General features: G+C 46.7%; 57 protein-coding genes and 1 pseudogene (2 of these 58 cut by a window edge). 32 read left to right on the top strand and 26 right to left on the bottom strand.

Translation table 11 applies throughout. The annotated features are described in order from the left end of the window. Both PMG71_RS02100 and PMG71_RS02095 read right to left on the bottom strand, forming a co-directional pair. Positions 1–987, bottom strand: the 5' portion of a protein-coding gene (locus PMG71_RS02100) for an alginate O-acetyltransferase AlgX-related protein (RefSeq protein WP_283751985.1). The gene continues 228 nt to the left of window position 1, outside the view; only the first 987 of its 1,215 coding nucleotides appear in the window; it begins with the start codon at positions 985–987; the stop codon falls past the left edge of the window. Continuing rightward, complete coding sequence (locus PMG71_RS02095; protein WP_283751984.1) at positions 974–2,107, bottom strand: alginate O-acetyltransferase AlgX-related protein; 1,134 nt, start codon at positions 2,105–2,107, stop codon at positions 974–976. The genes PMG71_RS02100 and PMG71_RS02095 overlap by 14 nt, the downstream gene beginning before the upstream one ends. Positions 2,108–2,323: 216 nt before the next feature. Here PMG71_RS02095 and PMG71_RS02090 point away from each other — a divergent pair, with 216 nt between their 5' ends. The 3 genes from PMG71_RS02090 (at position 2,324) to PMG71_RS02080 (ending at position 5,060) form a co-directional block, all read left to right on the top strand. Next, the gene (locus PMG71_RS02090) at positions 2,324–4,252 is read left to right on the top strand and encodes a carbamoyltransferase family protein (RefSeq protein WP_283751983.1); all 1,929 of its coding nucleotides are present in this window, start codon (positions 2,324–2,326) and stop codon (positions 4,250–4,252) included. A 219-nt stretch (positions 4,253–4,471) separates the two neighbouring features. Beyond that, entirely contained in the window at positions 4,472–4,876 is a 405-nt protein-coding gene (locus PMG71_RS02085; RefSeq protein WP_283751982.1) for an SxtJ family membrane protein, read from the top strand. Between the two features lie 34 nt (positions 4,877–4,910). Next, complete coding sequence (locus PMG71_RS02080) at positions 4,911–5,060, top strand: DUF5989 family protein (RefSeq protein ID WP_271942356.1); 150 nt, start codon at positions 4,911–4,913, stop codon at positions 5,058–5,060. 265 nt (positions 5,061–5,325) lie between these two features. Here PMG71_RS02080 and proC read toward each other — a convergent pair whose 3' ends face one another. The 6 genes from proC to PMG71_RS02050 all read right to left on the bottom strand — a co-directional run bounded on the left by proC (position 5,326) and on the right by PMG71_RS02050 (position 9,338). Beyond that, the gene (proC, locus tag PMG71_RS02075; RefSeq protein ID WP_347179178.1) at positions 5,326–6,129 is read right to left on the bottom strand and encodes a pyrroline-5-carboxylate reductase; all 804 of its coding nucleotides are present in this window, start codon (positions 6,127–6,129) and stop codon (positions 5,326–5,328) included. A gap of 106 nt (positions 6,130–6,235) precedes the next feature. Continuing rightward, positions 6,236–6,823: a cell division protein SepF gene (locus PMG71_RS02070; RefSeq protein ID WP_283751980.1), complete on the bottom strand. Its 588-nt coding sequence runs from the start codon at positions 6,821–6,823 to the stop codon at positions 6,236–6,238. Positions 6,824–6,864: 41 nt separating this feature from the next. Next, entirely contained in the window at positions 6,865–6,999 is a 135-nt protein-coding gene (locus PMG71_RS02065; RefSeq protein ID WP_283751979.1) for a hypothetical protein, read from the bottom strand. A gap of 141 nt (positions 7,000–7,140) precedes the next feature. Then, complete coding sequence (locus PMG71_RS02060; protein WP_283751978.1) at positions 7,141–7,821, bottom strand: YggS family pyridoxal phosphate-dependent enzyme; 681 nt, start codon at positions 7,819–7,821, stop codon at positions 7,141–7,143. Then, the gene (pipX, locus tag PMG71_RS02055; protein WP_283751977.1) at positions 7,818–8,087 is read right to left on the bottom strand and encodes a transcriptional coactivator PipX; all 270 of its coding nucleotides are present in this window, start codon (positions 8,085–8,087) and stop codon (positions 7,818–7,820) included. Before pipX ends, PMG71_RS02060 begins: the two co-directional genes overlap by 4 nt. Positions 8,088–8,447: 360 nt before the next feature. Beyond that, positions 8,448–9,338: an energy-coupling factor transporter transmembrane component T family protein gene (locus PMG71_RS02050; protein ID WP_283751976.1), complete on the bottom strand. Its 891-nt coding sequence runs from the start codon at positions 9,336–9,338 to the stop codon at positions 8,448–8,450. Positions 9,339–9,626: 288 nt separating this feature from the next. Between PMG71_RS02050 and PMG71_RS02045 the strand changes: the two genes are divergently transcribed. Further along, on the top strand, positions 9,627–9,965 hold the full coding sequence (locus PMG71_RS02045; RefSeq protein WP_283751975.1) for a hypothetical protein: 339 nt from the start codon (positions 9,627–9,629) through the stop codon (positions 9,963–9,965). A gap of 126 nt (positions 9,966–10,091) precedes the next feature. On the opposite strand, the gene PMG71_RS02040 is transcribed toward PMG71_RS02045, so the two are convergent. Both PMG71_RS02040 and PMG71_RS02035 read right to left on the bottom strand, forming a co-directional pair. Beyond that, on the bottom strand, positions 10,092–11,534 hold the full coding sequence (locus PMG71_RS02040; RefSeq protein ID WP_283751974.1) for an AMP-binding protein: 1,443 nt from the start codon (positions 11,532–11,534) through the stop codon (positions 10,092–10,094). Further along, positions 11,521–12,081, bottom strand: coding sequence for a 3'-5' exonuclease (locus tag PMG71_RS02035; protein ID WP_283751973.1), 561 nt, complete (start codon positions 12,079–12,081; stop codon positions 11,521–11,523). Before PMG71_RS02035 ends, PMG71_RS02040 begins: the two co-directional genes overlap by 14 nt. A gap of 36 nt (positions 12,082–12,117) precedes the next feature. On the opposite strand from PMG71_RS02035, the gene PMG71_RS02030 reads away from it, so the two are divergent. From PMG71_RS02030 to PMG71_RS02020, 3 genes are all read left to right on the top strand, one after another. Further along, positions 12,118–12,549 carry a DUF29 domain-containing protein gene (locus tag PMG71_RS02030; protein ID WP_283751972.1) on the top strand — a complete coding sequence of 144 codons (432 nt, stop codon included), beginning with the start codon at positions 12,118–12,120 and terminating at the stop codon, positions 12,547–12,549. Between the two features lie 33 nt (positions 12,550–12,582). Further along, a complete protein-coding gene (locus PMG71_RS02025; protein WP_283751971.1) occupies positions 12,583–13,140 on the top strand; it encodes a chromophore lyase CpcT/CpeT in 558 nt (185 codons plus the stop codon). 76 nt (positions 13,141–13,216) lie between these two features. Then, entirely contained in the window at positions 13,217–14,686 is a 1,470-nt protein-coding gene (locus PMG71_RS02020; protein WP_283751970.1) for a hypothetical protein, read from the top strand. 148 nt (positions 14,687–14,834) lie between these two features. On the opposite strand, the gene bioU is transcribed toward PMG71_RS02020, so the two are convergent. Next, entirely contained in the window at positions 14,835–15,839 is a 1,005-nt protein-coding gene (gene bioU / locus PMG71_RS02015; RefSeq protein ID WP_283751969.1) for a (S)-8-amino-7-oxononanoate synthase BioU, read from the bottom strand. A gap of 301 nt (positions 15,840–16,140) precedes the next feature. Here bioU and PMG71_RS02010 point away from each other — a divergent pair, with 301 nt between their 5' ends. The 3 genes from PMG71_RS02010 to PMG71_RS02000 are packed head-to-tail and all read left to right on the top strand — an operon-like array spanning position 16,141 to position 17,229. Then, complete coding sequence (locus PMG71_RS02010; RefSeq protein WP_283751968.1) at positions 16,141–16,350, top strand: DUF2997 domain-containing protein; 210 nt, start codon at positions 16,141–16,143, stop codon at positions 16,348–16,350. A gap of 46 nt (positions 16,351–16,396) precedes the next feature. Then, positions 16,397–16,783 (top strand): DUF1257 domain-containing protein, encoded by a 387-nt coding sequence (locus PMG71_RS02005; RefSeq protein ID WP_283751967.1) that lies wholly within the window; start codon positions 16,397–16,399, stop codon positions 16,781–16,783. Then, positions 16,783–17,229 carry a ferredoxin gene (locus tag PMG71_RS02000; RefSeq protein WP_283751966.1) on the top strand — a complete coding sequence of 149 codons (447 nt, stop codon included), beginning with the start codon at positions 16,783–16,785 and terminating at the stop codon, positions 17,227–17,229. The genes PMG71_RS02005 and PMG71_RS02000 overlap by 1 nt, the downstream gene beginning before the upstream one ends. Positions 17,230–17,371: 142 nt before the next feature. Here the strand turns inward: PMG71_RS02000 and PMG71_RS01995 are convergent, their stop codons facing one another. Beyond that, positions 17,372–19,684 (bottom strand): protein kinase domain-containing protein, encoded by a 2,313-nt coding sequence (locus PMG71_RS01995; RefSeq protein ID WP_283751965.1) that lies wholly within the window; start codon positions 19,682–19,684, stop codon positions 17,372–17,374. A gap of 324 nt (positions 19,685–20,008) precedes the next feature. Here PMG71_RS01995 and PMG71_RS01990 point away from each other — a divergent pair, with 324 nt between their 5' ends. The 4 genes from PMG71_RS01990 (at position 20,009) to PMG71_RS01975 (ending at position 23,759) form a co-directional block, all read left to right on the top strand. Further along, positions 20,009–20,419, top strand: a complete 411-nt coding sequence (locus tag PMG71_RS01990) for a hypothetical protein (protein WP_283751964.1) — start codon at positions 20,009–20,011, stop codon at positions 20,417–20,419. A 150-nt stretch (positions 20,420–20,569) separates the two neighbouring features. Further along, the gene (locus tag PMG71_RS01985) at positions 20,570–23,137 is read left to right on the top strand and encodes a pentapeptide repeat-containing protein (RefSeq protein ID WP_283751963.1); all 2,568 of its coding nucleotides are present in this window, start codon (positions 20,570–20,572) and stop codon (positions 23,135–23,137) included. Positions 23,138–23,177: 40 nt separating this feature from the next. After that, a complete protein-coding gene (locus PMG71_RS01980) occupies positions 23,178–23,501 on the top strand; it encodes a hypothetical protein (RefSeq protein ID WP_283751962.1) in 324 nt (107 codons plus the stop codon). A gap of 12 nt (positions 23,502–23,513) precedes the next feature. Then, on the top strand, positions 23,514–23,759 hold the full coding sequence (locus PMG71_RS01975; protein WP_283751961.1) for a hypothetical protein: 246 nt from the start codon (positions 23,514–23,516) through the stop codon (positions 23,757–23,759). Between the two features lie 128 nt (positions 23,760–23,887). On the opposite strand, the pseudogene PMG71_RS23775 reads toward PMG71_RS01975, so the two are convergent. The 3 genes and pseudogenes from PMG71_RS23775 to PMG71_RS01965 form a co-directional block, all read right to left on the bottom strand. Continuing rightward, positions 23,888–24,019: pseudogene (locus PMG71_RS23775) on the bottom strand (DUF5615 family PIN-like protein); the annotation flags it as partial. Next, positions 24,019–24,249, bottom strand: coding sequence for a DUF433 domain-containing protein (locus PMG71_RS01970; RefSeq protein ID WP_283751960.1), 231 nt, complete (start codon positions 24,247–24,249; stop codon positions 24,019–24,021). The pseudogene PMG71_RS23775 and the gene PMG71_RS01970, both read right to left, overlap by 1 nt. An 80-nt stretch (positions 24,250–24,329) precedes the next feature. Further along, on the bottom strand, positions 24,330–25,175 hold the full coding sequence (locus PMG71_RS01965) for a PP2C family serine/threonine-protein phosphatase (RefSeq protein WP_283751959.1): 846 nt from the start codon (positions 25,173–25,175) through the stop codon (positions 24,330–24,332). A 485-nt stretch (positions 25,176–25,660) separates the two neighbouring features. Between PMG71_RS01965 and PMG71_RS01960 the strand changes: the two genes are divergently transcribed. Next, on the top strand, positions 25,661–26,173 hold the full coding sequence (locus tag PMG71_RS01960; RefSeq protein WP_283751958.1) for a PIN domain-containing protein: 513 nt from the start codon (positions 25,661–25,663) through the stop codon (positions 26,171–26,173). Positions 26,174–26,188: 15 nt separating this feature from the next. Further along, positions 26,189–26,404, top strand: a complete 216-nt coding sequence (locus PMG71_RS01955) for a hypothetical protein (protein WP_283751957.1) — start codon at positions 26,189–26,191, stop codon at positions 26,402–26,404. Between the two features lie 301 nt (positions 26,405–26,705). On the opposite strand, the gene PMG71_RS01950 is transcribed toward PMG71_RS01955, so the two are convergent. Further along, complete coding sequence (locus tag PMG71_RS01950; protein ID WP_283751956.1) at positions 26,706–27,053, bottom strand: HepT-like ribonuclease domain-containing protein; 348 nt, start codon at positions 27,051–27,053, stop codon at positions 26,706–26,708. Next, positions 27,040–27,381 carry a nucleotidyltransferase family protein gene (locus PMG71_RS01945; protein ID WP_347178742.1) on the bottom strand — a complete coding sequence of 114 codons (342 nt, stop codon included), beginning with the start codon at positions 27,379–27,381 and terminating at the stop codon, positions 27,040–27,042. The genes PMG71_RS01950 and PMG71_RS01945 overlap by 14 nt, the downstream gene beginning before the upstream one ends. Positions 27,382–27,419: 38 nt before the next feature. On the opposite strand from PMG71_RS01945, the gene PMG71_RS01940 reads away from it, so the two are divergent. The 7 genes from PMG71_RS01940 to PMG71_RS01910 all read left to right on the top strand — a co-directional run bounded on the left by PMG71_RS01940 (position 27,420) and on the right by PMG71_RS01910 (position 34,143). Continuing rightward, on the top strand, positions 27,420–27,584 hold the full coding sequence (locus tag PMG71_RS01940) for a hypothetical protein (protein ID WP_283751954.1): 165 nt from the start codon (positions 27,420–27,422) through the stop codon (positions 27,582–27,584). Positions 27,585–27,647: 63 nt separating this feature from the next. Then, positions 27,648–28,805, top strand: coding sequence for a pentapeptide repeat-containing protein (locus PMG71_RS01935; protein WP_283751953.1), 1,158 nt, complete (start codon positions 27,648–27,650; stop codon positions 28,803–28,805). A 447-nt stretch (positions 28,806–29,252) separates the two neighbouring features. Next, positions 29,253–29,759 carry a hypothetical protein gene (locus PMG71_RS01930; RefSeq protein ID WP_283751952.1) on the top strand — a complete coding sequence of 169 codons (507 nt, stop codon included), beginning with the start codon at positions 29,253–29,255 and terminating at the stop codon, positions 29,757–29,759. 112 nt (positions 29,760–29,871) lie between these two features. Continuing rightward, the gene (locus tag PMG71_RS01925; RefSeq protein WP_283751951.1) at positions 29,872–32,448 is read left to right on the top strand and encodes a CHAT domain-containing protein; all 2,577 of its coding nucleotides are present in this window, start codon (positions 29,872–29,874) and stop codon (positions 32,446–32,448) included. A 569-nt stretch (positions 32,449–33,017) separates the two neighbouring features. Beyond that, positions 33,018–33,359, top strand: coding sequence for a histidine triad nucleotide-binding protein (locus PMG71_RS01920; RefSeq protein WP_283751950.1), 342 nt, complete (start codon positions 33,018–33,020; stop codon positions 33,357–33,359). A gap of 80 nt (positions 33,360–33,439) precedes the next feature. Continuing rightward, positions 33,440–33,775, top strand: coding sequence for a nucleotidyltransferase domain-containing protein (locus tag PMG71_RS01915; RefSeq protein ID WP_283751949.1), 336 nt, complete (start codon positions 33,440–33,442; stop codon positions 33,773–33,775). Then, the gene (locus PMG71_RS01910; RefSeq protein WP_283751948.1) at positions 33,772–34,143 is read left to right on the top strand and encodes a HEPN domain-containing protein; all 372 of its coding nucleotides are present in this window, start codon (positions 33,772–33,774) and stop codon (positions 34,141–34,143) included. Before PMG71_RS01915 ends, PMG71_RS01910 begins: the two co-directional genes overlap by 4 nt. Positions 34,144–34,162: 19 nt before the next feature. Here PMG71_RS01910 and PMG71_RS01905 read toward each other — a convergent pair whose 3' ends face one another. Beyond that, a complete protein-coding gene (locus tag PMG71_RS01905; protein WP_283751947.1) occupies positions 34,163–35,395 on the bottom strand; it encodes a pentapeptide repeat-containing protein in 1,233 nt (410 codons plus the stop codon). A 66-nt stretch (positions 35,396–35,461) separates the two neighbouring features. On the opposite strand from PMG71_RS01905, the gene PMG71_RS01900 reads away from it, so the two are divergent. Beyond that, positions 35,462–36,718: a branched-chain amino acid ABC transporter substrate-binding protein gene (locus tag PMG71_RS01900; protein WP_283751946.1), complete on the top strand. Its 1,257-nt coding sequence runs from the start codon at positions 35,462–35,464 to the stop codon at positions 36,716–36,718. Between the two features lie 42 nt (positions 36,719–36,760). Further along, positions 36,761–39,808, top strand: coding sequence for an ATP-binding protein (locus PMG71_RS01895; protein ID WP_283751945.1), 3,048 nt, complete (start codon positions 36,761–36,763; stop codon positions 39,806–39,808). A gap of 179 nt (positions 39,809–39,987) precedes the next feature. On the opposite strand, the gene tadA is transcribed toward PMG71_RS01895, so the two are convergent. Further along, complete coding sequence (gene tadA, locus PMG71_RS01890; protein WP_283751944.1) at positions 39,988–40,464, bottom strand: tRNA adenosine(34) deaminase TadA; 477 nt, start codon at positions 40,462–40,464, stop codon at positions 39,988–39,990. 15 nt (positions 40,465–40,479) lie between these two features. Then, complete coding sequence (gene grxC, locus PMG71_RS01885) at positions 40,480–40,785, bottom strand: glutaredoxin 3 (protein ID WP_347179176.1); 306 nt, start codon at positions 40,783–40,785, stop codon at positions 40,480–40,482. A gap of 118 nt (positions 40,786–40,903) precedes the next feature. Between grxC and PMG71_RS01880 the strand changes: the two genes are divergently transcribed. Beyond that, positions 40,904–42,370, top strand: coding sequence for a DASH family cryptochrome (locus PMG71_RS01880; RefSeq protein WP_283751942.1), 1,467 nt, complete (start codon positions 40,904–40,906; stop codon positions 42,368–42,370). A 485-nt stretch (positions 42,371–42,855) separates the two neighbouring features. On the opposite strand, the gene PMG71_RS01875 is transcribed toward PMG71_RS01880, so the two are convergent. Both PMG71_RS01875 and aroC read right to left on the bottom strand, forming a co-directional pair. Further along, positions 42,856–43,716, bottom strand: a complete 861-nt coding sequence (locus PMG71_RS01875) for an MBL fold metallo-hydrolase (protein ID WP_283751941.1) — start codon at positions 43,714–43,716, stop codon at positions 42,856–42,858. After that, complete coding sequence (gene aroC, locus PMG71_RS01870) at positions 43,709–44,806, bottom strand: chorismate synthase (protein WP_283751940.1); 1,098 nt, start codon at positions 44,804–44,806, stop codon at positions 43,709–43,711. The genes PMG71_RS01875 and aroC overlap by 8 nt, the downstream gene beginning before the upstream one ends. A 120-nt stretch (positions 44,807–44,926) precedes the next feature. Between aroC and PMG71_RS01865 the strand changes: the two genes are divergently transcribed. Further along, complete coding sequence (locus PMG71_RS01865; protein WP_283751939.1) at positions 44,927–45,262, top strand: DUF6883 domain-containing protein; 336 nt, start codon at positions 44,927–44,929, stop codon at positions 45,260–45,262. Between the two features lie 21 nt (positions 45,263–45,283). Next, positions 45,284–45,505, top strand: coding sequence for a DUF4926 domain-containing protein (locus PMG71_RS01860; protein WP_283751938.1), 222 nt, complete (start codon positions 45,284–45,286; stop codon positions 45,503–45,505). Between the two features lie 44 nt (positions 45,506–45,549). Here PMG71_RS01860 and galT read toward each other — a convergent pair whose 3' ends face one another. Then, the gene (gene galT, locus PMG71_RS01855) at positions 45,550–46,539 is read right to left on the bottom strand and encodes a galactose-1-phosphate uridylyltransferase (protein WP_347179175.1); all 990 of its coding nucleotides are present in this window, start codon (positions 46,537–46,539) and stop codon (positions 45,550–45,552) included. A gap of 329 nt (positions 46,540–46,868) precedes the next feature. Here galT and PMG71_RS01850 point away from each other — a divergent pair, with 329 nt between their 5' ends. Continuing rightward, entirely contained in the window at positions 46,869–49,358 is a 2,490-nt protein-coding gene (locus PMG71_RS01850) for an ATP-binding protein (protein ID WP_283751936.1), read from the top strand. On the opposite strand, the gene tmk is transcribed toward PMG71_RS01850, so the two are convergent. Then, complete coding sequence (tmk, locus tag PMG71_RS01845; protein ID WP_283751935.1) at positions 49,355–50,023, bottom strand: dTMP kinase; 669 nt, start codon at positions 50,021–50,023, stop codon at positions 49,355–49,357. The two genes, PMG71_RS01850 and tmk, sit on opposite strands and share 4 nt — an antisense overlap. Before the next feature lie 122 nt (positions 50,024–50,145). Here tmk and PMG71_RS01840 point away from each other — a divergent pair, with 122 nt between their 5' ends. Further along, positions 50,146–50,493 (top strand): hypothetical protein, encoded by a 348-nt coding sequence (locus tag PMG71_RS01840; RefSeq protein ID WP_283751934.1) that lies wholly within the window; start codon positions 50,146–50,148, stop codon positions 50,491–50,493. 119 nt (positions 50,494–50,612) lie between these two features. Here PMG71_RS01840 and PMG71_RS01835 read toward each other — a convergent pair whose 3' ends face one another. Together PMG71_RS01835 and PMG71_RS01830 are read right to left on the bottom strand one after the other, a co-directional pair. Further along, positions 50,613–51,047, bottom strand: a complete 435-nt coding sequence (locus PMG71_RS01835; protein WP_283751933.1) for an FHA domain-containing protein — start codon at positions 51,045–51,047, stop codon at positions 50,613–50,615. A gap of 231 nt (positions 51,048–51,278) precedes the next feature. Next, positions 51,279–53,621: a heavy metal translocating P-type ATPase gene (locus PMG71_RS01830; protein ID WP_283751932.1), complete on the bottom strand. Its 2,343-nt coding sequence runs from the start codon at positions 53,619–53,621 to the stop codon at positions 51,279–51,281. A gap of 287 nt (positions 53,622–53,908) precedes the next feature. Between PMG71_RS01830 and PMG71_RS01825 the strand changes: the two genes are divergently transcribed. After that, on the top strand, positions 53,909–54,142 hold the full coding sequence (locus PMG71_RS01825) for a hypothetical protein (protein ID WP_283751931.1): 234 nt from the start codon (positions 53,909–53,911) through the stop codon (positions 54,140–54,142). A 135-nt stretch (positions 54,143–54,277) separates the two neighbouring features. After that, positions 54,278–57,295: the start of a non-ribosomal peptide synthetase gene (locus PMG71_RS01820; RefSeq protein WP_283751930.1), read on the top strand. Its footprint extends 4,080 nt past the window's final position; the window shows 3,018 of its 7,098 coding nt (coding positions 1–3,018); its start codon is at positions 54,278–54,280; its stop codon lies beyond the right edge, outside the window.

Here is a 57,295-nt window from a genome sequence, read left to right as displayed (position 1 = left end):
GAAAATCTTATTGGCAAGGGTTTGATCGATTTGGTATTCTGAAGGATAAATCGCGACCAAAAAAGGAATATTTTTTGCTTTTAAGATTTCTGCCATTTCTACCACGGCTTGCAAGGAATATTCAAACTGAGGGGTAAATTTTCCCGCTTCATAGTCAGGAATGTTATTTATTTCTAGTTTCCACCGTTCAATCTCTAAAAATGTTTGTTCTGAGTACAGAGCTGGAGGGTCTGGACTAGGATTAGGATCGGGAGTGTCTTGGGCGATCGCGCTTTCCATCAGTTCAAACTTCCCTTGAGTTTGCTGTTGTGCTTGTTGCAGTTTCAGTTGCTCCTGAAATATACGGTAGCGCTGCTGTAAAAATAATCCAACTCTCGATTTGCCGATTAAGGGATATCCGAAGAGCTTCACCTCTTTGGTGCGATCGACATCAATAAACGTATCGTTAAGAACAATCCGTTTTTGATTCACCGGGGTATGTAAATCATTGCCCACAAAAAAGCCCAACACGACTAAATCGGGACTAAACTTTAGCCCATATTTTTTCAGCATCCCCAAATACATGGGTGGATCAGCCATGGGAAACCCCACATTAATCACCTCGACTTTAGGCGCTCCATAATAGTCTTCAAACTGTTTTTCGAGGATTGCCGTATAGTTTCCGTCTAAATTCCCTGCCCAGCTATAGGAATCTCCAATCACCACAATGCGGTAATTCCCCGGTGCTTTCTCTAGGGGGTAGTCGCGATCGTTAAACCCATATTCGTTGGTTCCAGGAGTATCTGGATTCACTCGAAATCCCAGGTCTGGATCGTACTGAAAAAAGCCCTTAAACAGATAGGGTTCTGCTACAATCATAAACAATTCTGCCGTTAGCAAAGGCACACCGATGCACAGAAGCCCTAAAAATCCCCAATTGATGAATTTACGAATATTGAGTTTTGATGACCCTTTGATTTTATGGTCTTTTTTATTAATTTTTAACATAGTCTAATAGATTTTGATATAAAATATCTGATGCCAATTGATTACCGGCGAGATTCCAATGGGTATCTCTGAGCAAATATAAGGTTTCGGTTTCTCCAACTTGACGGAAGCGATCGAGCATATCAATATAGGGGATTCCTTCTCTATCCAGAAACGCAATCAGTAACTTTTGCATCAACTCTAAATCGTAGTCTTCTCGATTGAGGTCATAGGTTTCAAACAGTTGATCGGTTAAGGCTTGGTTCACTTGAAACTCATCGGGATAAATCGCTACCTTAAAGTCAATTTGGCGGTCGGCCAAAAGTTGCTTGATTTGGGCAATGCTCTCAAACAGATATTCGATTCTATCATCATATTTCCCTTCTGCGTGGGCCTTGAGGTTACAAAACTCTAATCGAGCGCGTTGAATTTTTAAGAAGGTTTCTTCTGTAAATGTTCCCTGCTCCTCTGGTGGGTTAGCCCATGCTGGCTGTTCAAGGGTGGCTGTTTCTCGAAAAACCTTATATTTTTGTTCAATAAACATCCAGAGGCGAGACTTAAAAATAATCGGATAGCCTAAGATCTGGATTTCCTTGCGCTTATCAATATCAATTTGAGTATCATTGACCACAATGCGCTTGCGGTAGGGGTCAGCATCGATAAAATCATTGCCGACAAACACCCCCAAAACCACTAAATCAGGTTGATATTGCAAGCCGAACTTTTCCAACATGATTAACTGTTCCCCGGCATGGGTCATGGGATAACCCGCGTTAATGACTTCTACGGGGGGTAAATCTGGGGTTTGAGCGAACTGATTTTCGAGTAATGCGGTATAGTTGCCCTCTAAACCCCCCGCCCAGTTGAAGGAATCGCCAACAATGACCATTCTGGCTGTGCCAGGGATACGTTCGAGGGGATAGTCTTGGTCGTTAAATCCAAACCGGTTGGAGCCTAACATATTGGGTCTCACCCGAAATCCCATATCCGGGTCATACTGGTAGAAACCCTTGAAGAGAACGGGATCGAGTAGGATCATGGCTATCTCAACGGTAATCCAGGGAATGCCAATCCAGCAGAGCAAGAGAAGGGCAATTTGAGAGATTTTATTGACTTTGAGAGGTTTTGTAGGTTTAATCATTAAGAAAGTTTACAAAATAAACACACCTGAAGGGTCTGCCTAGCGATCGTAATCATTAAGGTAGTCCCAGACAAGATAGGAGCGAACCCATGTTCGTCTTCCCAGAAACAAGCGATCGCAGTGCTTATAGAGTAAACCCTAAGTTACAATCTCTATTCATGATCCCAAAAAAATCCCAAAATTGGCTTAAATTAACTGGTGTAGGGGTGAACTAATATGAAGATCCTAGGAATTTCAGCGTTTTATCACGATAGCGCGGCGGCGATCATCTGCGATGGTGAAATCGTAGCCGCAGCCCAAGAAGAGCGATTTTCGCGCAAAAAACACGATCCACGGTTTCCGAAACATGCGATCGCCCATTGCCTGGAAATGGCCCAAACCACGATCTGTGACCTAGATCATATCGTCTTCTACGACAAACCCCTACTCAAATTTGAGCGGCTCCTAGAAACCTACCTAGCCTATGCCCCCAGAGGGTTCCGGTCATTCCTGGCCGCCATGCCCGTCTGGTTAAAAGAAAAGCTCTATCTGAAAACCGTATTAAGAACCGAACTCTCAGAAATCGGCCAGTGCAAGAAAACCGAGCTGCCCAAACTGATGTTCACCGAGCATCACCAGTCCCACGCAGCCTCTGCCTTCTTCCCCAGTCCCTTTGAAAGGGCTGCCGTTCTCTGTCTCGATGGGGTCGGCGAATGGGCCACCACCACCGCTTGGCTCGGAGAAGGAAACCAGCTCATTCCCCAATGGCAAATTGACTTCCCCCACTCCTTGGGTTTACTCTATTCTGCCTTCACCTACTACACCGGCTTCAAAGTCAACTCTGGGGAATACAAACTCATGGGACTCGCGCCCTATGGGGAACCGAAATATATTGATACTATCCTCAGCAACCTGATTGATGTCAAAGAAGATGGCACATTCCGGTTAAACATGGATTACTTCAACTATGCCACCGGTCTCACCATGACCAACAGCAAGTTTGATGACCTGTTTGGCGGCCCTCCCCGGAAACCGGAAACCCCCATCAGTCAGCGAGAAATGGATATCGCCAGTTCCATCCAATGGGTTACCGAAGATGTGGTTCTCCGTCTGGCCAATACGGTGAAAACAGAACTGCAAGTGGAAAACCTCTGTTTAGCCGGTGGGGTTGCCCTCAACTGTGTGGCCAATGGTCGCATTTTGCGCGAATCTGGCTTTAAGGAAGTTTGGGTGCAACCGGCCGCTGGGGATGCGGGTGGTGCATTAGGCGCTGCGCTGTCTGCTTGGTACGAGTACCACAGTATGCCCCGCACCGTGAAACCGGAGAAAACACCGGTAATGGTCAGCAGTGCCAAAGAAACCGCCACTGCTACAGTGGGAACCTTAACCTCAGAAAAAATTGCTGTTCCCGTACAAGACCAAATGCGCGGGTCGTACTTAGGGCCAAAATTCTCCGATGCGGAAATTCTGGACTATCTGGACTTGGTGAAAGCCTCCTATGTGCGCCTCGATGATGCCGAACTCATGCCCCGGTTGGCGGAAATTCTAGCTACTGACAATGTGGTGGGATGGTTCCAAGGGCGGATGGAATTTGGCCCCCGTGCCTTGGGTGGACGCTCCATTATTGGTGACCCCAGGTCGCCGAAAATGCAATCGGTGATGAACCTGAAAATTAAGTATCGGGAGTCTTTCCGTCCTTTTGCTCCTTCGGTTCTGGCCGAGCGCGTATCGGACTATTTTGAGCAATATAGCCCTAGTCCCTATATGTTGATGGTGGCTCCAGTTAAGGAGTCTTTGCGAATTCCGATGACAGAGGAGCAAAAGCAACTCTTTGGGATTGAAAAGCTCAATATTCCCCGGTCAGAAATTCCCGCTATCACTCACGTGGACTATTCTGCTCGTATTCAAACGGTTCACAAGGAAACGAACCCCCGCTATCACAGCTTAATTAGTCATTTTGATAAGCTGACTGGTTGCGGACTGATTGTAAATACGTCGTTTAATGTGCGCGGAGAACCGATTGTTTGTACTCCGGAAGATGCCTATCGCTGCTTTATGCGGACTGAGATGGATTATCTGGTTCTGGAAAACTTCTTGCTGGCTAAGACTGACCAACCCGCTTGGGAGAAAGATGAGTCTTGGAAGACGGAGTTTGAGTTGGATTAGGTTTTTGATTCCCGTTTCCCTCTCCTCTAACCAATGGGGGAATAGGGGAATGGGGGAATGGGGAGAGTTTTACACCACTTTCCGCGCTTTTGAGATACATCTCGATCCCCCCAACCCCCCTTAAAAAGGGGGGCAAAGACAAAAGTCCCCCTTAATAAGGGGGATTTAGGGGGATCTTAACCCCTGAGAAAAAGCAAGTAAAAATCATCATTAATCATTATGCATCCAATCAAAAAACTCAGTACAAAAGAACTCCGCCAATTTGGTCTCCTGTTTGGGGTAATGGTGGGTTTGGTTTTCGGGATTGTTTGGCCGTTTCTACTCGGTCATAATAGCGGGCTTTGGCCGTGGATTGTATTGGCGGTGTTCTGGGCTTGGGCGTTAGTTGCCCCTAAAACTCTTGACCCGTTTTATCAAGTTTTTGCTCGCTTTGGTTTGGTGATGGGTTGGATTAATACCCGCTTGATTTTGGGGATTATTTTTTATGTCATCATCACACCAATGGGTTTTTTCCGGACACGGTTTGGAAGTGACCCTATGCGTCGGGAATGGCGTAAACCGGTTGATACCTATCGGATTCCTTCTCATCCTAGACCGGCGAAGAGTCTGGAATACCCATTTTAGTTAGTTTTAAATGTAATCAACTGGAGTTTTGTATATGGAATTTTTTGAAGATCTTTGGGCTTTCTTAGGGGAGCGGAAAAAGTATTGGTTGTTGCCGTTGATTATTAGTTTGGTGATGGTGGGTGCTTTGATTATCCTTAGCCAAGCTTCGGTGATTGCACCGTTTATTTATACTTTGTTCTAGTGGCTTGGTAAGTTTAAGGAGTTCTGATTAATATCAAGTCCGGATAAAGGCTTAAGGAGTGCGGGCATCTTGCCCGCACTCCTCTAATCCCTTGATATTGCTGGAGTGGGAGCGTCCCGCTCCCTAAGTTTTGAATTAGGGTATTTCCGCTTCGCGGACATGAACAATCGGACTTGATATAATGGGTGAAGAAGCGGGCAAGAGGCCCGCACTCCTCTAATCCCTTAATATTACTGGAGTGGGAGCGTCCCGCTCCCTATGATGATTAATTACCTCGTCCCAATTCTTGGGATCGCTCGTAGGCGGCTAAAACGGCTTCGATCAGGGCCGATCGCAACCCGCCTAATTCGAGTTGCCGGACTCCGGCGATCGTGGTTCCTCCGGGACTGGTGACCCGATCTTTGAGTTCTCCAGGGTGTAAACCGGTTTCTTGGATCATTTGTGCTGTCCCCAGAACGGTTTGCAGTGCAAGTTGGGTGGCGATCGCCCTCGGCAGTCCAGCCGCTACCCCACCATCAGATAAGGCCTCGATGGTTAAGGCTACAAAGGCTGGGCCGGAACCTGAAACCCCAGTTACGGCATCCATCAGGCTTTCGGGCACTTCTACGACCTGTCCCACGGCGGATAAGAGAGTTTTAGCCTGGGCTAACCGATCGGCAGTGGTATGGGAGTTGGGGGCGATCGCACTCATCCCCGCGCCTACAGTAGCCGGAGCATTGGGCATAACGCGAATGATGCTGCGATCGGGAAAGGCTGCTTCGAGCTTACTGATGGGCACTCCCGCTAAGATCGACACCAGCAAAGGCATTTTCACCCCGGACAACTCCGTAGCGATTTGAGCAAACACTTGGGGTTTAATGGCTAACAGTACCATCTCCGTTGCTTCTGCCACCTCCCGGTTATTATCTGTCACTTGAACACCATAGCGATCGACCAACTCCTGACGGCGCTCCGACCTCGGTTCACTCACCCGTACCTGATTGGGACTATAAATCTTTTCCGCTAGTATCCGGGATAAAATCGCCTCTGCCATTACCCCGCCCCCAATTATACCCAGTTGCACCATAATACTTAATTCCCTGTTCCCTTTTAAAAAAGAAAAAGAGTAGGTTTAGGTATATTGCACGAATGCTTGCCCCCAACCTAACTCATTTAGTTGTCCTTGCCTCTGACTCCTAAGCCATTTGAGCTGGGTTATCTGTCCAATTCGCAGAAGGGGAGGATGGAGGACGCACGGGACGGACTTGAGACTGGGGATTTTGACTGCCACCAATTTGAGTTTTCACACTCACACAACTGGGTGTGAAGAGGAAAATACTCTCACCAATTCGTTCTTGGTGACCATCGATCGCGTAGGTTCCCCCAGCGACAAAATCTACAGCCCGTTGAGCCTGATCGGGGTCCATCATAGTTAAATTCAAGACCACTGATTTTCTTTCCCGCAAAGCTTGGATCGCTTGGGGCATTTCTTCAAATGAGCGGGGTTCCATAACCACCACTTCGGACATAGAATTGGCTGCTCCAGGCATCCCAATCACATTGTTCATCGGTGCTGCTGCTCCTGGTGTTTGTGGATCGATACCCATTTCTGGGCGTTCCCGCAACCGTCTTCTGGGTTGAGGTACTTCCTCTACTTCGGGTTGGGGATTGTCTTCTTTGTAGATGTTCTGATACTCTTGAGCATCTAACTCATCATCATACCCGTAATCATATACAGGCTCATTCAGACCTACAAAGTCTCTGAGTTTGGAAAATAAATTCATCGTTGATAGAACCTCCTTATCCTGGTACTGAGATCTTCTAATTACCCACCATGCAGTCTAGCAAGAAAGCTTCCATTTTCTTGCATCAATTGTAAATTGATGGCTCCAGCGAGCTGGTTTCCGTAGCCTTGGCGATCGCAGAGGGAGCGCTTTCCGGAGTAGATGGGATTGTCCATTGTCACTAATGTCAGGCTTCTTCTATCTGGAGTCTGAGCAACTATAGGGCACTCAAGTTTTAAGGGGCTGTTCATGAAGATGAGGGAATACTGACAATGGCTTTTACCGGCGAATCACTATTTTGCGGATCTTGAGATCTTTTAGGGATGTCGTTGCCCAAAGAGGGTGGTTCCCAGACGGATCAGGGTGGCTCCTGCTTGGATCGCCAGGGGATAATCTGCTGACATGCCCATGGATAGGTGGCGCATTTGAAGATTTGACCAATCTTGTTGTTTAATTTTATCAGCTAATTCTGCGGTTTGTCGGAAAAGTTCATAAGTCTCTTCTGAATTTAGTCCCAAGGGCGCAATAGACATTAGTCCTTGAATATCCAAGCGATCGCAGCGATCCAGAATCGGCAAGTCATGGAGCAGTTCTGGAACACTCCAACCAAATTTCTGGGGATCGGGGGCGATTTTCACTTGCAGACAAATTTTCGGTTTTGTCTCTAAGCTTTGGGCTAATTCATTGAGCTGTTGGGCGAGTTTTAGGGAGTCTACTGAATGAATCCAGCCAAAACTGGCGATCGCCTTTTTCGCCTTATTACTTTGTAAATGGCCGATGAAGTGCCAGGTAATATCGGTTAAGTCCTTCAGTTCTTCTTGCTTGTGGAGACTCTCTGGGATACGACTTTCGCCAAAATCTCGAATTCCGGCAGCATACGCTTCCCGAATGCGATCGCTCGAAACCGTTTTACTTACTGCGATCAGACGCACGCGATCGGGAAGTGTTGAGCGAATCCGATCGATCCGATCTGCCATCGAGTTCTCTAAATCAGTCATTGGAACGTTCGCTTATGAACCGCCATTAACTCATCATACAGGGAAAGCTTACCTTCCCGCCGCAGCGATCGCAGGCGATTTTCTAACATGATCCGAGCTTCTCCTCGTGTTACCGACTCAAACTTGAGTCCTTCTGGACTAGCGATCACAACAAAAAACAACCGTTGGGCATATAACGTAGTGAAGAGTTCTTTACGATCTTCAATCACACAAACCCTAAACAATAAACCAAATGTAGGATGACTCAGATAAGTTTCGCCAGACATTCACATTAACACTGGGGTGAAAAAATGGGGGATAACGGCTCAAACTGTTCACTTTGAACAAAAGGAGAGGAAATTTTTGGCATCCTGGGAACAGGATATGAAATGAAGCAGACTGACTTGACCCAATAATGACTGCCTCAATCCGTTTCACCTCAAATGAATCCTGCCCTTGCGAACCGTTCTAGATTCCATGGGTGACTCAATGCCTATGGACTTTGATAGGTTTTCAAATTCCATAGTCTATTGTCTTGTGCAAGTCTACTTTACTCTACCAAAAGATGGTCACTTGATGTAGATGTTTTCTCGAACTGAATCTGAGTTCAAATAAATTAATCTTTTTTTCAGGTTTGACCTTCAACCTCAACTCATTTGCCCCCAAATCAAACGAGCTAACCATAACCCCCCTAAACTGAGCAGAGCCACTCCATCCCAGAGCCGCCACTGAAACTGATACCATTCCACCTTATGCTCATGGGGTTGGGTAAAGCCTCGCACATCCATAGCGCTGGAAATTTGAGCCGCTCTAAGCAGCAAATTTTCGAGCAGTCGCTCCACCACCAGTAACCAGACTTGCGAAGAGCGCTTTAAGCCCAACTTCTTCCAGTTAATGGCGCGGGTATTAATGGAGCGAATTAAATTTTGCACCTCTTCCAGCACTAGAGCAATAAACCGCAGGGAGAGGGTTAGAGTTAGAGTGATTTCTGTTACCGGGACTCCCCACCGTTTCAGGGGAGACATCCAAGCTTCTAGGGCGGCTGTCACTTCTTCGGGCGCAGTGGTGAGCAGGAAAAGACCCGTACTATAAATTACGGTAAAAATCAAACTACCTAAACGTAAACCCAGATCCAGAGATAACCGGGTAATCGTTAACTGACTAAATCCCAGATTAAGGGTGAGTAGGGTATAGCGATAGGATGTCGGTTGCGCTAAAGTATCCTCGATCGCCGGTAACCTAGGTTGATGAACCACCGTTAACCCATCCGGAGCCACAATAGTAATTAAGACGATCAGACTTCCGAGCATCAACAACCATCCCAGTTGTTGTTTGAGTACCCGCAAGGGGATAGATGTGGTGAGGGTAATAGCAATCAGGCAACCCACCAGGATCAGACGAAAGGGGGTACTTGCCAGGACGGGGATCGCCAGAAAACTGATTAACCAAATCAGTTTGACTCTAGGATCGAGCCGATGTAACCAGGTGGTAGGGTTTTCGAGATAAAGACCAATGGGGAGCGATCGCAGTAAATCCATTTTGGCATACAGTAAGAATAAATACAGCGCTTTGCCCTAGGCACAAGCAGTAGGGGCGAAAAATATCAGAGCCACTACTTAGTTATACTGTTCAGGGGCCATTATTTCTATTTTTTAGTCTCAAGTCGTCCAGTGAGTATCTATCAGGAGTGCGAGCGTCTCGCATACTAGAGAAATGCTGGCTAGATTCGTGTAGATTCGTTGCTAAAATATTAATAAATTGTTAAGATTATCCATACATGCCCCTGGTCAGGTTGCCACAGGGGATTGCTAGAAGGGAATTGCCCTATGACAATTGAACAATCGTTTTACCAGCAACTCCGCGATCGAGGATACTGGGATCAGACCGAGAGATTATCGGATCGCGATTCCCAGAGTACCTTGGCGTTGGCTTGGTCAAATCCAAATTTGACCAGAGATCCTAGCACGATGTACAAGCTGGTTTGGCTTCTATCTTCAAGCAGCCGACGGAAACGGCTTAGTCCGATAGATTTACGGATTTTAGACCGCACGGCGACGGATTTAGCAACTCAGGGGCAATTGCTTCCTGCTACGAAGTCTTATGTGAAGTATTTGTGGCAGCAAGTTTATACCCAAGAGTATTCTCAAGCGCCTGTCCATGAATAATGAATAGTTAATTCAAAATTTAGGGAGCGAGACGCTCCCACTCCAGTAATATCAAGGGATTAGAGGAGTGCGGGCATCTTGCCCGCTTCTTCACCCTTTAACCGGACTTGATTTACTCATTACTCATTACTCATTACTCAGTATAAGGTCGCGTAAGGTGGCTGGATTGAGTTTGCCTTGGCGAGAGCGGGGCAGTTGCTCGACTGCAAGCCAGGTTTTGGGGTGCTTGTAACGGCTCAGATGGGGGGCGATCGCCTCTTTTAGAGTCTCTTCTAAAGTCTCTAAAGTTACGCTATTATTCTTGGGCACATACACCGCTACAACCCGTTCGCCCCAGTCTGGATCGGGAATGCCGATTACGGCTACATCCTTTACCTGTTGTGTGGCCAGAATTGCAGCTTCGATTTCCTGGGGAAAGACTTTTTCGCCGCCGGTGATGATCGTCTGACTGTGGCGACCGAGGATATACAGATCATTTTGGTGATCAAAATAACCAATATCATCCGTCAAGAAGGGGCGATCGCCGGGAAAAGAATGGGGAAAATAACCTAAAGCGAGGGAGGAAGAGGCGATCGCCACTCGCCCCGGTTGCATCACCGATAAGGGATTTCCCCAGTCATCCTGAATGGTAATCTGAGCATGGGGTAAACATTGCCCGCAAGTGATATTCCCCGCAAAAAAGCGATCGGGTTTCAGCGTCGCCACTTGCGATGCCGTTTCCGTCATCCCATAGGTCAGTGCCACAGGGATTTTAGCCGCTTTTGCCTCTTGCAGCAATGCCGGCCAAGCAGGCGCACCCCCCAACAACACCGCCCGAAATTGAGACAAATTAGCACAAGACTGGGATAACAAGCGCTTGAGTTGGGTGGGAACCAGGGAAAGAAAGTAATATTGCGGATCAAAGGGCAGGGAACCGGTGAGAGATGCATAAGGCAAAAGGGCGAGAGTTCCCCCAGTGAGCAAGGTTCGCATCACTTGCATCAGTCCACTGACATGATAGAGGGGAAGGGTGCAACAGCAGTGAATAGCATCAGATTCATCAGTCCCCCTTAAAAAGGGGGATTTAGGGGGATCGCAAACGACTTCATCAGTCCCCCTTTTTAAGGGGGATTTAGGGGGATCAAAAATCCTGCATTCTGCACCGTTAAAATAGCTGGAAAACCCTGCAACTGAAGCGCCCAGTGTTTCCCAGGTATGCATGGCAAAGCGTATCTTTCCCGACGATCCCCCCGTAGCAATCATTACCCTACCAGGAAAGGGAGGAGGGGGCGGTGCTTCTACCGATGAACAGGGAACCTTTCCCCAAATGAGTTGGGGTTGCACCTGTTGCCAAACTTGTTGCCATTCTGAGGTTTTCCACTGGGGGTTACCCAAAAACACTGGGGTTTGGGTGGAAACCGCAGCGAAAAACCCTGCCAGAAACGATACGGGTTCAGCTTCATTGAGCAGCAGTCTGGGGGGTGTGGCATAATCGCGCAGATGCTGAACCTTGTCCCAGAATAGGGGATAAAGGCGATCGCACTGAGGACAGATGAGATCAAAGGATTTCACTAAATCAGCGATCGTCATTTCGATATCCTTGGATCAAATGGGCGAGAATATGGGCAATATTCCAGGCATCATCTACCCCTCGATGGTGAGTTCCCATCAGAGGCAGATTGAGCAATTCTAAAGCTTGTGCCATCCCCACTTCTTTCGGTAAACCGTAGGCAATGGCCAACCAAGTTTTAATATTAATATGTCGAGTGCTAAAAGGATAGGGGACTTGACGGGCTTGGCATTGCCTCTCAAACTGAGTGCGGTCATAATTGCCATAACTAGCCCAAACTCGGTTAGCCGTGCCATACTGTTTGCGGAGGCGATCGCACGCTTGCTTAAAACTCATACCGCCATCCACTTGTTCTTGAGTTAAAGTCGTCAACTGAGTACAGAACTCGCTGACGGTTGAAACTTCTGGCTTAACTAAAAGACTTTCCTTTTCTAAGGGTTGGCATAACTTTAAATCTAGAGTGGCAATTCCCACTTCAATAATTTCATGTTCCTGACCTGGAGGGGGTTGTTTGCGCCAACAAGTGGCTTCAATATCAATGACAATAATTTGATCGAGTTTGGGCATAACCAATGGTTTGGATCGATAGGGGGAAACTCAACTATGATTTCTAGCTTGTACGATCGAGATTATCATCAATGGCTACAAGAAACAGTAGAAGCTTTGCGAAATCGAGATTTCGATCAAATTGATTGGGATAACTTGATTGAAGAACTCGAAAGTATGGGCAAAAATGATAAACGAGCGGTCATCAGTTTACTCACGCGGCTTTTAGAGCATTTACTCAAACTGAAATATTGGCAAGCAGAAAAAGAGCGCTGTGGCCATCATTGGTCAGCAGAAATCGTCAATTTTCGGGCGCAAATTGAAGCTCGTCTCGAAGATAGTCCGAGTTTGCGATCGCAGCTCCCCCTGATGTACGATAAAGCCTATTCAGTGGCGCTCAAATCCGTCTCTAAGCTCTTTGACTTACCCGAAAATGCCCAAATCAGCTTGTCCCAGGCGATCGATGAAGACTGGTTTGCTGAAGGTTAAAATAGCCAGAAGAGAACTCACTCAACAGGCACAATGTCTTTAAGTCAATTGGCGGATCAGTTATCCGGCACATGGGAAAATCGGGAACAAGCCTTAGATCAACCCGCTTGGTATGTCCATTTAAAAGTATGGCATCAACCCTTACCCTTTTTAGTTGAGGGGTGTTTTGCCTTATTTGCCGAACAAGCACCCAAAGTTAACCTAAGTCAACCCTATCGCCAACGGGTGATGGTGTTGCATCCTACCCCATCGCCCCAAGAATGGCAAGTAGAATATCGACAGTTCAAAGATCCGGGACGGTTTCGGGGAGCAGGAAGTAACCCGACTCAACTCAGTCGGTTGTCCCCATCCGATTTAATTCCCTTACCCGGTTGCACCCTCAATGTTACTCAGCAGGAGCAAACCTTTATCGCTAAACCTCCTACTGATGCGATTTGTACCTTTGAATATGAGGGCAAAACGCGACAAGTGGTACTGGGTTTTGAGGTGAGTTCCGATCGCTTTAAAAGTTACGATCGCGGAGTCGATCCCGAAACCGGCCAATCTCTCTGGGGTGCAATGTTGGGGCCCTATATTTTCCAGAAAGTCTAACTCTCGTTCATGCTTTGTCAGCAAGCCGATGAGAAGATAGGATAATACCCGATCTTCTGCCTTGCTCGAAAATCCTATGGCTCGTTTTTTGCCAACCCGTTGGCCCTTAGTAGTGCTATTCCTTGTGGCGATCGCCACCCGGTTACCCTTCCAAAGTCAAATCCTCTACGAACACGATAGCGTTAATTTTGCTTGGGCGATGGAGGAGTTCGATCTCGAACGCCATCAACCCCATGCTCCGGGTACATTTATCGTCCTGATTTTATCGGCTCGTTTATTAAACCTTTGGTTCAAGGATGCCAATCAAAGTTTGGTGATGGTGAATATTATCGCCATGGCGATCGCCACCTGTGCCATTTATGTTTTAGGCAACCTCTGGTTTAATCGCACAGTGGGCTGGATCGCAGCGTTACTGATGCTATCGAGTCCCCTGATTTGGTTTTACAGCGAAGTGGGATTATCCTACACCCTAGAACTCGCTTGGGTAACTCTGATTGCGATCGCCTGTCATCATACCCGAAATGGGAATCATCGCGCTCTGTTGCTTTCGGCGCTCCTCTTAGGATTATCTGGGGGTATCCGTCCCAATACTCCCATTTTCCTCTTTCCCCTCTGGAGTGTAGCTACAGGGTTAGCCTGGCGCGAGAAACGCTATGGAGCAACAGAGATCATCTTAGCCTTGGGTATGGGGGCGATCGGGGTTTTGCTTTGGGGAATTCCTCTCTTAATTCTCTCTGGCGGTTTAGATGCCTATGCGATCGCCATTCAAACCTGGTTAGACCGCCATCTTGAAGATAGTGACAGTATACAAGAAATCATCTCTAATCTACGGTTATGGCTCTATACCCTAGTGATGACCCTAGGGTTTGTTACGATACCCTTACTGGGTTGGGTTACCGCTCGTCGCTTCCGACTGCCTCCCCTCCCCATCCGCGACTGGCGCACCCAAGCGATTCTGCTCTGGTGCTTTCCCAGCGTCTTCTATCTCACCTTTGTCCACTTCCAACGCCAAGGCCATAGTTATACCGTTATGCCGGTTGTGATTTTACTGGCAGCCTTAGTGCTGAATGGGTATGTAGAACAAAACCGTTGGCGATCGCCCCAAACCCTAAAACTCTGGGTGGTCAGCTTTATCCTCTGTAATAGTTTACTCTTCATCTGGGGGCCGACCCAATGGCGCACCTGGACAAGTCTCCAGGACTACGATCGATTTGTGCAACAGCGACTAGAAGTCATTGAGCAAACCTTTCCCCCCTCCAGCACTACAGTTCTCTCCAGTGGTCAATATGCACGGTTAGTCTCCTATTATTTTCGGGACTATTTCTCTGCGGATTTAAGCATGATCTTGACTGAAGATTTGGCTTTCCTCGATCCGAGAGTTAACACTTTAGTGCTATTTGATTCTAAAATCTTAGCGAATTCACCCGCAAATCTTCAAATACAAGAGATTCCCCTACCCGGAGGCGATCGCCTGCGCTATATTCAATGGCAACTCCCCCAAAACGTTCAAGTGAGCAAGAATAACCTGCTCTTACAATCAAATTAGGCTTACCCCTCTTCTGTCACTTTGTGAAAAAGAGGGGTATCAAGTAGGGTGGGCACTGCCCACCTTACCCATTGTCTAATGGATAACATGGATCGAGTAGAGCAATCTTAGGCTCTACCCTTGTATCGGGTAGAGACACAATTCTCATCTAGCGGACAAATTGGGGCATCACTTCAGCCGCCGTGAACAGTCCGTGAATACCGCGACGGTGTAAGGAAATTCCAGCTTTGAGATAACCAAAGGCTGGGCCGCAAACATTCGCGGCCATGCTGGTTTCATCCCCTAGAGTGAAGGTATGGGTGGAGATTTTGCCTTCAAAGGTGCGTCCGGTGATTTGGACGTTGGTGCTGAGGGGTTTTTTGGGGTTGCGGGTATCGACAACACCGCCGACAGAAACACAGGAGCGATCGCAGATTCCAGCCAATTCCAGCATAATATCATCAGCATGTTCCATATTTTCTAACGCTAGAATACCGTTAGTCTTATCCAGCAGCGCCTCCACCTCAGCATCCGTCATCGCTCTAGCTTTCTCCACATCATAGCCAGGCATATGGGCAATATCTTCGCGAATCGTGGCGCGATAAGCCTCCCAGTTGGCAATACCCACCCCAAACGTAATTTTACACGAGTGAACTTCAGCATAACTTTGGGCAGCCAAAGCCGCAGCCGCAGTCAGCAAACCAGGAGTTGCTCCACATCCCGTCATGTAGGTAATTCCAGCCTTTTGCAGCTCCTCTTGTAGCTCTAGCAGTTGTTCTACAGCACTGGTACGCTTAAGCGCATCCACCAGCACCCCTTGCCAACCAGAGGCGATAAATTGCCGAGCCACATCCGCCATAAACGTATTGGGGAGATTGGGAAGCGCTAGAAAATAGCCCTCTACAGCAGAAGCCTGTTGGATTAAGTCCGCAATGCTATGATCGCTCAGAGTTCCCCATGGCTCTAGATATCCCACCGTATGGGACTCTCGATACACTTGAGCGCAAATATCCCCATCTAATCCCTCTGGGTTGTAAGCATAGCCCTTATGGTCAGCTACTGCCGTTAACCGCATTTCCCCTTTCGGAGCCAACACCTTAGCTGCCGCTTGTCCCAAACCGCCAAAGCCCAACACACCAACAGGCATCACCCCAATATTTTGCTTGTTCATCATAAAATTACACGGATTTTTGCAAAAACTCATCCTTTATTATCAACCATGGTGGGTGCGGCTTCCCTAATGAGAAACTATTGCTAATGGTAACGATTGGGATTTTGAGCGACAAGGGCTGAAAAGCTTATGCCTTCAGTTTCTTGACGCTTGGGGAAAGTTGCGTCAAACTGACAAATAATTGAGGATACACTTCAGGTGTGTCATAATTTTTGTTACGATTTGCGTCGTTATGATGCAGTAAAAGCTTCGTTCATGCGTTTAAGCAAGAACCATAGGCTTTGTTTATCAGAGACAGACTCACATGGAAACCCTAGAGTTCATCATTTACCCGGATGGTCGGGTAATGGAAAAAGTAACGGGCATTGTTGGATCGTCTTGTGCGGAAGTGACCGCAGCCATTGAAGCTCAACTCGGTCATGTTCTCAAAGTCGAACCAACTGCTGAGTATTTTGCCCAAGTGCAACAGGAAGAGAACGTTACAACCAATCAGGCTACATTTAGCCAGTGGTAACGATTTTGTCCACTGTATTTTGTATTTTTACACCCAACAACCTGCCATGTCACACTTTAGTCAAATTAAAACTCAAATTCGCAATTTAGAGGCTCTGAAAACCGCTTTAAGTGAGTTAGAGATTGATTGGAAATCTGGCCCTAGCCCGGTGCGCGGATATCAAGGGCAAACCCATGATGCGGAAGTGGTTATTGAACAAGAGAATGGCTATGATATCGGCTTTAGCTGGAATGGCCAATCTTATCAGTTGGTTTCTGATATGCAGTTCTGGCAGCAGAATCTTTCCGTACAAGGTTTTATTAATCAAATTACTCAGCGCTACGCCTATCATACGGTGGTGCAAGAAACAGCCAAGCAAGGGTTTCAAGTGGCAGAACAGCAAAAAAATGACGATGGTTCGATTCGCTTAGTGCTGCAACGTTGGAGTGCGTAATGGATGATTTTTATCCCCTTTCAACTGAGGATCAGAGTTTAGAACGCAGTGGACTAGAGCCTGAATTAGGCGGTACATGGCGGGATGAACCGGAACGGACAGGATTTGAACCGGAATTGGGGGGAGTTCTGCGCCAGAAAGGGGTTTATGTGGATGAGGTAACCTGTATTGGGTGCAAGCATTGCGCCCATGTGGCCCGAAATACGTTTTATATTGAAGACGAGTATGGGCGATCGCGGGTGATTCGGCAAGACGGAGACCCCGAAGAGCTGATTCAAGAGGCGATCGATACCTGTCCCGTAGACTGTATCCACTGGGTTGATTATACCGAACTCAAACAACTGGAAGAGGAACGAAAATATCAAGTAATGCCCGTTCCCGGTTTTCCGATTAATCGAGCATTAATGTCATCAACCCAACGCCGCTTACACCCAAATCCTGAATAAATCAACACAAAAGACAGTAGGGGTGAACGACAGTTTGCCCCTAGCGTCTTTTATTGTCATATCAGATAAGGAAACCCAACTCATCTGTTGTCTATCCCCTAACCTTGCTTCACTGCTCAAGGTACAGCTATTTACATTTTATCTACTGATTATTGATTGAACTGACTTCCCAGATCTTAATATTGCCATCAGCTCCCCCACTGACTAATAGATCCCCTTGGGGACTAAAGGCTAGGGATAAAACTTCACCATTATGATCTCGGAGTAAGCCGATCGCCTCTTGGGTGTCTAGATTCCAGATTTGAATGGTGCGATCGCCTCCACTACTGGCTAAAATTTTACCATCGGGACTCACCGCTAAGGCTCTCACTTCCCCCGGATGCAGCAGGGTGACTTGTACAGCTCCCGAAGCCAGATCGCGGATGAAAATTTGGCTACCTTGACCGACGATAAACCGTTGATTATCGCGCATAAAGACCAAGGCTCCCACCGCCGTGTTTGTGATTTTAGGCAACATCTTATCCTGGAGATTGACTAAATTCACTTGATATAAATTCCCCGTATCTGTACCTGCAATTAAGGTTTTTTGATCGGGACTGAGGGCCAAACGATTTACCCATCCGGTTTCCCAGGAAAAGGTAAGGCGACGAAAGCCATTATATAAGTCCCATAACTTGACCGTGCGATCGCGACTCCCAGTAGCTAAAATTTTATACTGATTACTCATTGCTAAGGTCACAACCCCTTGCAATCCTTCTTGGGGTTCAATCTCCCACTGTTTGCTATTACCGAGATCCCAAATCTTCAAGCCATCATCGCTACGACTGGCACTGGCCAAGAGTTTACCATCAGGACTCAGGGCGATCGCACTGACGGCATAAGAGCCACGTTGATCTCGATGAGCTTGTAGGGTTTGGCTCGGATTTCCACTGGGTAATTCCCACAGTTTAACTGTACCATCCATGCCATTAGTCGCTAAAACCTGACCATTGGGACTCATGGCGATCGCGTTAATGGGTTCTTTCTGGGAATCAATCGTATGAGCTAACTCAATCTGCACATTCCCTTGATTGAGTTCCGTTTTCTGGGGGGAACGAAACCGGATTTCCCCGATACTGGTTTGATTGCCATACCAAACCCCAGCCACCGCCAAACTTAAAACAAACACTCCCGCTAATAGGGGATGCAGAGAGGGTTGTCGTCGATCGCGCCAAGAGGCTTGCATCACGGGAATGGGGCTGCCTGTTGTCCTCTGGGGATACCCCGGAGTTGAGGGCGGTAAGGGCGTAAAATTCGACCATCCTGGAGCCGGTGAAGGTGCTGGTAATGCTCGATATCCCGTCCACTGATGGGTAGGAGCGGGTTGAATGGGAATCTTCTTACGGTTGACCGGTTTCAGGTGCAGCCCCCGTTTGACAGCGCTTTGAGAGGGAAAGGGATCGCGCCCCTTTAACCGTTGCGTGCGATCGCACCACGGACAGCGATCCAAATGACTCCCATAGTGATGCTGATCATTTTTGCTACAAGTTATTAAATCCCGTTCTGCTTCCTGGAGGGCCAACTGCCACATCTTGGCATCTGGGCGCACATGGGGATTATCAAACCCCTCCTCAAAACAGCGCCGAAACAAAACTTGTAGTTTCGGATATAACATTGTGAACGGGGGAGATACGGGCATAGGCGTGAGGGGAACCGATCGCATCCCATGGGGAAAATACCCCTCAGCAATCCGTTGGGCGATCGCCGGAGGATCGCCCGGCATTTTATACACCCCCGCAAAGGGATGGGTTCCCTCCATCAGCAACTGAAAAATCAACACCGCTAACCCAAAACAATCCTGTTCCGGAGTCCGATTCAAATTGCCAAAGGATTGCCCTTGTAGCTCTGGAGGCGTAAATTCTGGCTTACCCACCGGACAACGATAAACTTCTTTGGTTTGTGGATGTTTCACCTGAATGGAATCCATATCCACTAGGGTAATTAAAGTCGTTTCCGTCACCAAAATATTCGACTCATTCACATCCCCAATCACATATCCCCGCTCATGCAAACTCTTCAGAGCGCCTGCCAAATTTCGCGCCGTTCGATGCAACCGAGAATATTCAAACCAAGGCCATTGAGTGCGGCGAGTTTTGGGATTATACAAATCAATAATCGGTCGCATTCCACTAATGCGCGGCATCAAAAAACCCACCACCTCTTGCTTCTGATTTAAAAGCAAATCCTCCGGCCAAGCAAAAGAAAGATGATTTTGACTCGCAGTAGGATTATTAGGCGGATTTTCCACCATAGCCGCTAATTTAGGGCCATATTCCGGTTTCAGCTTATGGTAAACCTTAGCCACCAGAGTCTGATCTTCGCTCAGTCCATAGACCTTCGCTTCACCACCCACCCCTAATTCTGTGGCAGCTTGTAAATCTATCCAGTGTTGATTTGAGTGGCGTTGAAGCTTCATGATTCGTTGACCTGAAAAGGGGATGGGAGGATAGGGAGATGGGGGGATAGGGGGATTTAATCATAGGATTAAAAGTTTATTTTTTGGGGGTTTGCAGATCTCCAGACAGGGTACTCATGGTCATCGGTTACTTCAGCGCATGGATATTCACCCTTAATTTTGTCATTCCCAGGGCAGGGACGCAATATCGCGATCTTCTCGAATATCCTAGGGCGAGCAGGAAAAAGCAACAATACGATCTAAATTCCAGTGCCATTCCTGGCCACCCTACCTGCTACTGGAATATAAAAGAGATATAAGATGTTTTTCAAGAGGCTTCCCAGCATGGCAAATTCTGATTCTCAGCAGCCCCCAGTATCCCAATCCATTGGTAGTATGACCAGTAGCGGTAGTGGTAATAAAGTGGCGGTCACTCAAGCGGGTAGAGATGCCAAGATTGACCAGAGTACCACTCAAGCATCGGTGGAAAACTCGGATCTGCAAGCGGCACTCGAAGCCATTGCCAACCTAAAACAAGGGATTTCGGTCAGTGAGGTGCTGAACCTGGTGGAGAAGAAACAGGTTGAGGTTACGGTGCAGATGCTGGAAGAGGAGCTACACAAGCCAAAACCGGATAAGAGTATTATTGACCAAACGGTAGAGGCGCTGAAGAAAGGGTTAGCGGGTGTTGCGACGTTAGCGGGGCCGGTGACGCAAGTGGCGGAACTGGTGGCGAAAGCTTGGGCAACTCTTTAATAGAGTGTGCTAAGTCAGCTATAACAAGTCATTGCGAGTGGAACGGAGTGGAATGAAGCAATCTCGACCATCTCGGTAATTGTAGCGTTTCCGCTTTGCGGACATCAAAAGCAATGAATAGCAACTGACATTAATTAATCTCTGGGGACAATGAGTCAGGACACAAAACCAAACCAACCTCCGCGCCAGCAGTCTGTTGGCAATACTACCGCTTCTGGTGCAGAGAATCGCGCAGCAGTAGCCAATGCTGGTCGAGATGTTCGGATTGACCAGCACCAGATTATCTACAATTACTACTATCAATCCCAGATTCAGAGCGGGTCTACCGAGTCGAGTCAGGAACCGGATAACTTACCTTGTCCCTATCGCGGGTTATTTCACTTTGGGCCGGAGGATGCTGAATTCTTCTTTGGACGGGAGGATTTTGTCAAGCAGCTCTATAAGGCGACGCAAACCCGTAGCTTTATTCCGATTTTGGGCGCTTCTGGCAGTGGCAAGTCTTCCGTGGTGTTTGCGGGGTTAGTGCCGAAGTTGCAGCAGGAAGGGAATTGGCAGTTTAGTTATTTTCGTCCGGGAGCCATTCGCAAGAAGGATAAACAGGAGAGTCCCGACCCCTTGTTTGCTTTGGCTCAGGCTTTGGTTCCTCTGTATGCTCCTAATAAGAATGAAACGGAGCGGATTCAACAAAGTAATCAATTAGCAAATTGGCTCCGTAGTGGTGAGATTTTATTGTCCGATGTCATTGAGCAGATTACTCATAATTATCCCCAGTCTCGGTTACTGTTGATTGCCGATCAATTTGAAGAACTCTACACGGTTTGCGAGGATGAAACCACTCGTCGCCAGTTTCTGGATATTCTGATTGACAATATCTATAGTAGAGGGTCTGACTCGCCCTTGGTCTTGGTGCTGACGATGCGGGCAGATTTTTTGGGTAATGCGCTCTCATATCCCAGTTTTGCTGAGGTGCTGCACTCGGATATGAAGTTGGGAGCGATGAGCGAGATGCAACTGCGGCAGGTGATTGAGAAGCCAGCGCAACAATTGGGGGTGGAGTTTGAGCCGGGTTTGGTGGCGAGTATTCTCGATGATATCGAGGAGCCGGGAAACTTACCCTTACTGGAGTTTGCCCTAACTCAATTATGGAAACAACGTGAGGGAAAACAGATTAGCCATGTTGCTTATCAAGAGATTGGTGGAGTTAAAGGAGCGTTAACTCGTCATGCAGACGGAGTGTTGCAGAAGTGGACAGTGGAGGAACGAAAGCAAGCGCAGTCGATTTTGATTCGTTTGGTGAATCTGGGAGAGGGGACGGGAGATACGCGCCGACAGGTGACTCAAGGGGAATTAAGCGCATGTGACTGGAGATTTGTGACGACGTTAGCCACGGAGCGGTTAGTGGTTACGGGTGAAAATGGGAAGGGAGAAGAAACGGTTGAGGTGGTACATGAAGCTCTGATTCGCTACTGGGGACAACTGAGAACCTGGGTGAATGAGAATCGAGAGGCGATTCGAGAAGGTCGCCAACTGGAAGCCGAAGCGAAGGAGTGGGATAACCGAGAGAGAAATCAAGGTTATCTGTTGCAGGGAAGACGGTTGCGAGATAGCAGGGAGTTTCAGCAGGAACATGGAGAGGATTATCCCTTATCGGAACTGGCAAAAGCATGGATAAAAGCCAGTGTTCGACAGACAGGGCGAAATCGCTTGAAGTTTGGGGGGCTTTTGGTGATTCCTTTGGCTATTGTATTGGGTATTGTATTTGCGATCGTTGAACCAAGGATCAGAGAAGCCAGAATTGAACATGCTTACAATATTCTAAAATCAGGGTCTGTTGCCGAAAAGCCGAAAGCAGTTCTTTATCTCACTAGCCGTTGTTGGCGACATTCAAAACTCTTTGATTCATTCCATCCTTCTCTAGCATTGAATTCTGCTCTAAAGTCGATGCCTTTTATCTTCGGTAATTGTGAGCCTCTCTTTGAAGCCAACCTCAGTGGAGCCAACCTCAGTGGAGCCGACCTCAGTGGAGCCGACCTCAGTGGAGCCAACCTCTGGAGAGCCAACCTCAGTGGAGCCGGCCTCAGTGGAGCCAACCTCAGAGGAGCCGACCTCAGAGGAGCCTACCTCAGTGGAACCGACCTCAGAGGAGCCTACCTCAGTGGAGCCGACCTCAGTGGTCAGCTCCTCAGTGGAGCCAACCTCAGTGGAGCCAACCTCAGTGGAGCCGACCTCAGAGGAGCCGACCTCAGTGGAGCCAACCTCTGGAGAGCCAACCTCAGTGGAGCCAACCTCAGAGGAGCCAACCTCAGAGGAGCCGACCTCAGAGGAACCGACCTCAGTGGAACCTACCTCAGAGGAGCCTACCTCAGTGGAGCCGACCTCAGAGGAGCCTACCTCAGTGGAGCCGACCTCAGTCGAGCCGGCCTCAGTCGAGCCGACCTCAGTCGAGCCGACCTCAGTCGAGCCGACCTCAGTGGAACCGACCTCAGTGGAGCCGACCTCAGAGGAGCCGACCTCAGTGGAACCGACCTCAGAGGAGCCGACCTCAGTCGAGCCAACTTTCGCGCAGATGAAGTACGGGAAAAAGTTAAAGACTTAACTCCTGAGCAAGTTAAATCGGCTTGTGGTTGGCAAGAAGCCAAATTTGATCCAGAATTCTTACAACAATTGAGTGCATCTCCTGACCCCCAAGAGCCACCTGATTGTAGTCGGTGGGAGTAGTGGGGATGGGGAATGGGGATAGCGTCGCCCACACCATCAGATGCAGCTATCATACTCCTATGGCGATCGCATCTATCTGGATGTTTGCTGTCTGCATCGCCCTTTTGACGATCGCTCGCAACAGAGAATTCAACTTGAAACCGAGGCAATTGAGCAAATCACCTTTGGATGTTTATCAGGAGACTTTATGTTAATCAGTAGTACAGCTATAGAGTCTGAAATTTATCAAAATCCCAACCCCAATCAGGCTGAACAAGTTATGCAGTCTTTATCAATTGCCCAAGATAAGATATTCGTGACAGATAGTGTGGTTAGTCGTGAAAATATGAAGACATTCTCAGGGTCAAAGTTGCCAATCCTGTGATTTGGTTAATGAATGTTGAAACCTCAAGAGGAAAATAATAGTATGACTCCAGTTGAACTGGCTAGAAAAGGCTTTAAGGTGTTAGTCGATAACCTGGGTTATGTTGATTCGGTAAAATTTTTGAGACTCTTTGACCCAGGCCATGGAGATTACACCGCAGAGCGTCATCAATGGCTAGATGAAATGAGTATGGATGATATCCTCGCAGATATTCACCAGCGTCAAAAACAGTCTACTTCCGATTCTCAATCCGATTAAACTATAGGCGATCGCGATCCTCTCGAATTAACACCGTGCTATCCCTAAAACCAAAATCTTGCGGATTAGCTCTAGGACGACTGCGAATTCTGTGCAAAACATCTGCCATTGACTCCCTCTCTGATAATAGCATAATCCCAAACTTGGCGATCTGGCACAGAGCCTAATCCAAGCCTATCAACATGCATAGAATTAGGATAAATGTCTGCCAGACGATCAACTAATCGAGGTGAGAGATTTTGGTCAAATAACAACATGATTACTCAACGACTACCATCAATCGCTCCCGTTGAGCAGCAAAACTTAAACAAGCTAAAATATCCTCTTGGGTGAGATAGGGACAATCTTCTAGAATTTCTTCATAGGTCATTCCAGAGGCTAAGTATTCCAGGACATCATAAACTGTAATTCTCATGCCTCGAATACAGGGTTTTCCTCCCCGTTTGCCGGGTTCAATGGTAATGAGGTTGGCAAGGTTGGCTGGTAACATAGGGCGCTTCGCACGGTAATGGGTAATCGTCTTCTGAGAGATCTTAGCCTAGACGGGAGCGATCGCGATCCTCTGGCATTTTATGAATGTTTCATTGACTTCAAGCTGGCTAATACCATAGTTAAATCATCATCTGTTCGTTCCGTAATCCGGGGATGAGCCAGAAATTCCTCCAATTGACTTTGAGCTGCTTGGGCATCTTCCATTTGATCGACAAACCGGAAAAGGGGCGTGAAAAACGGAGCATGGGGATTACCTTCGGGTAATTTTAGGGCCAATCGTTGTAGTCCATCCGAAAAGAGGGCAAAATGGGCAATTTCTCCTTCCCAAACTTTAATTTGGGCGCTCTCTAAGGCGTTGGGAGAAATCAAAAAGGTAGTTTCATTGGCATATTCTCCGTTTTCTGGCTGGGTGAGTGCGGTAAGATGACCTTGGCGATCGCCAATTACCACGGCTCCATCACCGACTTGCGCGACTGCTACCTTCTGGGAATTAGCCACCAAAATTAACAATGTACTCGCTAACTGACGCACTTCTATATCTCGACTCAAGCTTTCTGCGGCGATCGCATTTTGAGCTTGTTCTAACACTTCCCCTAATAGCTCTTCCCAGCAGACCTCGGCATGTTCTGCCTCTAATTTATCCCATTGGCGCTTAATCTGCTCCACTGCCGTTTGCGTTGCCACTTGCGCTCCCACATCCGACAACGACGCAGAACCCGCCCCATCTGCCACTGCTGCCACAATCCATCCCGGCCCCAGAATATCCCAAGCATGGGCATCCTGGCAGGGTTGTCCCCGCTTCTGATGGCTCGTTCCTAACACCGAACTGGCGATCGCCTGCCACCCATTCAAAGGCGATAAAATATGGTCAGGATCGTGGGGGATGGGGGTTTGCAGATCTCCAGACAGGGTACTCATGGTCATCAGTTGCTTCAGTTGTGGATACTCACCCCAATTCTGTCATTCCCAGGGCAGGGAAGCAATAAGTGAGTAATGAGTAATGAGTAATGAGTGTAGTGCGAGCATCTTGCTCGCTGCCGTTCTCTAGCGAGCAAGATGTTTGTCCTTCGGACACGCTACGCTAACCCACTCCTTGCGTTGCCTCATTTGAGCTGAGACAGTCCCAAAATCCTTTAAATCAGCCATAATAGCCTATTAACCTTAACCCATTAATTTCTTAGGTACGGGAGCGATCGCCATCCTCTCCCATTCACAGAGTCAGATCCATGCGATCGCAGGATGGGCACGATAGTGCAGTGGACTTTCAATCCGATCATGGTCTTCTCCTGCCGACCCGCCATCCCTAAAAATGGAGTAAACTTGATTAACAGTGAGACACATCAATCTCTCTACAATCTATCTAGAACATCGGTATATGTAGGGGCGAGCGGCCGCTCGCCCCTACAGCCATGTCTCATTACTATTCCAATTGGCTATATGAAAAAATTCTTGACATTGGAGGAAGCGATCTAGTGAACTATCGCATCTATATGGATGTTTGCTGTCTGCATCGCCCTTTTGACGATCAATCACAACAGAGAATTAAACTTGAGACCGAGGCAATTGATCAAATTACTTTACGATGTTTATCAGGGGACTTTATCTTAATCAGTAGCACAGCTATAGAGTCTGAAATTTCTCAAAATCCTAATCCTAATCAGGCGGAACAAGTTATGCAGTCTTTATCAATTGCCCAAGATAATATATTAGTTACAGATAATGTGGTTGGTCGTGCAAGGGAGTTGGTTGGACTAGGGTTGAAATCTTATGATGCCCTACATATCGCTTGCGCTGAAGAGGGGAATGTTGATATTTTCTTAACGACTGACGATCGCCTGATGAAAAAAGCGATAGAATATGAAGATATTCTCAGGGTCAAAGTTGCCAATCCTGTGATTTGGTTAATGGATGTTGAAACCTAAAGAGGCGAAAATAGTATGACTCCAGTTGAACTGGCTAGAAAAGGCTTTAAGGTGTTAGTGGATAACCTGGGTTATGTGGATTCGGTAAAATTTTTGAGATTGTTTGACCCAGGCAATGGAGATTACACCGCAGAGCGTCATCAATGGCTAGATGAAATGAGTATGGATGATATCCTGGCTGATATTCACCAGCGTCAAAAACAGTCTTTTTCTGATACTCAATCAGATTAAACTAGAGCGCTTCGCAGGAGAGAATAGGGTCTGATACATCTTAGCCGAGATTAGCCGAGACGGGAGCGATCGCCATCCTCTCCCATTCACAGAGTCAGATCCATGCGATCGCAGGATGGGCACGATAGTGCAGTGGACTTTCAATTCTATCATGGTCTTCTCCTGCCGACCGACCCGCCATCCCTAAAAATGGAGTATAAATAGAGATATAAGACGTTTCTTAAGAGCCTTCCCATCATGGCTACTTCCGATTCTCAGCAACCCCCTTCTGCTCATCCCACACACAGCGTTCCAACCTAAATTATTCTGGGTTATCATCATTGGAAACTAACGGTTCGATATAGCTCAGAAGTTGAGGCAAATTCTCCGAAACTACTTTCCAAACTTCATCAATATCGACTTCATCATAATCATGAGTAATCACATCGCGCATACCTGCTATTTCTTTCCAGGGTATGCTGCTATGCAGTTGTCTAAACTCTTTTGATAATCTTTTGGTGGCCTCACCAATAATTGTAATCCGGCGCAAGATCGCATCTTGTTTTTCTAGATTACTGCTCAAGCTTTGAGAATCAATACCTTGAGTATATTGAAAAATAAGTTGTATAGCCGTCATAATATCGACTAAAGATTCTCTATCTCGCGACATAAATTACCTCAGCCGAATCGAGAATATTCTTGCGTCGAATCCAGTTCTGGCTGCGTTCTATCGCTTTCTTGCTAATCAAATCAACATCGCGCGAGCATAAGAGTTCTAGCTCTTCCTGCATGTGCATCTTTTCAAACAGTCCCCGTTGAGCCGTCGGTTGATAGGATACCAGAATATCAATATCGCTGCCAGCATGGAAGTCAGACCGCAGAATGGAGCCAAACACAGCCAACTCAGCCACATGCCAGCGCTGACAAAAGTCAACCAGTTGTTCGGGAGTTATCCCCAGGCGATCGTAAATTTGACCCTCAGCAATTGTGGTACTCATAGCTGCTTGGTTGAAGTCATCTGTCATCAGTGTATGAGATGACTGATTTAATTGAACAAGGTCGTCAATTTATGAACAACAGGAGTATGAAGAGGCGATCGCCATCCTCTCCCATTCACAGAGTCAGATCCATGCGATCGCAGGATGGGCACGATAGTGCAGTGGACTTTCAATCCGATCATGGTCTTCTCCTGCCGACCTAGCCACTATCCCTAAAAATGGAGTATAAATAGAGATATAAGACATTTTTTAAGAGCCTTCCCATCATGGCTACTTCCGATTCTGAGCAATCCCCTTCTACCCATCCCCAAGACAGCGTTCCCAAGAGGCGGCCAAGTCCCCAGAAGTGGAAGCTTTGGCTCATGGCGATCGCTGTTGTCTTTGCGCTTAACGAGGCAATCACATACTTCAGAATTGGCGCTGCTTACAAGACTTTAGCATCAGAACATATAGGAGGATCTATTTACAAACGGACAGAAGCAGCTGGGTATTTGGCTAAAGGTTGTACTTGGTATCAGTTAACTTCTTTGCGTTGTTGGAGTCTCAGAGGAGCCAACCTCAGTAGAGTAAACATCTTTGAAGCCAACCTCAGTCACGCCAACCTCAGTAGAGTAAACCTCTTTGGAGCAAGCCTCATTGACACCGACCTCCGTGAAGCCAACCTCCGTGAAGCCAACCTCAGTCACGCCAGGCTCAATCACACCGACCTCTATGGAGCCGACCTCCGTGGAGCCTACCTCAGTGATGCCTCCCTCCACTATGCCGACCTCCGTGGAGCCGACCTCCGTGGAGCCGACCTCCGTGGAGCCGACCTCGGTAAAGCCGACCTCGGTAAAGCCGACCTCCGTGGAGCCTACCTCGGTAAAGCCGACCTCCGTGGAGCCTACCTCCGTGATGCCGACCTCCGTGATGCCAACCTCTATGATGAAGCCGACCTCCGTGAAGCCGACCTCCGTGGAGCCTACCTTAGTGATGCCAACCTCAGTGGAGCCGACCTTAGTGATGCCAAGCTCAGTGGAGCCGACCTTAGTGATGCCTACCTTAGTGATGCCAAGCTCCGTGATGCCTACCTCTATGAAGCCGACCTTAGTGATGCCTACCTCGGTAAAGCCGACCTCCGTAATGCCAAGCTCAGAGGAGCCGACCTTAGTGATGCCGACCTCAGTGGAGCCAACCTCAGTGGAGCCTACCTCTATGGAGCCGACCTTAGTGATGCCTACCTCTATGGAGCCGACCTTAGTGATGCCAACCTCCGTGGAGCCGACCTTAGTGATGCCAACCTCCGTGGAGCCGACCTCACTCCTGAGCAAGTGAAATCAGCTTGTGGTTGGCAAGAAGCAGAATTTAATCCAGGATTCTTACGAAAATTGCACGCATCTGCTGACCCTCAAGAGCCACCTGATTGTAGTCGTTGGGAGTATTAGAGCCGTTCATGCTAAGGACATGACAACGGTTTCAGCGACCTTCATCTGATATCAAGACTTTTCGCAACGCGATCGCCTTTTCACTCCCATACGGCAGATAGTATAAACCTTATGAATGGGGACTATAGCTAGTCTAAATGAGTTGTGCAACAGGAAATGCCCTCTCCCTCAATCCCTCTCCCACGGGAGAGGGACTTTTCCCCTTCTCCCTTCGGCTACGCTCCCTTCGGCTACGCTCCCTTCGGCTACGCTCCCTTCGGCTACGCTCAGGGCAAGCAGGACAGCGCCCTTCGACTTCGCTCCCTTCGGCTACGCTCAGGGCAAGCAGGGTAGCGCCTGCGGGAGAAGGGGGTAGGGGGATGAGGGGCAGTTATTACATAACTCATTTAGGTTTGCTATATAGCGCAAAAAACAGTTTTCCTATTACCCATTACCCATTACCTCGCAATGTTTTCTGTCCACCCTATCCCCCTCTATGGCTTCACTGTCCTGGGACTGCTCATCTATGGGAGTCCCACCCTCGGTCAAATACGCCCTACCCCTCCTGTGAACCTTCCGCAAACGCTCCAGTTGACCATTGATGGAGTCAGTTCGTTTAGGAATATCCATCTCTACGATCGCATCCTTACCCTTGAGTCCCCGCAAACCTTTACCGATCCCAGTCAATTGATTACCGTGGGGTGTTCGGAAGATGAAGGTAATGTTTTTGTCGTCAAAGGACGGGGAGGTTTACCGGAAGACCCCACCCAAACCTTAAGCACGGCTACCATTTGGTCAGATTTACGACCGAATTTAGAGATAGAAGATCGAGGCGATCGCTCTTTTGAGCCACAACCAACGATTGTAGAAGCACAAAGATGGATCGTGAATCAGCGCGGCAATATAGAATTAGTGGCAGATGAACCTTCTCCCCCGGCTCAATTCGGTATACTGTCTCAGCCTTGTCTACATTAATGGGTAATTCATGCCCTCTCCCTCAATCCCTCTCCCACGGGATTCTTGACTTTCCCCCTTCTCCTGCGGGAGAAGGGGGTAGGGGGATGAGGGGTAATCGGTAATCGGTAAAATGCTATATCCGAAATACAAACACCGTTGGGTAAAGTTCTTATGGATCGCTTTAATTGCTCTGGTTGTTGCTCTGCTCATTGGCATGGGAGTGCCAGCAGTGGGAAAAGAACAACCGAGGGTCTTCTTGGCGACTACGGAGACCACTGATTTAATTGAACAGGGTCGTCAATGGTATCAAAAACAGGAGTATGAACAGGCGATCGCCCTTTGGCAACCTGCCCTCACCCAATTTGAACGTAGCGGTGACACAGCCCAACAAGCGCTTACTCTCAGTTATCTCGCCCTCGCTTATCAAGGTTTGGGGAATTGGGAGAGCGCTAAACAGAGCATGGAGAGCGCCCTGAATCTCTTAGAGCCTTTACCCTCAGAAGTGGGCATTCTTGCCCAAGTTCTCAATACCCAAGGACAACTGTATTACAGTCAGGGACAACTGGAAGCGGCTCTATCCGCTTGGGAAAAAGCGGAACAAGCCTATCATCGAGCAAAAGATCCAGAAGGGGTAACCGGTAGTCAACTGAATCAAGCTTCAGTGCTGCAACGGTTAGGACTCAATGAGCGATCGCAAGACCTCCTCAATGCTCTGATCGAACGCTTAGAACCTCAACCCCCTAGCCTGCTGAAAGTGCAAGCCTTGAGAACTTTGGGGGTTAGCTTCCATCTCGCGGCTCAGTTTGCAAAAGCCCAACAATTACTCGACGACAGCTTACATCTGAGCCAGAGTTTGAATGTTCCTTCAGAAGTTGCCCAAAATTTCTTGAGTTTGGGCAATCTGGCCAAAGATTGCAACCATCCAGAAGCAGCCCTAGACTATTATCAACAGGCGATCGCCATAACCCCCGATCATCTCCTGCTCAAAGTCCAAGCAAACGCCAACCTTCTGCGACTTCACCTCGAACAACAAGCCTTTACTGAAGCCCTAGAATTAATCCCCCCATTAAAAGCTGACCTCGCCCAACTGCCCCTAAGCCACAGCAGTATTTACGCCCATCTCAACGTCGCCGAAAGTCTCTTGAGACTCTTTCGCCTGCAACCCGAACTTGACCCCACGCTGCTAGAAACCGCCGCCCAACTCACCGAACTTGCCAGACAACAGAGCCTTACCCTCAAAGACTCCAGAGCGCAAGGCTGGGCAACCTTGCAACTGGGTAAACTTTATGCCCAAAACGAAGAACTGGAAACCGCCCTACAACTCACCCAAGAAGCTCTGTTTATGGCCCAAAAAATCGGCGCGGCTGACTTGCAAGCCAGAGCCAGTTGGCAACAAGGGCAACTACTGGTGCAACAAGAGGATGAACGTTCTGCCCTGGTTGCCTATCGCTCGGCAGTCGATACCCTAGAGTCAATTCGGGGGGATGTGGTAGCAACCAACCCAGATATGCAATTTTCTTTTAGGGAAGATATCGATCCAGTTTATCGGGGATTAATTGGTCTTTTGCTACAACCGGATGAGGAGAATCCACAAGATCTAAACCGGGTGCAAGAAGCCCGTGACATTCTCGAAGCTCTGCAACTGGCAGAATTAGATCACTTTTTCCGTGAAGCCTGTCGAGCCAACCGCCCGACACCCATTGATAAAATTGACCCGAAAGCTGCGGTTATTTATCCAATTATTTTACCCGATCGCCTAGAAGTCATTCTCACGCTTCCCGGCGACATCCAACAACACTACTCTACCCCCATTCCCCAACCGGAATTAGAAGAGCATTTACGACAAATGCGCCAATCTTTACACCCTGCCTATTCCAATCAAGAACGGCTGAAGCTCTACCAACAAGCCTATAATTGGCTGATTCAACCCGCAGAGAGTGCCTTAAGAGCATCGAAAATTGAAACCTTAGTCTTTGTTCTCGATAGTCAGTTGCAAAATGTGCCCATGGCTGCGCTTTATGATGGAGAACACTATTTAGTTGAAGAGTATGCGATCGCCCTAACCAAAAGCTTGCAACTGATCCAATCTCCTCCTCTAGAGCCAGAAAAGTTACAAGCGCTCACGGCTGGACTCAGTGAAGCTCGCCAGGGATTTCGCCCCCTTCCCGGTGTCGCGGAGGAAGTGGAACAAATTGGTCATCAGATTAAAACTCGCCTGTTGCTGGATCGGACATTTACGGCGGAAGAATTGAAAAAAGCCATTCAAGAAACCCCTTTTCCTATCGTCCATTTAGCTACCCATGGCCAGTTTAGCTCTGATGCAGAAGGTACATTTATCTTAACTTGGGATAGCCAGATTAATGTGCGGGATCTCGATACCTTGGTGCGATCACGATCGCAACCTTTACAAAACCCCATCGAATTACTCGTACTCAGTGCCTGCAAAACAGCACAAGGAGATGAGCGGGCGATTTTAGGATTAGCTGGGGTAGCTCTGCGCTCTGGAGCAAGAAGCACCCTGGCCACACTCTGGGCCGTTCGAGACCAATCTACCGCCCAATTTATGGTTGACTTTTACCAACATCTCAATCAACCGGGGATGAGCAAAGCTAAAGCACTACAACAGGCTCAAATTAACCTCTTGCAGAGTAAATATCGTCATCCCATTTACTGGGCCCCCTTCGTCATGGTGGGCAATTGGCTTTAATGTCATCCTCAAACATTGATTTGTGGCTCTAATTGTATGGTGATATCAAGTCTGTTGGATCAGTTATAGTATGTCATTGCGAAGGTCGCGCAAGCGGAATGAAGCAATCCCAGCATTCCCGGTAATCTTGGCGATTGCTTCCCTTCGGTCGCAATGATACAGCGCAAAGCGCTGTATCGGTGGACAGTAGGAAAAGATCCCCCCTTGCCCTGCTTAAAAAGCAGGGGGGAATAGGAAAACCCCCTGCTTTTTAAGGGGGATTTAGGGGGATCAAGATGTCCCACATAACAGCGAAAACTGCTGTATAGGGCTTTGCGCTCTGGTTGAGGCTATGGGGAGTGCGAGCGTCCCGCTCGCTGGAGGTCAAAAACAGAAGGTTAACAGCGAGCAAGATCGAGGTCAATTCTGGTTGGGGGAATGGGGAGTGCGAGCGTCCCGCTCGCTGGAGGTCAAAAACAGAAGGTTAACAGCGAGCAAGATGCTCGCACTACGACAACCAGAAGAGAGCCGAGAAACGCGGTTTGTCGGTGCTGTATGATCAGGAAAATACAATTTATCGCCCTTCGATCATGAGCGAAACCATTTTTAGTAAGATTATCCGCAAGGAAATTCCGGCGGATATTGTCTATGAAGATGACCTGTGTCTAGCCTTTAAGGATATTTCTCCCCAAGCTCCGACTCACATTCTGGTGATTCCTAAAAAGCCGATCGCCAAATTAGCCGATGCTGAATCTCAAGATCATGCCTTAATGGGTCATTTATTACTCACGGTTAAACGAGTAGCGGAGCAAGCAGGACTGAGTAACGGGTATCGAGTAGTGATTAATACAGGAGAAGACGGAGGGCAAACCGTCGATCATCTCCATCTCCACATTCTCGGAGGACGCGCTTTGGCTTGGCCTCCAGGCTAGTTTGGTTATTAATCTTGTTGTACGGGTGGGTTTTCCCAATATTTTAGGAAACCCATCAGCTTGTTTATTGGAGTATCCTTATGCTTCTCGAAGAACGGCGAATATTAGTTGAAATTGCAACTCAGAAACTCAAAGAATATTTAAAACAACTTTATCAAGATAATTTAGATAAAGTAATTTTGTTTGGTTCTGAAGCACGTGGTGAGGCTGAAATTGATTCTGATGTTGATATTTTGATTGTACTTAAACAGCCTTTCATATACTTTGATGAGATCAAAAGAGTCAGCGAATTTATAAGTGATTTATGCTTGGATTATCAATTATACTTGAGCTGCTGTTTTGCAACTTCGCAAACTTGGCAAAAATCAGAAACTGGATTTTATAGAAATTTGCGGGCAGAGGGGATTGAACTGTGAATGAAGCTCAAGTTCAATATCTTGAAAAAGCCAAAAGAAGTTTAACTGTTGCTCAACAAAATAAAGAAGCGGGTTTTTCTGAATTTGCCTTATCACGAGCTTATTACACGATGTTTTATGTAGCTTCAGCTTTTCTGGAGGGCGAAGGTTTAGCTTTTGGGAAACATTCGGCTGTCATTTCGGCATTTGGAAGGGAGTTTGCTAAAACAGGGAAAGTCCCTAAGCAATTTCATAGATACTTAATCACGGCTGAAGAAGCTAGAAAAGAAGCTGATTATGGTTTACAAGTAAACATTAGTGCTGAAAATGCCCAAGAAACCATTAATCAAGCACAGGAAATGTTAGAGTTTGCCGAAAATTCTCTTTGAACTCATCGTTGACTCTAGACTATCGTCCTAATAAATTGGCAATGCCTTCACATCCTCCGGGAATGGTTTGTCGGGAGGCTTCCCCACACCAAGAACAGCAATAATGGCGTTGTTCTTCTGAGAGTTCTTTGACTTCAGAAAAATCAACATTTTCGACGACTGCACCGGTATATTCTCCGGTTTTGTAATTGGGGGTATGTTGGCGATCGCGGGGAGTAGCCATTTCGGTCGATCCATAAAAGAACCGTGTCCCTTTTAAGTCAGCCCCTGCTAAATTGGCTTGATATAAAACCGTGCGGGATAAATTGGCTTTGGTTAAATCGGCATTTCTGAGATCGGTGCGAACTAAATAGGCTTCACTTAAATCAGCCCATCTCAGGTCTGTACTGACTAAATTAGCTCCGGCTAACATCACGCCTAAATTAATCACCCGGATGCCATTGAGCCGGTCTTCTTGATATCCGCCTCTGCCATCAAAAATGGGTCGCCCTAAATGATAATCCCGGCGTAGGGGAGTGAGGAGATTGGATTGGGATAAAAAGCGAATAACTTTGGCTTTTCCGGCGGCATTGACGCTGCTGAGAATGGCGGCGGTGCGACCTTCAGCAAAACAGCGCTCTTGGGGCCAATCTTCTAACATGCCTTCATCATCTAATGCTAATTCAGAAATGCCTTGAAAAAAGGCATCAATGGTTTGTTGTTGGGTGATGGTATTTTGCTGAATGGTTAAATCTTTGGAAATGACATATTGTCGCCAGGAAATGTAAACGGCTAAAATGGCGATCATGATTTGTCCGACAGCGCCTACCCATTCGGCCCAGGAGCCAAATTCATCCCATTTAACTTGATTGAGCCAGTTGCCAATGGCGCGATAGAGTCCTAAGTAATTGAGGAGTCCAGCGAGGGAAACAAATAAACCGGTAAATCCGATGAGTTGCGATCGCTGTCTAGGGGTAAGATCTTTGAGCGTCCAAGCTAATGTGGGCCAGACTAACCGTAGGGCGATCGCAAAGGCAACCCCAGCGCCAGAAAAGCCAATCCAGAGATTATGCACAGATAATCCCACAAACATAACGGCGATCGCCACAACCATAACCCAATCCCCTGATGGTGGGGGTTTAGTCTGCCAACGCTCCGGATTAAACTCTGAAGGAGGTAAAGTCGAGGGCGGTTTCTCCAGGGAATGGCGGGGTTTCCCTTGGGGACTGGGGGAGACAGGAGCCGAAGAGGAGGCAAGGGGATCGGGAATCATAAAAAATTGGCAAGAATAATCAGGAGAGTGCCATCTTAGAACAGAGATAGCAGGTAGTCTTCAGACATGATACTGAAAAATAAGTGGACAATTACTAATCTGTTGATGCTCTTGGGTATTCTAGGATTATCGGCTTGTGGATCGAGGCTTCCTGAATGCACAGATCGTTTAGGATGTGTGACGATTCTACCGGATGAACCCATTGAGCTAGGGGTGCTGCAAAGCTTAAGTGGAAATATGACTCCAGTGGGCAATACTCAGCTCAATAGTATTAAGTTAGCGATCCAACAAAGAGAGGGTCAACTCTTGGGACATCCTCTCGTTATCCATACTGAGGATGAACTCTGTAGTGAGGAAGGGGGGGCCAATGGCGCTCTGAAATTGGCGGCTAATCCCCAGATTATCGCGGTATGGGGTACAACTTGTTCTAATGCAGCCACCGAAGCGAGTCAAATTCTTTCGGAAGCGGGACGGGTGATGGTGTCAGCCACCAATACCGCGCCTTCGTTAACTGAGGTGGGTTCTAAAGCTGCTAGTGATTGGTATGTGGGGTATTTTCGCACCACTTATAATGGGGCTAGGGTGGGGGAGATGGCGGCAAAATTTGCCTTTGAACAGTTGGGGCTGAAAAGGGCAGCCACGCTCAATGATGGGGATGCTTTTACCCAGGGGTTAAGTGAAGCCTTTGAGCAGGAGTTTTGGGAACTGGGGGGTGAGGTGGTTTTAAGTGGGGTGGTGAATAAGGGCGATCGCAATATGAAGCCAATTTTAAGGTCAATTGCTACATCACAGAGCCAGATTTTATTTATGCCTCTTTTTCCCGCAGAAGCGACGGAACTGCTGCGCCAGTTGAGGCAGATGCCCGATTTATCAAACTTAGTGTTAATTACTGGAGACTCCTTGCAAAGCGATCCGGTGTTAACGGCGATCGGTGAAGATGGAGTAGGATTATATTTTGTCAGTTTTGCTTGGCCGGATCAGGAGGCTTTAGCCCAACTCAAACAAGCCTATGAAGCAGAATATGGTTCTCCTCCAGAGCATCCTTATTATAGTTTTGCCTATGATGCCGCTAATATAGTTTTAGAGGCGATTTCTACTGTAGCGGTGCGATCGCCCAATGGTACACTACAAGTTGGCCGTCAAGCCCTGCGAGATGCTTTGTACAATACCTCTAATTTCCCCGGAGTTACAGGATCTTTGAGTTGTAATCAATTTGGCGATTGTGCCTCTGGTCACTTTAGCATCCTGCAATTTAACGATCCGGCTGCTGGTTTAGACGGGTTGAATGCCAATCGAGTCTATCTCTATGAACCCAATCCCTAAAAGACCATTTGTATGGGACGTTGATTCTATTACCGTTCATTTTTGCGATCCGAATATGATATGATACCGGCGATCGTCGCTCAACTTAGAAAACTCCAACACTGGTGGAATCGATTAAGTATTACCACTAAGTTCTCCACAGGTTTTGGGGGATTGTTTACATTAATTATCTTTGTTTCTATTAATAGTTATATTGCCTTAAAAATTATACAGGGTCAAGCGGAAAAAGACATTTCTATCAGCGTAGAACTTCAGCGATTAGTGCTAGAGATGGATCGAAATTTACAGGAAGCTCGTACCCATCAACGGGATTTTTTCCTACGTTATCCAGAAATTGGCTTTAGTCAAGCTAAAGAAATTTATGCCCAAGAAGCCGTTGATAATATTAATGAAGTCGTTCGCCTAACCACTGAGTTTAAACAACTCATTGAACAACCTCAAGTTAGTGATTCCCTGAAACAAACTAATGTAGATTTAAGTTTATTCGTTTCTTCAGCCCAACGCTATGAAACAACCTTTATTGAAGCTGTTGAATTAGTAACACAACTCGCCCAAGAAAAAAATGGACTTCAACACCAACTGGAGAATTGGGGGAGTGAAGGTAAAAAAGCCATTCAATCCCTAGATCTTCAATGGCGTGAACAATACCAAGCCTTACGTCTGGCAGAAAAAGAGTATTTGATTACTCGCCAGCGCCCCCATATGCAGTCCGCCTTTAACATCTTACTCGAATTGGAGAAAAAAATAGCCGAAAATACGGCGCTTAGTCCGGAACAAAAGTCTGAAGTATTCAATATTCTAGACTCCTATAAAAAAACGGCTGAAAAAATCTTACAGGTCGATACCGCAATTCAATCTAGATTTCGGGATTTTGACTTGCAAGCTCAAAACATTGACCGAATTTCTAGTGAACTGATTGCCTTGAGCAATCAGGAAGTCATCAAAGCACAAAAACGAGTGGAAAAAGCAAGCCAATTGATCTATTTTATTCTGGTTCTTTCTGCCCTTTTTGGATTATTTATTACAGCAATCATTGCCCGATTATTTCAAAAAACAATTACTGAAAAAATCATCCAACTCACCCAAGGTGTTAATCAGATTAAACAAGGTTCTCTGAATCATCGTTTACCCCTAGAATCGGAAGATGAGTTAGGAGAATTAGCAGAAGGGTTTAATCAAATGGCGACTCAACTTCAAGCCTTAGTTCATAATTTAGAACAACAAGTCGCAGAACAAACAGTAGCGATTCGTAAAAGTGAAGCTCTGCTTAATGAAACCCAAAAAATTGGCCAGTTAGGAGGATGGGAATTCGATCCTCAGACTCAAGAGTTAGTTTGGACTCAAGAAGTGTATCATATCCATGAAGTTGAAGCCGATTATGTACCGACTTTGGAAGGGATGTTATCCTTCTTTGAGGGGGAGTATAGAGAACACTTACAAGCAGCAATGAATGAGGCGACAAATAACTTAACTGAATTTGATTTAGAACTCCCTTTAATGCGTCATTCGCGGGATTTAATTTGGGTTCGTTTAATTGGTCAACCCTTGGCAGTTGAAGATGAAAGAATTAAGTTGAAAGGTACTTTACAAAATATTACTGACCGCAAAGAAATTGAACTGGCTCTGCAAAAAGCTAAACAAGCGGCCGATAGTGCCAACCAAGCTAAAACGGAGTTTTTGTCAAGTATGAGTCATGAACTTCGTACTCCTTTGAATGGAATTTTAGGCTATACTCAAATCCTAAAACGCTCCAAAACTTTAGAAGGCGAAGACCGCAAAGGGGTAGAAGTCATTCATGAATGTGGTTCCCATTTACTGACTTTGATTAATGATATTCTCGATATGGCAAAAATTGAATCGAGAAAAGTAGAGTTGTATGAAGAACCTTTAGATTTGAGTTATTTTTTGGATGGAGTAAGTTCAATTTGTAAAATAAAAGCTCATCAAAAAGGATTAGGCTTTAGAAGTATTTACGATCCTCGGTTACCGAAAACGATTATTGTGGATCAAAAACGCTTACGACAAGTTTTAATCAATTTGATTGGTAATGCAATTAAGTTTACAGATACTGGAGAAATTACTTTTAAGGTTGATTTTTTGGATTGGATATCTAGATCCGATCAAACCTATGCTAAAATTCGTTTTGATGTGAAAGATACAGGGATTGGAATCACTCCAGAACAGCTAGAGAAAATCTTTTCTCCCTTTGAGCAAGTTGGGGAAAAAGCTCGGATGTCTGAAGGTACAGGTTTAGGATTAGCGATTAGTCAAAATATTGTGCAACTAATGGGGGGTAATCTCAAGGTTTCTAGTATTCCTAACCAAGGGAGTTGCTTCTTTTTTGAAATTCAGTGCTTATTAGCTGAAGAAGGACTATCTTCACCCTTGCCTGTTTCAGAAAATAGCATTACTGGGTATTTAGGAGAAAAACAGACCATTTTAGTGATTGATGACCGTTGGGAACATCGGTCTTTAATCGTTAATTTACTCAATTCTCTAGGATTTCGGGTGATTGAAGCAACGGATGGTAAGGAAGGACTTAAGGAAGCGGAAAAAGTGACCCCAGATTTAATTATTACTGATATTTTTATGCCGGTGATGGATGGCTTAGAGTTGACTCAGGTTATCCGACATTTAGAGCATTTAAAACAAGTTCCGATTATTATCTCTAGTGCTAGTATTTCGGGTTTAGATTCGGAATATAGACTGCAAATTGATTGCAATGAGTTTATTCCGAAACCGATTGATACAGAGGTCTTACTAGCTAGTTTGAAAAAACATTTGGATCTTACTTGGATCTATGCAGATGATCGGGATTTAGATCATCTGGATTATCCCCTGGATCAATCAACAAATAGTCATGTATTACCGATGCAGTTTCCTCCAAAAGCAGAGCTAGAAAATCTCTATCGATCGGCAAGAATCGGTGATATTGAGGATATGGAAAATGAGGTGAAGCGCTTAGGTCAACTTGATGAAGATTATGATTCTTTTGTGAGTTATGCGTCTCAGCTATTAGATGAGTTTGCAATCGAAGAAATTAGGGTTTTGTTAGAAGATTTTTTCCAAAAGGTGGAAAATTCGGCTTGATCGAATGTCGGGAATACAGCGCTTTGCGCTGTAGTGGGGGAATGGGGGAATGGGGGAATGGGGGGAGCAAACAATAGACTTGGTAGAAGCTCTGAGCTGTTCTAGATATCGTTAAAAACCATCATTAATGTACCTCATAGCAGAGGAAACTGCTGTATAGCCCCATTCCCCCACTACAGCTATCTTCGTTGGGCAAACCAGGATTGTAATTGCTGGCGACAGGGGGATTCAAGAATTCCGGATAATACTTGAAGACGGTGGTTAGAGGCGGGGCTGTCAGGCAGATTTAAGACGGTGCGAATGGCTCCGGTTTTGGGATCGTCGATTCCATAAATGAGCTGTTGTAAGCGAGCATGGATAATGGCTCCGGCACACATGGGGCAGGGTTCGAGGGTGACATAGAGAGTGCAGCCTTCTAAGTGCCAGGAGTTGAGGCGATCGCAGGCTGCACGAATTGCCCCGATCTCAGCATGGGCAGTGGGATCGCGATCGCGTTCTTTATGATTTGTGCCTTCTGCGAGGAATTGTCCTTGGCGATCGGTAATGATTGCCCCCACAGGGATTTCTCCTGCTTCTCCTGCGGTTTGTGCCAGCTCAAGAGCGCGAGTCATCCAATGGCGATGATGTTGATAGAGGGGATGGGTTAAGGAGGACACGGGGTTGGAGTGGGGTTATTGGGTGAGTAGGGGATTGAGTTCTCCTTGTTGATCTAGGGCATATAAATCATCACAGCCTCCGATGTGGCGATCGTTAATAAAAATTTGGGGAACCGATCGCCGTCCTTTAGCCCGTTCTGCCATCTGGCTTCGGGCGGCTTCATCACCATCAATTTTGTACTCGGTATAAGAAACCCCTTTGCGCCATAGTAATAATTTGGCTCGGATACAGAAGGGGCAAGTTTGCCAAGTGTAAATTTCAACTTTCGCTTTAATTTTTTCTGAGGGACGACCCAACCAGGAATTGAGAAAATCGAGCATAGAGTAGAAAGATTTCATCACGATACTGCCTTTTATTTTAATCAAGCCTTGCTCCTTTTATGGCAAACTGAAGAAAAGCCTGCTCAATCAACCGATCCATCCCCTAGGTAGTAGACTGATGAGCCAAAAACCGATCCTTCTTTGGTATCGTAACGATCTGCGATCGCACGATCATGAACCCCTAAACCAAGCCCTGAAGACTGGCGCTGTAGTCATTCCAGTATATTGTTTTGACTCTCGCTGGCTAAATCACACCCATTTTGGCTTTCCCAAGATGGGTGTTTTTCGCGCTCAATTTCTTCTGGAAAGTGTCAATACCCTGCGTCAAACCTTAAGAAATCTAGGCAGCGATCTGATGATCCGTCAGGGGTTACCCGAAAAAGTGATTGCTGAGTTAGCCCTAACTCTAAACGCCAGTGCGGTGTATTATCATCAGGAAGTGACCGCAGAAGAGAAGTTAGTAGAAACCAAACTTCACCAAACCTTAAGCCAACATCAGATTTCTACCCAAGGCTTTTGGGGGTCTACTTTATATCATATTGAAGATTTACCTTGGGCGATCGCCGACCTTCCCGAAGTGTTTACCCCCTATCGGAAAGAAGTCGAAAAACGCTCCCAGATTCGCGCTACTTTTCCCACTCCCAATACTCTTCCAGCCTTACCCAGTCTCGATCTAGGAGATTTGCCTACCCTCACAGAATGGGGACTCGAACCCCCCCGATCCGATCCGCGAGCCGTCTTATTTTTCAGGGGTGGAGAAAAAGCGGGACTACAACGGATAGAAGATTATATTTGGCAGGGCAATCATTTACAACATTATAAACAAACTCGCAATCAAATGTTAGGGGCAGATGGTTCATCTAAATTATCTCCCTGGTTAACGTTTGGTTGTCTCTCTCCTCGTTTTATTTATCAAGAAGTCCAAAAATATGAATCAGAACGGGTCAAAAATGAATCCACGTATTGGCTCATTTTTGAACTCCTATGGCGGGATTATTTTCGTTTCATCTGTGCCAAACATGGGAATAAAATATTTTATGCTTCTGGACTGCAAGGATTGTCTTTTCCTTGGAAACAAGATTGGCAACAGTTTGAACGCTGGCAACAGGGAAATACTGGATTTCCTTTAGTCGATGCCAATATGAGGGAATTAGCGGCTACTGGATTTATGTCGAATCGAGGTCGGCAAAATGTGGCTAGTTTTCTGACTAAAAATCTAGGTATGGACTGGCGCATGGGGGCAGAATGGTTTGAATCCTGTTTAATTGATTACGATCCCTGTAGTAATTGGGGAAACTGGAATTATGTGGCGGGAGTAGGAAACGATCGCCGTGGTTTTCGCTACTTTAATATTGCTAAACAATCCCAAGATTATGACCCGAAAGGGCAATATGTCAAGCATTGGTTACCGGAATTAGCTAAAGTTCCACCGACTAAAATTCATCAACCTTGGAAGTTGTTAGCTGTGGAGCAAAAACGCTTTGGTGTTCAGATGGGTGTAGATTACCCTTTGCCGATGGTAGATTTGACTGAATCTGTGCAAATGAATCGTCATATTTATAGTGCTTCAGGGGGTAATTCGTAAGTCATACAGCGCAAAGCGCTGTGATGGGGGGATGGGGAGATAGGGGGATAGGGGGAACAAACAACAGACTGGGTGGCGCTTTGAGCTATTTTAGCTATCGTTAAAAACAGTCATTAATGTACCTCATAGCAGAGTAAACTGCTGTAAGTAATGAGTAATGAGTAAGAATTTAAACTATTCTGTCTTAACGTCTTAATTTTCAAGGCTTGCCAATAGCAGCTTTTCATGTCCGCGAAGCGGAAATACCCTAATTAAAAATCCAGGGAGCAAGATGCTCCCACTCCAGTCATATCAAAGAATTCGAGGAGTGCGGGCATCTTGCCCGCTTCTCTTTTCCAATTTTCATGTCCGCTTGCGGAAACCGGACTTGATATTACTGATGACTCATATAAATGCCAAAGGAGTTGTTATAGTGGCCGTAATTTTATGGACAAAAGCAAGCAACAATTGGGCTTAGACCACCCTCCTGAAGACCCTTCCCAAGCCTAAGTGTCAATCAGGCTTAAAATCATCCCTTCGCGGGCTAAAACCGTGTTGGGAAAGCGCTTTTGAACCTCCTCTTGAATGTGGTCGAGGGTATCATCATCATGATTGGGTTCATGATGGAAAACGATCAGCTTTTTCACCCCTGCGGCTTCGGCTACTTTGACCCCTTCTTCCCAGGTAGAATGACCCCAACCGACTTTAGAGGATTTAGGGTTGCTGTATTCGTTGTCAGTGTACATGGCATCGTAGATCAAGATGTCGGCATTCCGAGCTAACTTGAGGACATCTGGATCGAGGCGATCGCTATAATGCTCCGTATCCGTACAATAAACCGCCGTGTGTCCTTGCCAAGTAATCCGATAACCCATAGCCCCATTCGGATGATTAAGATGACCGGTTTCAATCTCAATCCCATCTAGGTTGACTTGTTCTCCAGGAGAAAGCTTAGAAAACTTCAGATCCGCCTTGGGTATGGGTGAGGGGACGGGGGAATTAATATGGAGAATCGCATGATGAAAATGGTCTTCTAGAGACTCGCTAGAGTCGGGGACATCCCCCCAAACATGGATCTGATTCCCTGGGGTAAAGAGGGGGATGAAAAAGGGTACACCTTGGATATGATCCCAATGGTAATGGGTAAAAAAGAGGTTCACATCTAGGGGAAATTCCGTGGAGAGGCGATCGCCGAGAGCGCGTAAACCGGTTCCGCCATCGAAAATAAAGTGTTTCTCTCCAATACGCATTTCCAGACAGGAAGTATTGCCACCATAGCGGACGGTTTCCGGGCCAGGAGCGGGGATACTCCCCCGCACACCCCAAAATTGAACCTCAAAGAGTGAAGAAGGTTGTTGACTAATCATGATTGAGTGTTCCGCATTGACCTTGGTGACGTAGGAGGTGGTCGCATAAAACCAGAGCCACCATTGCTTCTACCATAGGCACGGCTCTCGGTAAAACGCAAGGATCGTGACGACCTTTAGCCGCTAACAGGGTTTCTTCACCCTCTCTAGTAACCGTGCGCTGTTCTTTACGAATGGTGGCGGTGGGTTTAAAAGCGACTCGGAGAATAATCGATTCGCCATTGGAGATTCCCCCTTGAATGCCCCCAGAGCGGTTGGTGGCGGTGCGGACTTCTGCGCGATCGCCTAAAATAAATTCATCATTGTGTTCGCTCCCAGTCAGCAGAGTTCCAGCAAACCCCGAACCGATCTCAAATCCTTTACTGGCCGGTAGAGACATCACACCTTTGGCCAAATCTGCCTCTAGTTTATCAAACACCGGCATTCCTAGACCTTTGGGCACATGACGAGCCACACATTCAACCACCCCACCTAGGGAGTCTCCTTCCCGTTTAATCGCTTCAATGCGTTCAATCATCCGTTCGTAGGCTTCGGGATCGGGACAGCGAACGATATTACTTTCCACTTGTTCGAGAGTCACAGTTGCCGGATCGACGATCGCCTCTAAATCCTGAATACGCTTCACATAGCCGATAATTTCCACGCCAGCCGCCTGTTTAAGGATTTTTTTGGCGATCGCCCCCGCAGCCACCCGACCAATGGTTTCCCGTGCCGAAGAGCGTCCTCCACCTTGCCAATTGCGAATCCCATATTTAGCATCATAGGTAGCATCCGCATGGGACGGCCGGTATTTTTGTGCCATCTCATCATAATCCTGGGGCCGGGTATCCTTATTCGGAACCAAAATCATAATCGGAGTCCCCAGGGTTTTGCCCTCAAAGACTCCCGAAAGAATCTCACAGGTATCCGTTTCCTTACGCGGTGTCGTAATTTTACTTTGTCCCGGCCGGCGGCGATCCAACTCTACCTGGATCTCCTCTGCTGAAATCTCTAGAAGCGGTGGACAACCATCAATAATCACCCCAACCCCACCGCCATGGGATTCCCCAAATGTTGTAATCCGAAATAAATGCCCGAAGGTATTACCCATAATAGTTAGTTAACCCAGCTTAGATCTATCCTATCCCAGATTTTCCTAGAAACCGGGTTGCTCCCAAAAGCTCTGAGAATTGGTATAAACTGCAAAAATCCTGATTCAAATTCTCTCCCCATGATCCTTCCCTATGCTGAGAATGCAGTTGTGGATATCCGCAAACTTCGGGACTACTGCCTTAACTTAGACCATAATGATGGTAAGCACAAAGCTCGGTTGTTTTTGTCTCTTCTAGGGATGAGTGCCAATGACGCAGAAGGGTTACGGGAAATTTTATTAGAGAGGGTTGGCACGGAAGAAGCACAACTGGGCAGGCGAGATGAATTTGGACAACGTTACACGGTGGACTTTACCCTAGAATGGGAGCGTCGATCTGCCAGAGTCCGTAGTGGTTGGATTCTCGAACACAGTTCAAAAATCCCTAAATTAACCACCTGTTACCCTCTCACGTAACTTAACATGGAGGATCTCAAGATGAATACTAAAACTATCGAGTTATTAGATGTGGTTGCTCTGACGGTTGACCTACCTGAATATGGTTTATCCCAGGGACAAGTGGGAACTGTAGTCGAAATCTTAGCTAATGGAGTAGCTTTTGAGGTTGAGTTTACCGACCAGCATACCGGAAAAACCTATGAATCTTTGGGCTTACGTCCCCAGCAACTGATGGTGTTGCACTTTTCAATACTCCAGTAATCAGGAACCCAAGTAGCTACCTAAACCGGTTTCACCCCATCTCCCTATTCGCGCAAAAACTGAGCATCCCATTCCGGCAAAGAAGGATTAATACTCACACTTGAGGCAATTTCAAACCCCGCAGGAGTGGTTAACCGGGGTCGAATTTGGCAATACCAGTGAACTTGGGGTTCTTCCGCCTTATAGCGAGCGGCCGTATTGATAATGTAGTTATAGTCTGGGTCATTAAGTTTGTCTGATAACCGGGTGAGAACACTTTGGAGCATGGAAGCAAAATCCGCTTTTTCCGTATCGGTCATACTGCCAAAATCCGCTTCATGATGTTTTGGGGCGATCGATATTTCAAACGGTACTTCCGCCGCAAACGGTACGAATGCCAAAAATGAATTATTCTCTTCCAGTATCCGCGTTTCTTCCTTGTACTCAAACTTGAGAATATCGCAGTACAAGCATCTACCCCAGTCATCATAATAGCGTTGGGCTTCCTCCTCTCGCCAGCGACGCTGTTGAGGCACAATACTGGTAATGATAATTTGGGAATGGGGATGGGACTGGGAAGCCCCTGCCCGTTGTCCGTGGTTGCGAAAGATAATCCCCATCATGCTTTCATGCTCCTGCATCAAATCGATGTAGCGGTGATGATAGGTTTCCACGATCAACTCTACTTCCGAGAGATCCATGGTGGGAATATCCTTCTCATGATCTGGACTTTCAATGATCACCTCATGGCGACCATAACCTGGCATCATGAGATATATACCATGGGAAGAGCGCATGGTATTACCTTGAGTCGAAAGTGCTGGATAGCGATTGGCAACAACACGGGTTTGCCACCCAGAACCGTTCGCTTTAGGCAATTCTAGTAAAATATCTTCCTCTTCATGGCTGCCACCTGGACAAAAAGGGCAAGGAAGGGCGATCGGATGCTCAATAGTAGATAATTGTCGCAAATCCTGGGGACGGTGCTTTCTTTTGGGAGCATAAATGACCCATTCCCTGGTCACCTTATTCAGTCGGATGTGGTTACCTTCGATATCTTGCACTTGAATCCCACGTCAGAATTTCTTAGATTTGCCTACCTTACTTTAACCTCTAATCCGGCTCTGAAACCGGCGATCGGCACATTCGAGTTGAATCTACCGTGCTTTTACGACTTTAGAAGTTCTGTTTAAGTCTTGCGCTACAATAGATTTCTAGTGGTGTTAAGCATCATTTGAGCCAGATGCTCATCTTCCAGGATGGCGATTCTACCTTGTACCAAGATCTACGGTGACAGTTTTTGGGATGTTACCCTGAACTCCACACCTCTTAACTTTTTTTTACACTCCGTACAAAAATCTCAATCTAATCGACTCTTTTAACCATGAACACTCAATTCAATATTAGCTTGCGCCGCTCTCGCAACTGGACGATGGCCCAACAAGAAGCCGTTTATTTCCCCACAGTCATTCAGCCCCATGGGGCTTTATTGGTTTTAACCGAACCGGACTTAAACATTATCCAAGTCAGTGAAAATGTCCAATCCTTTCTGGGCTATGCTCCGGAGTCTCTCCTGAATCAACCTCTATCTATATTGTTAGAATCCTCACAACTGCAACAGGTTCAAAATTATTTAACACATCTGGATTTTGAGAAAAACAATCCCCTGAATATCCAATTTAAGAACAGGGAGGAGATGGAGTTTAGGGCAAGGATGTACCGTCAAGATAATGGTCTGATTCTAGAGTTAGAAACAAATACGGATCGAGATTTGAATCAATCACTCAGGTTTTATCATCTCACCCAAGAATGTGCCAGGCAACTGACGGCTGCTCAAACTCTGGAAGAAGTATGTAAGATTGCAGTCAAAAAAATCCGCAAAATCACTCGATTCGATCGAGTCATGCTTTATAAGTTTTATGAAGATAACCATGGCAGTGTGATCGCTGAATCTAAACGAGAGGATTTAGAGTCCTATTTAGGATTACATTATCCCGACATTGATATTCCTGAAGAATCCAGAAATTTGTTTCTCAAACACTGGTCGAGGTCGATTGTTGATGTCAATGCAGATGGGATAGAAATAGTGCCTAGGATTAATCCCCTGACTCAGAAGCCCACAGATTTGAAACAGTCCGGATTAAGAGGCACATCAAGCTGTCATCTGGAATATTTGAGAAATATGGGTGTCCAGGCTTCAATGACCCTTTCCTTGATTAAAAATCAACAACTTTGGGGATTAATTGCCTGCCACCATTATACTCCCCTGTCTATTTCTTTCGATCGACGATCTGCCTGTGAATTTTTAGCTCAGTCTTTATCGTTGGAGTTGGTTTATAAGGAACATAATGAAGACTATGAATATAAGTTGGAGCTGAAAGATATTCAGTCCCGGTTATTGGAGTCGATGTCGAATACCGAAAACTATGTCGATGGCTTGGTTGAAAATAAAAATAATTTATTGGATTTGGTAGGCGCAACAGGGGCAGCGATTTGTTTTGGCGATCGCCTGACTTTAATTGGTAAAACGCCCGATAGTAACTATATCAAAGAATTCATAGAGGATCTCGATCGCTATATGGGTGAATCTCGTTTTTTTTCCACAACTTGTTTGACTGATATAGACCCGAAAGCTGCCGTTTATAAAAATGTAGCTAGTGGGATATTAGCCATAAAAATTGCAGCCACTCAAGATAAATATCTGATTTGGTTTCGCCCAGAAGTATTGCAGACTGTTCATTGGGCAGGGAACCCAGAAGAGAGTTTGCGGAATTATTACAATTCTGATTTACTTTGTCCTAGACAATCTTTTGAGTTGTGGAAAGAAACCGTTGTTTTACAATCTACTTCTTGGAAAAAATGTGAGATTGATGCAGCGTTAAGTCTGCAAAAGTCCATTATTAAAATTGTTTTGAAGAAAGCAGATGAGTTGGCAAAAGTCAATGAGTCCTTGAGAATTTCTGAAGCGAAAGAAAAAGAAAAATCCCTACAACTTGAGCAAACACTTCTGGAACTTAAACAAACTCAAACTCACTTGATTCAAAGTGAAAAAATGTCTAGTTTAGGGCAATTAGTAGCTGGGATTGCCCATGAAATTAATAATCCCGTTAATTTCATTTATGGCAATCTATCCCATGCTGAGAATTATGCCCACGATCTACTGTCTATTCTTGAACTTTATCAAAAGTTTTATCCCATACCTCCTGAAGAGGTGCAGCAAGAATGTGAAGAGGTTGATTTGGAGTTTATCGTGGAGGATTTACCTAAATTACTCCAGTCGATGCAAATTGGAGCCGATCGCATTCGAGGTATTGTGCGATCCTTACGGAATTTCTCTCGTCTAGATGAAAGTGAAGTCAAGCCGGTGAATATTCATGAAGGGATTGAGAGTACCTTGCTGATCTTAAATAATCGGCTGAAGTCGAAATCCCATCGTCCAGAAATTCAAGTGGTCAAAAATTATGGGGATCTGCCTCTGATTGAATGCTATCCGAGTCAGTTAAATCAGGTTTTTATGAATTTGATTGCTAATGCTCTTGATGCCTTGGAGGAAGGGAATATAAAACAAAATTTGAGTTATCAGGCGTTGGAGAGCGCTCCCAATGAAATTAGGATTTCTACTTCTGTCTATTCTCCAGGGGATTCGGGCAGAAATTGGGCGGTGATTGAGATTGGGGATAATGGATTGGGGATTCCTGAATCAATACAGTCTCGACTTTTTGATCCATTTTTCACGACTAAACCGATGGGTGAGGGGACAGGGATGGGATTAGCAATTAGTTATCAAATTATTGTGGAGAAACATAAAGGAAAATTAACTTGTACTTCTAAGCTGGGTGAGGGGACAACGTTCTGGATTGAAATTCCGGTCTAAATCGAGTTTTTCCCATCCTGTAATCGGGGGTTGAGAGCGGCACGAATCTGAGCTTGTACCTGGTTTGCTGCTAAATTGGCATCAATCCGAATAATCCGCTCTGGATAGGTTTTCGCTAGGGTTTCAAAGCCTTGTTGGACGCGATGATGAAAGGCAAAATCGGCTTGTTCTATGCGATCGGCTGATGCCCTTTGGCGCATTCGCTCTAGTCCGGTTTCTACGTCTACATCTAACCATAGGGTTAAATCGCTTTTGATGCCTTGTGTGGCAATTTGATTGAGTTGATCGATTAAATCGAGACTTAAACCGCGACCATAACCCTGATAGGCTATGGTGGAGTCTGTAAAGCGATCGCATAAAATGATGTGGCCTGCCTTGAGTGCGGGTTGGATGAACTCCTGAATATGTTGGGCGCGATCGGCTGCATAGAGTAATAGCTCTGAGGTGTCATACACCAATGCATCTGCCAATAAAACCTCCCGTAGACGTTCGCCTAAAGGTGTGCCCCCTGGTTCTCTGGTAATGAGTACCTGTTGAGAGAGCCAAGATTTAAGCCAGTCGGAGGTTTTCTGGATTTGGGTTGTTTTACCTGCCCCTTCAATTCCCTCAAACACAATGAGTTTGCCCAATCCATTAGAAAAAGGCTGTAATGCTTCCACAATCATAAGTTTATGCGATTCTATCTATCCTAGTTATCCTCTCATATCAACAATAGAGGGTAATGACTGGTAAGATGAGTTTCGATAATATAGTAAGAATTATCCGTGTTTTACGTCCGGAGTGTTTTATGGCTCGGTACACTTGTTTATTTACAGTAGCGCTTCCCAACAAAAATCTCCGGCAGTCGTTGATTGAGATTCTCAAATCTTTGAATATTGAGGTTCAATACGATAGAGCCGAGTACCTCATGGGACGGGAAAAGCCCGGTAAAGTCCCTTTTGGCAAATTGGTAACTGTGGAAGTGCTAATTGATAACACAACCGCTACTGAAACTGAAATTAAAATGACCTTAGTGGCTAAAAACGAAGAACTGCCTTTACAACTCAACAATCACTGTCATCAACTGTTCCAACAGGTGAGCGAGCAAATTCAAGAGAGTAGTCAGTTGAAGTTGATTGACACGGTTCCAGGGTAAGTCGATGGAAAGGAATGAGGGATGAGCAAACTCTGGTTTGAGTTGTTCCCGTTCCTTGACAAGTGGCTTACTGCTTTAACGGGTCAGCAATGCTGATTACCTATTGTTAGTGCATAGCGCTATATATCGTCTTCACCCATCATGCCGGGGCTAATCAAGGTAATATCAAATTCGTCTGAGGCTGGAGTGGTGACTACATTTTCACGGACTAATAGATAGTAGCTGGCTCGGACTTGGGGGCCAAAAACAATTTCATCTTCATTCTTGAGGTCATGGGTGGGGACTTTTTTGCCGTTGACCATAATCCCATTGGCACTGCCTTTGCCTTTAAGGTTGCCATCAACGATGCGGTAATAGTAATTTCCGTCTTCTTTGGGTAAGCGGACTAAGGTTGCATGGCGACGAGAGACAAACTGGGAGTAAAGACGAATATCGCTCTGTTCATGGCGACCGATGGAGTAGACGGGGGCTTCGAGGGTAAATTCTCGCCGTCCCTTATCGTCTTCAATAATGAGGAGATGGTTTTGGTTAGATTGGGCAGAAGTTTCGGTCATTATTTTAGCTTACACCTATTGAATAACATCAATACTTTATGGTCTCGTCCTCACTTAAGAGGATTTAGGGATGGGGTAAAGGACAAGAAGCCGATTTTACCGTAAATTTCGGGATACTGTTTCTAGTTTAAACGCTCTGGATGGAGATTAGGGTTATTCATTTTGATTCGTTGTCGGCAAAACATCAGTGAAATAACTGGGGAATTGGGGGCCCTATTTTTGAATACAAAGTCATAATTTTAATGGATTGTCGCCAGATTGTGAAGTCGGGTAACGTCGGCGCAGGAGGAGGGAGTTGGTGACGACACTGACGGAACTGAAGGCCATGAATGCAGCAGCAGTGGCTGGAGAGAGGAGAATTCCGAATTGGGGGAGCAGGAGACCGGCGGCTAGGGGGATGGCGAGGATGTTGTAGGCAAAGGCCCAAAAGAGGTTTTGGCGAATTTTGCTGAAGGTGTCTCGACCGAGGGTGATGGCTTGGGGAAGGTCGGTGAGCCGATCGCCGATTAAAACCAGTTGTGCGGTATCCATGGCTACTTCTGTGGCGCTCTGGAGGGCAATACCGACATCGGCTTGGGCGAGGGCGGGAGCATCGTTAATGCCGTCTCCAACCATGGCGACGTGGGCAGATTTTTGTAACTTAGCGATCGCCTCTGCTTTGGCTTCGGGTTTCACTTCTGCCTGGATTTCGTCGCTTTTAAGTCCCAGTTTTTCGCCTACGGCTTGGGCGGTGGCTTGGCGATCGCCGGTTAACATCATTACTTTTAACCCCATCTGCCGCAGTTTCTCTAGGGTTTCTTTGGCTTGGGGACGGAGGGGATCGATGATGGCTAACCATCCGGCCCATTGCCCATTGAGGGCGATCGCCACCACGGTTTTACCTTCTTGGGCCAGTTGATCGATCTTCTCCGTATTTTCCGGTAAAGTTACATTTTGTTGTGCCAACCATTCTGGGGTTCCTAAGAGTACCTTTTGTTGTTCCACCCAGGCTTGTACCCCATAACCGGCAATGGTTTGGAAGTTTTCGGCTGGGGGTAAAATAAGGTCTTGCTCTTGGGCTGCGTTGAGGATGGCACGGGCGAGGGGATGGTTGGTTCCCTGTTCCACGGCTGCGGCAATGCTCAGGAGGCGATTCTTACTCCAACCTAATTCGGGATTGGGGATACAATCGGTAACTTGGGGTGTACCTTGGGTGAGGGTTCCGGTTTTGTCAAATACGATCGAGTCGATAGAATTGAGTTGTTGTAGGGCTTGTCCCCCTTTGATGAGAATGCCTTGTTTTGCGCCAATTCCTGTGCCGACTAAGAGGGCTGTGGGGGTAGCCAAACCTAGGGCACAGGGACAAGCAATGACTAAAACGGCGATCGCCAATTTTAAGCTCAGTAGCAGGGGAGAATAGGGGGTTTCACCGGTTGCCAGGACATGGGGCCAGAGTTGCACCCCCACCAGTTGCCAGAAGAGGAAGGTTAAGGTGGAAAGGGTCATGATGCCATAAACAAAATAACCTGCCACTGTATCCGCCAGTTCTTGAATCGGCGCTTTACGGGTTTGGGCCCTTTCCACCCATTGGATAATTTGCCCCAGGGTGGTGTCTGAACCTACGCGGGTGGTTTCCAGGGTGACGAGTCCCGACTCATTCACCGTTCCCGCACTCACGAAATCTCCCCCTTGTTTGGCTACGGGGATGGCTTCGCCGGTAATCATACTTTCATTGACCGTGGTTTCTCCCCCCACAATGCGCCCATCCACGGGAAAGAGTTCTCCTGGTAGCACCCGCAACCATTCCCCCACTTTCACGGTTTCGGCGGCAATATCGACTGGGGTTTCATCGGCACTTGACCCCACAGGAATCAGGTGCGCTCGTTTGGGTTGGAGGCCTAAGAGGGCGCTGAGATCGGCGGCTGCTTGGCTTCTGGCTCTAGCTTCGAGGGTACGCCCCAGGAGAATGAAGCCGAGGAGCATGACGGGTTCATCAAAGAAGCATTCCCATCCGGTTTGGGGAAAGAGTAGGGCAATGGTACTGGTGGTGTAGGCGGCGATCGCCCCCAAGCCCACTAAACTGTTCATATTGGGGCTATTCTTCCACAATCCCCGCGCTCCTTCCAGGATAATAGCTCGCCCCGGAAACAAGAGGGCGAGGGTGGCTAAACCCCAGTGAAATGCCATGGAACTGAGCAGGGGTAAATCATGGAATCCATGGCCAGTAAAGGAGAGGAGCAATAGGGTCGCGGCGATCGCCAACTCTTTTTGATGTGCCTTTAGTTCTTCTTGATACCGTTTTTGGGGAGAAAGTGAGGAATTACCGAGGCTTTCCGGCGATCGCAGTTGGCTCGGAAATCCCGATTCCGTCAGCTTCTCAGCTAACTGATTCCCATTAAGCGCTCCAATTTCATACTCTACTGCCGCAACCGCAGTTACTAAATTAACACAAGCAGAGCGAACCCCTGGCTGTTGCGTTAGTTGTCGTTCTACAGCTTGGACGCATCCGGCACATTTCATCCCCGTCACATCTAAGGTTAGGGTTTCTAGGGATACGGAATTTTCAGGGACTGGGGTTTGGGAAACAACTGGCATAGACAACTTTAGAACTCTCCACGACAATCTTTGGTCTAGTTTAATGAAAAATTAAAAATTAAAAATGATTACGGGTTTCCTCTTCTGTTTTACTCTAGACAGTAGGATAAACGCTTTCTGGTAGGTTGGCAATTATGCGGTCTTCTAATTATGAATTTGATAATTCCCAAAATGTGCTGATTGGGCAATTAGCCAATCGCATGAAATTTGTTAGTATTTTTTTAATAATTGGTGGAGTTCTGACGGCAGTCTTGGGACTGTTTTGAGCAGCAGAAGGTATCGGAGAAATGATTTCAGGAGTAGCCGATTTTTTAATCGGCATTTGGACATATCAAGCTTCTACTGCCTTTAAGCGCATTGTGGATACTCAAGGTCAGGATATTGAGAACTTAATGGGAGCGTTAGGAGAATTGCGAAAACTCTATACCTTACAGTATTGGGTTTTGATCCTTACCCTTGTGGCTCTAGCTGTAGTCTTTGGCTTGGGTGTGGTTTTAGGATTATTTGGTGCTTTAGGCTAAGGGTTAATGGCGATCTAAAACTCATCCTCTCCATCTTTCTTCTGCCTCAATTTCTATCTCGACAATCCCTCGCCATCTGATAAAATAAACCTGGAACTTACCCTAGTTGCCAAGTTGAACTGGAAAAATCAGTCTATGGCCACAGCATCAGAAGGCGATCGCCCATTAACCTCCTGGAACCATACACAAGCAGACTATCCCCACGACAAGTGTATCCATCAGTTATTTGCCGCCCAAGTCGAGCGAACCCCCGACTCGGTGGCAGTTGTATTCGAGGATGAACAACTCACCTATCGGGAACTGAACCAACGGGCTAACCAATTGGCTGGGTACTTGCAAGGGTTGGGAGTTGGGCCAGAGGTCTTGGTCGGTCTGTGCGTCGATCGCTCCTTGGATATGGTAGTGGCCATGGTGGGAATCCTCAAAGCCGGTGGCGCTTACGTTCCCTTAGACCCCGCTTATCCCAAAGAACGTCTTGACTTCATGGTAGAAGATGCGGCTTTGTCAATTGTCGTCACCCAAGAGAAACTCATATCGGGTTTGACAGCACCTTCTCTGAAGTTAGTTAACTTAGATAATGACTGGGAAAAGATATCGCAGCAGAGTCAGGACAATCCAGAGAGTGATGTTAATCCTGAAAATTTAGCCTACATTATCTACACTTCCGGCTCTACCGGCAAACCCAAAGGAGTGCAAACTACCCATCGTTCGGTGGTTAATTTATTAAATTCAATTGCTGCCGAACCCGGATTGAGTGCCTCGGATACGATGGTTGCCGTCACCACCATTTCTTTTGATGTTTCAGTCCCAGAACTCTATGGGCCGTTAACCGTCGGCGGAAAAATCATTATTGTCAGTCGCGAAGTGGCCAAAGACCCCGCAAAATTAATGGAGTCGCTCAAGCAACAAAACGCTACGGTGATGTCAGCCACTCCAGCCACTTGGCGAATGTTGTTGGATGCAGGTTGGACTGGCAGCCAACAACTGAAAGTTATTTCCACCGGAGAGCGCTTACCGAGGAAATTAGCTAACCCATTATTAGAAAAATCTGCCTCTCTGTGGAACTTGTACGGCCCGACAGAGATTACCGTTTGGGCAACCCTGTATCGAGTGGAACCGGGAGAAGGAAATGTGGCGATCGGGCGACCCATTGCCAACACTCAGACTTATATTTTAGATTCTGATCGAGAACCCGTTCCCATTGGCGAACCCGGAGAACTGCATATCGGAGGTTTAGGTTTAGCACGGGGATATTTGAACAGACCAGAACTCACCGCCGAAAAATTTATTCCTAATCCCTTTAGCCAAGACCCCAACTCCCGTCTCTACAAAACCGGAGATTTAGCTCGCTATCTTCCCGACGGCAATATTGAATATCTCGGACGCATCGACCACCAAGTAAAAGTCCGGGGCTATCGCATCGAACTCGGAGAAATTGAAACCACCCTCAGCCAAAACCCAGAAGTCAAACAAGCGATCGTTGAAGCACGGGAAGATGTCCCCAACGCAAAACGCTTAGTGGCGTACATTGTTCCCAGTTCTACCACTGACGAGCAAAATCCAGAAGAGGTCAGCGAACAGACCCAAAAATGGCAGAAAATCTGGGATGAGGCTTATATCCAGCCTGACGAAGCTCAAGACGGAAGCTTTCATATTGGCGGCTGGAACGACTCTTATACGGGGAAAGACCTCGACCCCGAACAAGTCCGAGAATGGGTAGAGCATACCGTAGAGCGGATTCTTGGTTTGCAGCCCAATCGATTATTAGAAATTGGCTGCGGGACAGGGTTGCTGTTGTTTCGGATAGCGCCCCAATGCCAGTATTACTACGCTACCGATCTATCTGGGGAAGCCATTCGTTACCTAGAAGGACAAATCGGCAATCAAGAGTTAGCCAAGTCCGTCATGCTACGTCAGTCTCCTGCGGATGGATTAGCGGAAATTGTCAAAGAAAACTTTGATACTGCTATCTCGAATTCGGTGATTCAGTTTTTCCCCAGTATCGATTATTTAGTACAAGTTATCGAAACGGCGGTATCGTTAGTCGAACCAGGAGGTCAAATTTTCCTAGGAGACATCCTGAGTTTGCCCCTGTTGGAAGCGTTTCATACTTCGGTGCAGTTATATCAAGCGTCCGATTCCCTATCAGTAACACAATTACGACATCGCATTCAAGATCGGCTCTCGCGAGAACAACGACTCATCATCAACCCTGATTTCTTCATCGCTCTCAAACAACATTTGCCCCAAATTAGCCATGTAGAAATTCAACTCAAGCGCGGGCATTATCAAAACGAACTCACTCGCTTTCGCTACGATGTGGTTCTTCATATCGGCAAAAAAACACCGACTCCCACAAATCCACCCGTTGTTCTAAACTGGCAACAAGATTCCCAAGATTGGGGGGCAAGGGAGGCAGGGCAAGATAATTTAACTGCCCGATTTAAAACGCTAAAGCGTTTACTACAAACGTCATCCCCAGAAATACTCGTTGTCAGCAGCGTTCCCAACGCCAGAATTTGGCAAGACTTACAGGCAATAGAACGATTAGCTAGTCCAGAATGTCCCGACACCGCAGGGGAATTACGGCAACACATTTCTCCAGGAGGAATTGAACCCGAAAATTGGTGGCAATTGGAATCCGAAATAGATTATCGGATTAACATTACTGGGTCAGGCAATAGTGGCGAAGCTTACTATGATGTAGTATTCCTGCGTTCTGACACTAACATCATTCCAGATTGCAGCATAATTTCACCTCCAGAAAACGAACTCAAACCCTGGAGCGCTTATGCCAATCAGCCCTACACAGGAAAGAAACACCATCAACTCATTCCTCAGTTGCGCGAGTTTCTCCAAGAAAAACTGCCCGATTATATGATGCCATCGGCATTTGTTGTTCTCGACAAACTGCCCCTAAGTCCGAGTGGAAAAGTCGATCGCCGCGCCCTACCTGCCCCAGATAAGTCTCGCCCAGTTCTCGATGTAGAATTAGTAGCCCCGCGAACTCCCACCGAAGAAATTCTGGCCGGACTTTGGGCAGACGTGCTAAATCTCAATGAAATTGGAGTCTTAGACAACTTCTTTATGTTAGGAGGTGACTCCATCCAAGCCACGCAACTGATTTCGCGAGTTCGAGATACCTTTGGCATA

Origin of the sequence: Roseofilum acuticapitatum BLCC-M154 (assembly GCF_030068475.1) — a bacterium.
Taxonomy (GTDB): domain Bacteria; phylum Cyanobacteriota; class Cyanobacteriia; order Cyanobacteriales; family Desertifilaceae; genus Roseofilum; species Roseofilum acuticapitatum.
Note: the sequence above shows the minus strand (reverse complement) of the source record. Positions and strands in the feature narration are given on the sequence as shown.

Coding starts and splice junctions, on each gene's coding strand:
- PMG71_RS02095 (WP_283751984.1), bottom strand. CDS start 2,107: ATGATTAAACCTACAAAACCTCTCAAAGTCAATAAAATCTCTCAAATT.
- PMG71_RS02090 (WP_283751983.1), top strand. CDS start 2,324: ATGAAGATCCTAGGAATTTCAGCGTTTTATCACGATAGCGCGGCGGCG.
- PMG71_RS02085 (WP_283751982.1), top strand. CDS start 4,472: ATGCATCCAATCAAAAAACTCAGTACAAAAGAACTCCGCCAATTTGGT.
- PMG71_RS02080 (WP_271942356.1), top strand. CDS start 4,911: ATGGAATTTTTTGAAGATCTTTGGGCTTTCTTAGGGGAGCGGAAAAAG.
- PMG71_RS02070 (WP_283751980.1), bottom strand. CDS start 6,823: ATGAATTTATTTTCCAAACTCAGAGACTTTGTAGGTCTGAATGAGCCT.
- PMG71_RS02065 (WP_283751979.1), bottom strand. CDS start 6,999: ATGGACAATCCCATCTACTCCGGAAAGCGCTCCCTCTGCGATCGCCAA.
- PMG71_RS02060 (WP_283751978.1), bottom strand. CDS start 7,821: ATGACTGATTTAGAGAACTCGATGGCAGATCGGATCGATCGGATTCGC.
- pipX (WP_283751977.1), bottom strand. CDS start 8,087: ATGTCTGGCGAAACTTATCTGAGTCATCCTACATTTGGTTTATTGTTT.
- PMG71_RS02050 (WP_283751976.1), bottom strand. CDS start 9,338: ATGGATTTACTGCGATCGCTCCCCATTGGTCTTTATCTCGAAAACCCT.
- PMG71_RS02045 (WP_283751975.1), top strand. CDS start 9,627: ATGACAATTGAACAATCGTTTTACCAGCAACTCCGCGATCGAGGATAC.
- PMG71_RS02040 (WP_283751974.1), bottom strand. CDS start 11,534: ATGACGATCGCTGATTTAGTGAAATCCTTTGATCTCATCTGTCCTCAG.
- PMG71_RS02035 (WP_283751973.1), bottom strand. CDS start 12,081: ATGCCCAAACTCGATCAAATTATTGTCATTGATATTGAAGCCACTTGT.
- PMG71_RS02030 (WP_283751972.1), top strand. CDS start 12,118: ATGATTTCTAGCTTGTACGATCGAGATTATCATCAATGGCTACAAGAA.
- PMG71_RS02025 (WP_283751971.1), top strand. CDS start 12,583: ATGTCTTTAAGTCAATTGGCGGATCAGTTATCCGGCACATGGGAAAAT.
- PMG71_RS02020 (WP_283751970.1), top strand. CDS start 13,217: ATGGCTCGTTTTTTGCCAACCCGTTGGCCCTTAGTAGTGCTATTCCTT.
- bioU (WP_283751969.1), bottom strand. CDS start 15,839: ATGATGAACAAGCAAAATATTGGGGTGATGCCTGTTGGTGTGTTGGGC.
- PMG71_RS02010 (WP_283751968.1), top strand. CDS start 16,141: ATGGAAACCCTAGAGTTCATCATTTACCCGGATGGTCGGGTAATGGAA.
- PMG71_RS02005 (WP_283751967.1), top strand. CDS start 16,397: ATGTCACACTTTAGTCAAATTAAAACTCAAATTCGCAATTTAGAGGCT.
- PMG71_RS02000 (WP_283751966.1), top strand. CDS start 16,783: ATGGATGATTTTTATCCCCTTTCAACTGAGGATCAGAGTTTAGAACGC.
- PMG71_RS01995 (WP_283751965.1), bottom strand. CDS start 19,684: ATGAAGCTTCAACGCCACTCAAATCAACACTGGATAGATTTACAAGCT.
- PMG71_RS01990 (WP_283751964.1), top strand. CDS start 20,009: ATGGCAAATTCTGATTCTCAGCAGCCCCCAGTATCCCAATCCATTGGT.
- PMG71_RS01985 (WP_283751963.1), top strand. CDS start 20,570: ATGAGTCAGGACACAAAACCAAACCAACCTCCGCGCCAGCAGTCTGTT.
- PMG71_RS01980 (WP_283751962.1), top strand. CDS start 23,178: ATGCAGCTATCATACTCCTATGGCGATCGCATCTATCTGGATGTTTGC.
- PMG71_RS01975 (WP_283751961.1), top strand. CDS start 23,514: ATGTTGAAACCTCAAGAGGAAAATAATAGTATGACTCCAGTTGAACTG.
- PMG71_RS01970 (WP_283751960.1), bottom strand. CDS start 24,249: ATGTTACCAGCCAACCTTGCCAACCTCATTACCATTGAACCCGGCAAA.
- PMG71_RS01965 (WP_283751959.1), bottom strand. CDS start 25,175: ATGACCATGAGTACCCTGTCTGGAGATCTGCAAACCCCCATCCCCCAC.
- PMG71_RS01960 (WP_283751958.1), top strand. CDS start 25,661: ATGTCTCATTACTATTCCAATTGGCTATATGAAAAAATTCTTGACATT.
- PMG71_RS01955 (WP_283751957.1), top strand. CDS start 26,189: ATGACTCCAGTTGAACTGGCTAGAAAAGGCTTTAAGGTGTTAGTGGAT.
- PMG71_RS01950 (WP_283751956.1), bottom strand. CDS start 27,053: ATGTCGCGAGATAGAGAATCTTTAGTCGATATTATGACGGCTATACAA.
- PMG71_RS01945 (WP_347178742.1), bottom strand. CDS start 27,381: ATGAGTACCACAATTGCTGAGGGTCAAATTTACGATCGCCTGGGGATA.
- PMG71_RS01940 (WP_283751954.1), top strand. CDS start 27,420: ATGACTGATTTAATTGAACAAGGTCGTCAATTTATGAACAACAGGAGT.
- PMG71_RS01935 (WP_283751953.1), top strand. CDS start 27,648: ATGGCTACTTCCGATTCTGAGCAATCCCCTTCTACCCATCCCCAAGAC.
- PMG71_RS01930 (WP_283751952.1), top strand. CDS start 29,253: ATGTTTTCTGTCCACCCTATCCCCCTCTATGGCTTCACTGTCCTGGGA.
- PMG71_RS01925 (WP_283751951.1), top strand. CDS start 29,872: ATGCTATATCCGAAATACAAACACCGTTGGGTAAAGTTCTTATGGATC.
- PMG71_RS01920 (WP_283751950.1), top strand. CDS start 33,018: ATGAGCGAAACCATTTTTAGTAAGATTATCCGCAAGGAAATTCCGGCG.
- PMG71_RS01915 (WP_283751949.1), top strand. CDS start 33,440: ATGCTTCTCGAAGAACGGCGAATATTAGTTGAAATTGCAACTCAGAAA.
- PMG71_RS01905 (WP_283751947.1), bottom strand. CDS start 35,395: ATGATTCCCGATCCCCTTGCCTCCTCTTCGGCTCCTGTCTCCCCCAGT.
- PMG71_RS01900 (WP_283751946.1), top strand. CDS start 35,462: ATGATACTGAAAAATAAGTGGACAATTACTAATCTGTTGATGCTCTTG.
- grxC (WP_347179176.1), bottom strand. CDS start 40,785: ATGCTCGATTTTCTCAATTCCTGGTTGGGTCGTCCCTCAGAAAAAATT.
- PMG71_RS01880 (WP_283751942.1), top strand. CDS start 40,904: ATGAGCCAAAAACCGATCCTTCTTTGGTATCGTAACGATCTGCGATCG.
- PMG71_RS01875 (WP_283751941.1), bottom strand. CDS start 43,716: ATGATTAGTCAACAACCTTCTTCACTCTTTGAGGTTCAATTTTGGGGT.
- aroC (WP_283751940.1), bottom strand. CDS start 44,806: ATGGGTAATACCTTCGGGCATTTATTTCGGATTACAACATTTGGGGAA.
- PMG71_RS01865 (WP_283751939.1), top strand. CDS start 44,927: ATGATCCTTCCCTATGCTGAGAATGCAGTTGTGGATATCCGCAAACTT.
- PMG71_RS01860 (WP_283751938.1), top strand. CDS start 45,284: ATGAATACTAAAACTATCGAGTTATTAGATGTGGTTGCTCTGACGGTT.
- PMG71_RS01850 (WP_283751936.1), top strand. CDS start 46,869: ATGAACACTCAATTCAATATTAGCTTGCGCCGCTCTCGCAACTGGACG.
- tmk (WP_283751935.1), bottom strand. CDS start 50,023: ATGATTGTGGAAGCATTACAGCCTTTTTCTAATGGATTGGGCAAACTC.
- PMG71_RS01840 (WP_283751934.1), top strand. CDS start 50,146: ATGGCTCGGTACACTTGTTTATTTACAGTAGCGCTTCCCAACAAAAAT.
- PMG71_RS01835 (WP_283751933.1), bottom strand. CDS start 51,047: ATGACCGAAACTTCTGCCCAATCTAACCAAAACCATCTCCTCATTATT.
- PMG71_RS01830 (WP_283751932.1), bottom strand. CDS start 53,621: ATGCCAGTTGTTTCCCAAACCCCAGTCCCTGAAAATTCCGTATCCCTA.
- PMG71_RS01825 (WP_283751931.1), top strand. CDS start 53,909: ATGATTTCAGGAGTAGCCGATTTTTTAATCGGCATTTGGACATATCAA.